Raw genomic sequence first — 57,671 nt, 5'->3', positions numbered from 1 at the left:
CGGAGACGTCGACCGGCCGGACGGACCGGAATCCGGCGGAGAGGTTCGGCGCGTGCGCCCCACGGTGGTATGGGCGACGGCCTCACTGCGGCCCTTCGTCGTCCGGCGGCGTTCGCTTGCGGTCGCCCATGAAAACGCCGACGGCCGCGGGCCGCGATGCCTCTTCCCTGCTTCAAGAGCGCCCGGCTGTACCGGAACCTCCTGCGTGGTCGGCGTTCTGAGCCATGTCCGATCTGATCGGGGCTCCGGCCCGGTGGGCCGCGGCGGGGGCACCCGCGGGCCAGGAGCAGGGCGGATGTTCCGGCGAGTGCGGCGGCGGACAGGACCGAGGTGCCGGCTCTGTCTTTCCCCGGCTGTCGGCCAAGCCGACCAGAGGCGACCGGACGCTGTGGAATCCAAGCGGCATCGCATGGTGAGCAAGTCGTCGGCAGGTACGTCGAGATCCGTACGGTGCGGTCGGCAGGTATGTCGAGATCCGTACGGTGCGGGAAGGGCGGTGGGACGGCTTCACCACCGTCCGCGGACACCCCTCGCCGTCAGGCTCGAGCCGCTGTGCTTCAGCGGGCTGTCGGCGCGGTCCGGCGGGTGAGAAGGACGCCCAGGGCGATCATGCCGACACCCAGGACGAAGTGCAGCCAGTTGTCCGCCGTGTTGACCGGCACGAAGTTCGCCGCGCTGTCGTGGTCGATGATCAGCCCGTAGATCCACAGGACCAGGTAGATCACACCGCCGCCGATGAGGAAGGTGCGGGCGGTGGAAGCCGCGCGGGCCATGGCGATTCCGGCGAGGCCGAACAGCAGGTGGACGATGTTGTGCAGGATCGACACCTGGAAAAGTCCCAGGAGCTTGGCCTCGGAGTGGTGCTCGGCGAACTCCATGGTGCCGTAGTCGGTCGTTACACCGGGAATGAAGCCGAGAAGGCCCACCAGGAGGAATACCGCTCCGACGGCGAGCGCGGCCTGCTGGACCCTGGTCCGGCCGGCCGCGGGGGTGGTGTGGTGGGTGGACATGATGGTGATGCTCCTTCCGACGGTGCGGACGGCCGGAGCCGCGCAGCGTGATCACTGGTTGCCTCTTTGCCGCCCGTTTACCCCACCTTCCATCTTTCAGCGCGCCGTTGCTTCTCGGCTTCCCGCGCCACACCTGTCTCCCGGAGCAGGGAAGCCGAGCTTCCGGCAGCGGAGAAGCGCCTGCCGCCATCGCTCCCCGCCCCTGGATCGGCAGAGAACAGTCGCGCTCGCCTGGGCCAGTCGGGTGGCGGGCGGCCAGGCTGTCGGGTGACCGCAGAGATGTCGATGCCGACGGGTGGCTCGCCCGGCACGCCAGGGGAGCCATGCATGGGCGGGCGGTTCGGGCCGGATGCCGCGTCGGACCCGACCGAGTACGACGGCGCCGGCTGTGCGCCCGCGATGTGGTGGGGAGCTTGGGGAAGCCATCTGGGAATGCTTCTGTGCCGAGGGCGTTCCGCTCGGGAGCAGACGGGAGGGCCAGTCATGGGCAGTGGTGTGCGAAGAGTTCGCGGCTGCGCCGATGCGACCCTGCCCTGTCGGATGGTCCATGCGCCGGAAGCCGCACGGGACGAAAGCGCCCTCGGGCTGCTCCGGACCGTCCGGTGACTGCTGGGGAGGTAGCGGTGGAGCAGTCCCCCGCTGGAGCCCAGAGGTCGTCGTGCCTGACGGCGGAACCGCCGACGGGCTGCGGCATGAGCGTCAGGTCGAGGTGACGGCGGCACGAGCGAGAGCCGCCGTCTCCTGCGGCGTACCGTCGATCGGGACGGCCGAGCCCGCTTCGTCGTCGCCCAGTGGTTCGAAGTCGGCGAACTGCGTACGGAGCAGCTCGGGCGGCATGAAATGGCCCTGTCGCGCGGTGATCCGTGCGGCGATCAGCTCGGGCGAGCCGTCGAGGTGGAGGAAGAAGACGCGCGGTGCGGCGGAGGCCAGCCGGTCACGGTAGTGGCGCTTGAGCGCCGAGCATGTCACCACTCCTCCGCTGTCCGCATGACCGGCCAGCCACCGTGCGATCTCGTCCAGCCAGGGACGGCGGTCCTCGTCGTCGAGCGGGTGGCCCGCTCGCATCTTCGCCACGTTGGCCGCGGGGTGGAAATCGTCCCCCTCGGCGTAAGGGACATCGAGGTGCCGTGCCAGCAGCCGGCCCACCGTGGTCTTCCCCGAACCCGACACGCCCATGACGACGACCAGGGGAACAGTGTGATGAGACATCCAGGACCTTCCTTCGTACCGTGCCGCCTACAGCTCGATGACCACCTTGACGTCGTCGGGTCGCGGTGCGAACGCCTCCTTCGCGCGCTCCAGCGGCACCCGCCGGGTGATCAGGCGCTCGAGCCATGGCGGATCGGCCTTGGCCAGGGCATCAGCGGCCTGGCGGTAGTGACGCAGGTTGGCGTTGACCGAGCCCACCACCGCGTCGTTCTGCAGCACGATCTCCCGGTTGACGGCGCCCGCGTCCACGGTCATCCTGCGGCCGGCGGGTGACACACCGGTCAGGCACACCACTCCGTAGTGTGCGGTGCCCGTCAGCGAGGCGAGGACGGGCTCGTTCGCGCCCGTGGCTTCGATGACGACGTCCGGGCGCACGGCGGAGACGACCCGCTCGGCGTCCTCCGCGTGGTAGGTGGCGCCCAATTCCCGTACCAGGGCAGGTTTGAGTCCTTCGGTCACCCGGTCGAGGACATGCACCTCCAGCCCGCGCTGTGCCCCCAGCAGGGCGGCGAGCAGTCCGATGGGCCCCGCTCCCGTCACCAGGACGCGACGCGGCTCGAACCACGAACGGCCACCGACGCGCTCGACCTGCTCCCACGCCTTCGCCACCACGGTGGTCGGTTCCATGAGCACACCGACACGCTCCAGACACGGCTCCAGCCTTACCGCGTAGTCGGCTTCCACGCACCACGCCTGTGCGCCGTAACCGTCGATCTCCTTGATACCGCGTTCGGTGTAGCGCCCGTTGCGGCACATGTCGAACTCCCCACGGGCGCAGGCCCCGCACGGCTCGGGGTCCGGCCGGCGTACCACCCCGGCGACGAGGTCACCGGCCGAGAACCCGCTGCCGGGCGGCGCCTGCCGCACCCGCCCGAGGGACTCATGCCCCAGCACCAGCCGCTCACGGCCCGGCGGGGCCCAGCCGTACTCGCCCCGGGCGATCTCCCTGTCCGTTCCGCACACCCCCACCGCCAGGCCCCGCACCAGCAGCTCGCCGGCAGCCGGGGCGGGGTCGGGCACCTCCCGCACCTCCAGGGAATCCTTCTCGCCGGGCCGCACGGTCAGTGCACGCATCGCCCACCTCGCCCCTCACACCACGCGGCGCCTCATGCCGTGCGCGCCGCTGCCTGCCGTCCGCCTCGGCTTCACGGGTGTCCCGTTCGGACCTTTTCAGCACCAGCCACGCGGCCGCATCCTTCCTGAACTCCTCCGGATACGGAGACTCGCCTCCCACCCGGGCGCCCTCCCCGCTACCGGGATCCACGTCAGGGTGCCCGCTCCGAACACAGCGCATCATGCTCAACGGTCCACCAGTGGCTGTGGATTCGGCCGACGCGGAGCTGAATCCGTTCGCCGGGAGGGGCAGCGGCTCGGCGACTCCGACGAGACCGTACGCGCCGGGCGAGCACGGAGGGGCCGCAGGCCAAGGGCATCCCACCCGCGCAAGCCGATGCGCAGGCGCCCTGTGCGCTGCTCCGGCCAGGAGCTGAGCACGTTCCCGGCATGCCGCATTCCCCTCGTGCGACAGGTACGGCGGACACGGTCCGGTGAGCCTTCAGTCCTGTCGGCCGCGGCCGGTGAGCGCGTCGCGCAGCCGGTCGACCATGCCGGTGCCCGGGGCGAGGAGTTTGTTGGCGGGCGGGGTGTCGGGCGCGGCGGGGTGCGGGCGGGTGGGCGCGGTCTCCTTGGCCATCCGCACCTTCTCGCCCAACTCCCGCAGGGCGTCGGCGGAACAGGCGTCGGCCAGCAGGGGGAACAGCCGGTTCTCCTCGTCGGCGACGTGTTCGGTGACGGACGTCCTCAGCTGCGTGATCAAGGTGTCGAACCGGCCGTCACCGGGCTCACAGCCTTCGAGTTCCTTGAGCATGCGCTCGACTTCGCTGTGGTCGGCGATCTCCTTGTCGGCCAGATCGTCGCCCCCGTCGACGTAACGGCGCACCGTCGGGTACAGATGTTCCTCTTCCGCCACCGAGTGTCGCACCAGCTCCCTCGTCAATTCGTCCGCCAGTTCGCGCCGCCGCTGCTCACCTGTGGGCAGCGCCTCGATCTGTTCGAAGAGTGAGTCCACCTCGCGGTGGTCCGTGGTCAGTTCCTGAATGACGTTTCCGCCATGTCCCATGGTCGGCCTCTCCATCTCGGTCCCCGGCGCGGCGTGGATTCCTGGCTTCGTCGCCTTATGGCGAAGCCGTCCGCGTCTCGTGCGACGTCCGGCCACTGCGGCGTCACCGCCCTCCGCACACCGCCACCGAGCGGAACAGGCGGGAAGGCGCTTCCTCGGCGCCCGGCAAGGGATGAGTGCCACGCGACACGCCGGTGACGCCGCACAACCCGCCATTTCACTCCGGCGGCCGATGTCAAAGCCACGGTCCATGGCCGGAGCCGGAGGTCTGCGTGGTCGCGACCACTCGGGTCCGTAACGGCGCGTGGTCCGTTGGAGGAAGGTGCCCAGCGCGTGGACCATGTCGGCAGAGGGGTCGAAGGCCGTGAGGCAGCTAGCGGTTTCACCGCGACGTGTCGCACCGGTCTCCCGGGCTGACGCCCGCGTCACCGGGTCGGCTTCGCGAGGTCGACGTTTCCCCCGTGTCCGCACGGTTACCCATCGAAGGACGTGCCTCACGCGCCCCTGTGCGCACCCCGGACCGGGGGCACCGGGACAGTCGTTCACTGACGGGATCGGAAACGGAGTGTCCATGGCCAGCACCAAGGTGTCCGACTACATCCTCCAGCGGCTGCGCGAGTGGGACGTAGATCATGTCTTCGCCTACGCGGGTGACGGCATCAACGGTCTGCTGGCGGCCTGGGGACGGGCGGACAACGAGCCGAAGTTCGTGCAGGCACGGCACGAGGAGATGGCGGCCTTCCAGGCCGTCGGGTACGCCAAGTTCTCCGGCAAGGTGGGTGTCTGTGCCGCCACCTCGGGTCCCGGCGCGATCCACCTGCTGAACGGGCTGTACGACGCCAAGCTGGACCACGTGCCCGTGGTGGCGCTGGTCGGGCAGACCAACCGCAGCGCCATGGGCGGCTCCTACCAGCAGGAAGTGGACCTCGCCAGCCTGTACAAGGACGTGGCCTCGGACTTCTGCGAGACGGCGACGGTGCCCGAACAGTTGCCGAACCTGATCGACCGGGCCTTCCGCACCGCGTACGCCAAGCGCACCGTCACCGCGATCATCCTCCCCGGCGACGTGCAGGAGCTGGACTACAGCCCGCCCGGCCACGCCTTCAAGATGGTGCCCTCCAGCCTCGGACTGGGCCGCTACGCACCGGTCCCGGCCGACGAGGACCTCCAGCGGGCCGCCGACGTGCTGAACGCCGGCGAGAAGGTCGCCGTGCTGATCGGACAGGGGGCCCGCGGCGCCCGTGAGGAGGTCGAGCGGCTGGCGGACGTGCTCGGCGCCGGCGTGGCCAAGGCCCTGCTCGGCAAGGACGCCCTGCCCGACGACCTGCCCTATGTCACCGGCTCCATCGGGCTGCTGGGCACCCGTCCCTCCTACGAGCTGATGCGGGACTGCGACACCCTGCTGATGATCGGCTCCAGCTTCCCGTACACGCAGTTCATGCCGGAGCTGGACCAGGCGCGGGCCGTGCAGATCGACATCGACCCGCACATGATCGGCCTGCGCTACCCGAACGAGGTCAACCTCGTCGGCGACGCCCGCGAGACGCTGCGGCGGCTGCTGCCGCGCCTGCATCGCAAGACGGACCGGACCTGGCGGGAGCAGGTGGAGAAGAACGTCGCCCGCTGGTGGGAGGTCATGCAGCGGCGGGCCGCCGTCAGCGCCGATCCCGTCAACCCCGAGTACGTCGTCCACGCCCTGGACGGCAAGCTGCCCGACGACGCGATCCTCGCCGCCGACTCCGGGTCGGCCGCCAACTGGTACGCCCGGCACCTGCGGCTGCGCGGTCGGATGCGCGGCTCCCTGTCCGGCACCCTGGCCACCATGGGGCCCGGCGTGCCGTACGCCATCGGGGCGAAGTTCGCGCATCCCGACCGGCCTGCCATCGCCCTGGTCGGCGACGGCGCCATGCAGATGAACGGCATGATGGAGATGGTCACCGCCGCGAAGTACTACCGCGAGTGGTCCGACCCCCGGCTGATCGTCGCGGTGCTCAACAACGGCGACCTGAACCAGGTCACCTGGGAGATGCGGGCGATGTCCGGTGCCCCGCAGTTCGAGGAGTCGCAACACATCCCCGACCTGCCGTACGCGGAGTTCGCGCAGCGCATGGGCCTGGACGGGGTACGGGTGGAGAAGCCCAAGCACGTCGAGTCCGCCTGGGACCGGGCCCTCGCCGCCGACCGGCCCTTCGTCATCGACTTCCGCACCGACCCGGCCGTCCCGCCCATCCCGCCGCACGCGGAGCTGGACCAGATCGAGGCCGCGGCCACCGCGATCCTCAAGGGCGACAGCGACCGCGGCTCCATGGTGAAGCAGGGCATCAAGGCCAAGGTGCAGGAGATGCTGCCGGGCAGCCGTCACCGCGGTGACCGGCCCGGCGCCGGACCGCACGACAGCACCGAAGGGAACAAGTGACCCACCCGGCGCCACCGGCTCGGACACTCCACGACGGACCTGCCGTGGAGCACCTGTCCGTCTCCGTGTACCGCGTCCCCACCGACCTTCCGGGCGGGGACGCCACCCTCGCCTGGGACGCCACCACCCTCGTCCTGGTGGAAGTCGCCGCGGCCGGCCACACCGGTCTCGGCTGGACCTACGGATCGGCCGCCACCGCAGCGGTGGTCCGTGACGAACTGTCCGGCCTCGTCACCGGGCACGACCCCTTCGACGTCCCCGCCGCGGGCGACCGCATGAGCCGTGCCGTGCGCAACACCGGACGGCCCGGCATCGCCGCCGGCGCGCTCTCCGCCGTCGACACCGCCCTGTGGGACCTCAAGGCCCGCCTGCTCGGACTGCCCCTGGTCGGGCTGCTCGGTGCGGCCCGTGCCGAGGTCGCGGTGTACGGCAGCGGCGGCCTCACCCCGTACGACGACACCCAGCTCGAACGGCAACTGCGCGGGTGGACCGAGCAGGGCATCGACCGAGTGAAGATCAAGGTCGGGGAGTCCTGGGGACGCGAGGAGTCCCGCGACCTGCACCGGACCCGCCTGACCCGCGAGGTCGTGGGCGACGCGGCGCACCTGTACGTCGACGCGAACGGCGGCTACACCCGTAAACAGGCGGTGCGCATGGCCGGGGCCATGGCCGACTCGGGCGTCACCTGGCTGGAGGAACCCGTCTCCTCGGACGACCTCGCGGGGCTGCGCGTGGTCCGCGACGCGGTCGCCGCCGACGTCGCCGCCGGTGAGTACGGCTACGACCTGCCGTACCTGACCCGGATGGCCGCCTCGGGAGCAGTCGACTGCCTCCAGGCCGACGTCACCCGGTGTGGAGGCATCACCGTGTGGCTGCGCGCCGCCGCCGTCGCCGAAGGGCTCGGCCTGCACCTCTCCGACCACTGCGCCCCGCACCTGCACGCCCACGTCGCCGCCGCCGTGCCCAACACCCGGCACCTGGAGTGGTTGGTTCCACGACCACGTCCGCATCGAGAACCTGCTGTTCCACGGCACCCTGGACCCGGGCGGCGGCACCGTCACCCCCGGCGCCTCCGGCGAGCCGGGCCACGGCCTCAGCCTGAACCGGCGGGCCGCCGAACGCTTCCGCACCGGATGAGCGGTGGCCCCCACCTCATCGACGCACGGCGCACGGACAACAGCCCGTGGGTGCTGCGCGACTACGCCCTCGTCGCCGACGGGGAACGCGGCGCGCTCGTCGATCCACGCGGAGGGATCGCCTGGCTCTGCGCACCCGCCTGGCACAGCGGCGCCGTCTTCTCCGGCCTCCTGGGCGGGCCCGGCCACTACCGGGTCCGCCCCGCGGACGACTGGAACGTGTGGGGCGGCTACTACGAGGACGGCACTCTCGTCCGGGTCAGCCGCTGGGTCACCGCCGACGGCATCGTCTCCTGCCGCGAGGCCCTCGCCGTACCCGCGGAGACAGAACGCGTCGTGCTGCTCCGTCAGGTCCGCGCCGTCCGCGGTGAGGCCCTCGTCGACATCGGTCTCGACGTACGCGCCGAGTACGGGCGGCGGGGCATGACCGGTCTCCGTCGTGAGGGAGGGCTGTGGCGGGCCCGCAGCGGCGCGCTCCACGTGAGACTCACCGGTGCGGACCGGGCCCGGACCGGTCCGGACGGCGAGCTGCGCGGGCGGCTGCGGCTGTCCGAAGGCGCCCACCACGACCTGGTACTGGAGATCGCCACCGAGTGGCAGGACGCACCACTGGACCCGCAGGACCTCTGGGAGGCCACCGAACGCTGGTGGAAGAAGGCGGTGCCGGACTGCGCCGACACCGCGGCACCCCGCGACACCCGCATGGCGTACGCCGTCCTGAACGGCCTGACCGGTTCCCGGGGAGGCATGGTCGCGGCCGCCACCACCTCGCTGCCCGAGCGCGCCGACACCGGCCGTGACTACGACTACCGCTACGCCTGGATCCGCGACCAGTGCTACGCCGGGATCGCCGTCGCCGCACACGGCCCCCACCCGTTGCTGGATCGGGCGGTGCGCTTCGTCACCGACCGCATCCTGGAGGACGGCGCCGACCTGCGTCCCGCCTACACCGTCGACGGCCGGCCGCCGCCGGACGAGCACCCGCTGCCGCTCACCGGCTATCCCGGCGGCAGCAACCGCGCCGGGAACCGCGCCGGACGCCAGTTCCAGCTCGACGCGTTCGGGGAGGTGCTTCAGCTGTTCGCCGCCGCCGGTCGTCACGGCATGCTGGACGGGCGGTCCGCCGAGGCCGCCCGCCTCACCGCCGAGGCCGTGGCCGAACGCTGGGCGGAGCCGAACGCGGGGTTGTGGGAGCTGGACGAGCGCTGGTGGACGCACTCCCGTCTGTGCTGTGTCGTGGGGCTGCGCGACCTGGCCCGGTACATCGGCACAGGAGCGTCCGCCGACTGGTCCCGCCTGGCCGGGCACGTTCTGGAAGCGACCCGGATCCGCTGCCTGCACCCCGACGGCCACTGGCAGCGGGCCGCCGACGACCCGGGCCCGGAGGCCGCCCTCCTGCTGCCGCTGGCCTGCGGAGCGGTGCCGCCCACCGACCCCAGCCTCCGGCTCACGCACGCGCAGGTGGTGCGGCGGCTGGCCAAGGACGGGTACGTGCACCGCTTCCGCCACGGGGACGAGCCCCTGGGTGACGCCGAGGGGGCGTTCCTGCTGTGCGGTTTCATGGCGGCGCTGTCCGCCCACGCACAAGGCCGGGAGACGGAGGCGTCGCGATGGTTCGAACGGACCCGGTCAGCCTGCGGTCCCGCGGGATTGTTCTCCGAGGAGTACGACGTGGCCCAGCGTCAACTACGGGGGAACCTGCCGCAGGGGTTCGTCCACGCGCTGCTGCTGGAGTGCTCCGCGCGGTTCGGCGGCACCTCGGGAAGTGTCCTGCCGGGCGGCTGGTGAAGAACGATGTGGGGCACGCCTCATTGTCATCGCCGGTGAGCAACAGTCCCCGCCGTCCGCCCGCGGTCGTGTGCGGCCGCTCGCGGGTACGACGTGTCCTTCCAGGACGACACGGTTGCGACGGCATGGCGGGCCACGGCCTCGGGACGGTCACGCAGCCGCACGCCCGGGTCCACGCTTCCGGTCCGTCGGCATGAGGGCGGTGCCCAGCGGCAAGGTGCGGCGCCGGTTCAGGCCGGACAGCGGTACGCGGGACGTGACCGGCGGCTAGGACGCACCGCGTGTGGACGTTCGGACGTATCGCGCTCCGGCCGCGACGGCGAGCAGCGCGGCGCCGGTGACCGCGAGCGGTAGCAGGGAGCGCGGTCCGGGCGCCTCGGGCCGCTCCGCCACGGCCTCGCTCCCATGGAGTCCGGCGGCGAGGATCTCCGCCAAGTGCAGCGGGGTACGTCCGGTGCCTGCCTGGTCGACCTGGGTGCGGCAGCTGAATCCGTCCGCGAGGACCAGTGTCGACTCGTCCGCCTCCCGGACGGCAGGCAGCAGCCCGGCCTCGGCGCAGGCCATTGACACGTCGTAATGACCCTTCTCGAAGCCGAAGTTGCCGGCCAGTCCGCAGCAGCCGGCGTCCAGCACGTCGGCGTCCACGCCCGCGCGCCGCAGGACCTCGCGGTCGGCGTCGAAGCCCATGACGGCGTACTGGTGGCAGTGGCGCTGCACCACCGCGCGGGTGTCGACGCGCGGTGGCCGCCAGTCGTCGGCGTGTTCGACCAGGATCTCGGCGAGCGTCCTGGTCTGGGCGCGCAACCGCTCGACGTCCGGGTCCTTCGGCAACAGTTCGGGGGCGTCGGCCCGGAAGACGGCGGTGCAGCTCGGTTCGAGGCCGACCACCGGGGTGCCCCGGCGCAGGTCCTCACGGAGCACGTCGAGGGTGTGGCGCAGGACCCGCTCGGCGACGCCCAGTTGTCCGGTGGAGATCCACGTCAGCCCGCAGCACACCGCCGCTGCGGGCACCTTGACGCGGAACCCGGCCGCCTCCAGGACTTCCACCGCGGCCCGGCCGATCGCGGGGTGGAAGTGGTCGGTGAAGGTGTCGGGCCACACCACGACCTCGCCCCGGTGCCCGTCACCGCGCGGCCCTCCCCGCTCGCGCCACCAGTCGGTGAACCGCTGCTCGGCGAAGACCGGTACGTCACGTTCGGCAGCCACACCTCCGAGCACCTTGGCGGCCCGTGCCACCCACGGCACCGAGACCAGCGCGTTCACGGTGCGCGGCGCGAGGGCTGCCAGCCGGGCCACGGCCGGCAGCCAGCCCATCGAGTAGTGCGCCAGGGGGCGCGGCCGGCCCTTGTAGTGGTGGTGCAGGAACTCGGCCTTGTAGGTGGCCATGTCGACGTTGACCGGGCAGTCCGTCTTGCAGCCCTTGCAGGCCAGACAGAGGTCGAGGGCGTCGTGCACCTCGTCGGAGCGCCAGCCGTCCGTGACCGGCGAGTCACCGTCGTTGTTGACCATCTCGAACAGCAGCCGGGCGCGGCCCCGGGTGGAGTGCTCCTCCTCGCGGGTGGCCCGGTAGCTCGGGCACATCACGCCGCCCTCCGAGGAGCGGCACTTGCCTACGCCGACGCAGCGGGCGGCGGCGCGGCTGAACCTGCCGTCGTCGTGCGGGAAGGAGAAGACGGTCTCCGGCTCCCAGGGCAGGTGGTCCGCGCCCAGGCGCAGGTTCTCGTCCAGCCGGTACGGCAGGACGACCTTGCCCGGGTTCATCCGGTTCCCGGGGTCGAACAGGCCCTTCAACCGCTCGAACCCCTCGATCAGTTCCGGCCCGAACATCTTCTCCAGCAGTTCGCCCCGCGACTGGCCGTCCCCGTGCTCGCCGGACAGCGATCCGCCGTAGGAGACGACCAGGTCGGCGGCGCGCTCCACGAACGCCCGCATCCGGGCGACTCCTTCCTCGGATTCCAGGTCGAAGGGGATACGGGTGTGGACGCAGCCGTGGCCGAAGTGGCCGTAGACCGAGGGGTGCCCGTAGTCGAACTGTTCGTAGAGGCGCTTCAGGTCGCGCAGGTAGTCGCCGAGGCGGTGCACGGGCACGGCCGAGTCCTCCCAGCCCTCCCAGGTGTCCGGCTTGCCGGGGACGTGCGCGGTGGCGCCCAGTCCGGACTCGCGCACCCGCCACAGCTGTCCGATGTGCTCCGGGTCGTCGTACCAGGTGTGGTCGACGTCCTCGGGCTTCGCGTCGATGAGCGCCCTGGCCCGCTCCTCCACCTCCTCGCGGGTGTCACCGCTGAGCTGCACCATCAGGTAGGCCCTGCCCTGGGGCAGTTCCTTCAGCGCGTCGGGGTTGAGGTGCTTCTTCTGCTGGAAGTGAACCAGTTGGTGGTCCACCCCTTCCAGTGCCGCGGGCTGGTGCTCCAGGACGGCCGGCACGTGGTCGGCGGCCTGGCAGATGTCCTCGTAACCCAACACGACCAGCGCGCTGTGCTTCGGCACGGGGACGAGTTCGAGTTCCGCGCGCAGGACCGTGACCAGTGTGGACTCGGAGCCGGTCAGCAGTCCGGCGACGTCGAAGCCCTGTTCGGGCAGGAGCGAGTCCAGGTTGTAGCCGGAGACCCGGCGCGGGATGTCCGGATAGCGCTCGCGGACGAGTCCGGCATACCGGTCGCGCAGCCCCGCCAGCCCCCGGTACAGCTCCCCCGTGCGCCCGTCGGACGCCATGAGCCGTTCCAGTTCGCCGTCGTCCGTCCGCCCCACCCACATCCGGACGCCGTCGTAGGTGAGGACCTCCAGGCGGCGCAGGTTGTCGACGACCTTGCCGTACGCCTGGGCCGTCGATCCGCACGAGTTGTTGCCGATCATCCCGCCGATGGTGCAGTTCGGGTGGGTGGCCGGTTTGGGCCCGTACATGAGGTCGTACTCGGCGAGCTGTCGGTTCAGGTCGTCCAGGACGATGCCCGGCTCGACGACGCAGCGGCGGTTCTCCCGGTCGACGGAGACCAGCCGGTTGCAGTACTTGCTCCAGTCCAGGACCACGGCGGTGTTGCAGCACTCGCCGGCCAGGCTGGTGCCGCCGCCCCGGGACAGCAGCGGTGCACCCTGTTCCTGGCACACCGCCACCGCCTCCCGGGCCGCCTCGACCGTGCGCGGGACGACCACCCCGATGGGTACTTGCCGGTAGTTGGAGGCGTCCGTCGAGTAGGCCGCACGGGTGCCCGCGTCGAAGCGGACCTCGCCGTCGACCCTGGCCCGCAGCTCGGCTTCCAGGGCGGGCCCGTCGACCTGGTTCCGGGGCCGCCTGGCGACGGGGAGGGGGAGATCGACGGGGTCCATCAGCGGCCTTCCGGTGGAGGGACGGGTACGGCGGCCTCGCGGCCGGACGGCGACGTGCCCGTGCCTCGGTGACCGCAGGGCCCGCGCCGGTGCCCCGACCGTGTATCCGAGGCGCGGTGGACGCAAACCGGACCGAGGCATCCGGCGTCACGACGCGGCGGATAACCGGACGGTCCCGTCGAAGCCACTCCGTTGGACGACGGTCCTCGGGGTACCTCTGTGCCGAACAGCCGGGATCACGACACACCGAAGGGATGGTGCGCATGCCGTTGTCGCGCGGTCAGGGACGGCTGGACACGAGGGCGGCCCGCTCGGCCGAGCGGACCACGGAGTACCTCGACCGCCGCCTGCCGCTGCTGGACGCCGCCCGGACGACGCTGCGCAAGGCGTTCCCCGACCACTGGTCGTTCCTGCTGGGGGAACTGGCCCTGTACAGCTTCGTGGTGCTGCTGGTGACCGGTGTCTGGCTGACGCTCTTCTTCGAACCGAGCATGTCGGAGGTGGTCTACCAGGGCTCGTACGTGCCGCTGCGCGGCGTGCGGATGAGTGAGGCGTTCGCGTCCACCCTGCACATCAGCTTCGACGTGCGCGGAGGGTTGTTGATCCGGCAGATCCATCACTGGGCCGCGCTGGTGATGGCCGCCGCCGTCGGCGTGCACCTGCTGCGGGTGTTCTTCACCGGCGCGTTCCGCCGCCCCCGTGAGGCCAACTGGCTGATCGGGCTCACCCTGTTCCTGCTGACGATGCTGGAGGGCTTCGCCGGCTACTCGCTCCCCGACGACCTGCTGTCGGGCACCGGCCTGCGGACCGCGCAGGGCTTCGTCCTGTCCGTGCCCGTCGTCGGCACCTACCTGAGCATGTTCCTCTTCGGCGGGGAGTTCCCGGGGCACGACATCGTCTTCCGGCTGTACCCGGTCCACATCCTGCTCCTGCCGGGCGCTCTGCTGGCGGGCGTCGTCCTCCACCTCATCCTCGGGCAGATGAGTGAGCGAATGGGAGCGCATGTGCGGCCGGAGGGGCGGATCGAGGTGGTGGGCTGGTTCAGCTCGCGAGCTGAACCCGGAACCGCGGCAACGTCATCAGCGTCGTGCGGGCCGGATGCACGAGGTGGCGCGAGACTCGTACGGCCGTGCGGCTGCCCGTGGTCCTCGCTTTCTTCACCGCTCGGCCGGTCAACGCCTGGCTGGTGCGCGCGGACTGGAAGCGGAGGATCTGGCCGCACTCGACGACACCTTCAGCAACCACCGGTCAGTCGCGGGGCCGTGTTCGGCGGCAGCCGGGGCCCGCAGCGGTGTCCCGGCCGTCCGGCCGACGTACTGGGCCACGCCCGGCGGAGCGGGTCGTGTCAGGAGTTGAGCCGCCAGATGGCGAGGCTGAGGGCAGCCGCGTACAGCACCCACAGTGCGTAGGGGACGAGGAGGAGCGAGGCAGCCGGACTCCTGCGCCGGAAGAGCAGCATCGTGGTGCCGAGCGCCGCCAGCAACAGGCAGATGTCGAGGAACGCGAGTCCGTACCGGTCGGCACCGAAGAGCAGCGGTGTCCAGGCCAGGTTGAAGGCGAGTTGTGCGCTCCAGAAAACGATCTCCTTCCTGGTCCGTGCCAGGGACCGGCGGCGCAGTACGAGCCAGGCGGAGAACGCGATGGTGGCGTACAGCACCGTCCAGACCGGGCTGAACAGCCAGGAGGGCGGGGCCCAGGCGGGACGGTCGAGGGAGCGGTACGTGCTTGCCGAGTCCGACGCCGCGAGACCGCCCAGGGCAGCCACCGTGTAGCAGACCGCGAGAAGCACGAGCAGGAGTAGGAACGACCGACGCGAGGCGGAACGGGGTCGCAGATCTTGCCTGGGCGGAGCTCCCGTCACCTGCCGTCTCCTTTCGGTGCGCCGACATGTAGCGAGCGGATGCCCCGGACCCGCTGTCCGATGCGGCACGTGGTGCGACGGCGTCCGTCCACGCCCGTGTCACAGCCGTCCACCGGCTCCGGTCGGCATCCGGCGGAGGTGTGCCGTGCCGGACCGCCTCCGGCCTTCCCGTGCCAGTGGCGACCGGTTTCCCGCCGCACGGTGTCGTGCCCTTCGCCGGGAGCTGTTCGACGGAGCCGATGCCGGGCGGAACGGTTCGCACGCGTCGGAAATGACCACGGCCTCCGTGGCGCCGGAGCCGACCGGGGCAGGCGAACGGGTGCTCGGTCGGCATCCGGTGCGGAACCTACGGATCCGCGGACGCCCCCGCGGCAGACGGCTCCTACCGTGTGCGCAGCTCGTGGGCGACGCCGAAGGCGGCGGCGGTGACCGGCACCGCGAGGAGTACTCCGACGATCCCGGCCACGGAGGCGCCCGCGGTGGGCGCCACGAGGACCGGCGCCGGGTGGATCCGCACAGTCCGGCTCTGGACCATCGGCTGGGAGACGTTCCCCTCCAGCAGTTGCACCACGAGCACGACCCCGAGCGTCCACAGGGCGACGGCGAACCCGCGGTCGGCGAGCGCCACCAGCACGGCCGCGGCTCCGGAGACGAAGGCGCCGACATAGGACACGTAGGCGCCGATGAAGATGATCGCCCTGAGCCCGAGGGCACCCGGGACCCGCAGGAGGAGCAGGCCGGTGGTGATGCAGACGGCGTCGATGAGCGCGACCACGGCGGTGTCCCGCATGGACCCCTCCACGCCCTCGAAGGCCCGCCGAACCATCGCCTCGACGGCGTCGGCCGCGTCGCGCGCAACAAGCGAGCGCAGCGTGGCGGCGGCCCGGTGGGAGCCGCGCAGGAAGAAGAAGACCAGCAGCCGCCCCGGTGTTCTGCTGGAGCACGGAGCGTGGTGAGGTGAGACAGTGGCTGAGCACGCACACGAGGAGGGCACTGTGCACGGACCGTCGACGAGACGAGGTCTCGTGGGCATGCTCCTTCAAGGAGGTGCCGGACTGGCGGCGGCGGCACTGCTTGCCAGGTTGCTGGAGGCAGCGATTCCGATCAGTACGGCGGCGGCCGCGACACAAGAGGGCGGAAATGCCTTCGCCGCCTCGGTCCTGCGCGCCGTCGGCAACGGCACGCTGGCGGCCGCGGCCTGTGTCGTCCAGTTCGCGGTGCTGCTTCTCTGCTTCAGAGGCATCCGGTTCTGCTGGAACCTCCTGCGCGGCCGGCGCTCGCAGCCGCGTCCAGTCTGAACAAGGGCCCGGTCGGCGCGCCGCGGCACGGATCCTTGCGGGCCGGGTCCGCGCTCGTGCGGTCACCACGTTCCGGGCACAGCGGATCCGGACGGCACTGTGCAATGAGCAGGCCCCCGACGGGTACGCGTACCAGGCTCAGGCCATGGCAGGAACACCTCCTGTCCCAGGGCGATGTCGCAAGGGCCGGTCGACAGCGGGGAGCGTTTCAGGTGGTACTCGTCATCGTCTTCGGGGTGGCGCTGCTGGTGGCCGTGCTGTTGTCCGGGCTGGCCGCCCGGTCGGTGCTCTCCACCTCGCTGCTGTTCCTGGTGGGCGGCGCGCTCGTCAGTGACGGCTTCCTCGGTCTGATCCACATCACCCCGGACAGCGACATCGTCAGGGTCACCGCCGACCTGGCGCTCTTCGCGGTGCTGTTCACCGACGGGATGCACGTCTCCTTCCCGGCCCTGCGCCGGTCCTGGCGCAACCCGGCCCGCGCGCTCGGCCTGGGCATGCCGCTGGCCCTCCTCGGGGTCGCACTGCTCACGCACTTCCTCGTGGGCCTGGACTGGACGACGTCCTTTCTGGTCGGCGCCGTGCTGGCACCCACCGACCCGGTGTTCGCCTCGGCCATCGTGGGCCGCGAGGAGGTCCCCGCCCGGCTGCGACAACTGCTCAACATCGAAAGCGGCGTCAACGACGGCCTCGCGCTGCCGTTCGTCCTCGTCCTCATCGCGGCCGCCGCACCCGTCGGCCACACCGAGGACGTCGGCTTCGCCTCGATCGCCGGTGAACTCCTCCTCGGGCTCCTCTTCGGCGTGGTCCTGCCACTGCTCGTGCACTGGCTGGTCCGATTCCGGCTGCTGGGCGCGGAGCCTTCGCTTCAGCCCCTGCTGCCGCTGGCGGTCGGAGTCATCCTGTACGCGGCCTGCCACCTCACCCACGCCAACCCTTATCTGGCCGCTTTCTCCGCGGGCGCGGTGATCGCCGCACTCGCGCCGCAATCCAAGGACGCCTTCGAACCGCTGGGGGGATCCCTGGCCGAGCTGGCCAAGTTCGCGGCGCTGCTGGTCTTCGGCGCCCTGCTCACCCCGCACCTCTTCGGCGAGCTGTCGATCGGCGGCTACGCGGTGGCGGTCCTGTGCATCTTCCTCATCCGTCCGGCCTCACTGCTGCTGTCCCTGGCGGGCACCGACTTCAACCGCAAGGAGAAGCTCACCGCGGCGTGGTTCGGCCCCAAGGGCTTCGCCTCGGTGGTCTACGGACTGCTGGTGCTCCAGGCCGGCATCCCGCAGGGTGAGGAGGCGTTCACCCTGATCGCCGTCACCATCGCCTTCTCGATCGTCGCCCACAGCAGCACGGACGTACCGATCGCACGGATCTTCGACGTCGAGGAACTGATCGGCCTCCCCGACGACGACAGAAAACCACGGCACGGGCCACCGGACCCCGGCATGCAGCAGGGGCACAGCGACACGGGAACCGGCAGCCACGACGACCTGCCCCGTGCGAGTTGAGCGGCCTGCCCGCGCCGCCCAGTACGGCTGTCATCAGCAGGAGGAGCGCGAGGAGAGCGGCTGCGGCCCCTCCGTTCCAGTGCCGGTTCGTCACCAGGGCGCCTCCGCGCTCCAGATCCGCAGCGAGGACGAGTACCACGGCTGCAAGGCCCATACGGCCGCCTCCGCGTCTTCTGCTGCTCACCGGCTACGCACAGATCGACCAGCTCGCCGCCACGCGCCGAAGAAACGGGGCTTCCACCGGCCGGTACGCAGGGGATTTGCGGGCGGACGACTCCGTCGTGCACCCGACCGGGTCAAGACGGCACCGCCGGTACACCGCGCGCCCCGTTCAACCCGGCACCACGTCGGCCTACGGTGCTCAGACGGCTCACTGGACTGTCGAGCGACTCGTCCAGGTCGTCGCTGAGGCAAAGCGCTTTCCGCGAGCTGGAGCGAACGCGAGTTCAGGCTGGGCCCGACTGCGCTCGGCAACTTGGCTCCGGACGCTCGAGACTGAAGAGTCCGAGGACAGTGGTTCCATGGCAGACGCCGCACTCCGTCGCAGTCCCCCCATACAGAAGCCCCGTCGGGATGGTTCCCGACGGGGCCTCGCCGTATCACCAGCTGTCACACCTGTCACGAACTGGGCGGACCCTCTCGAGCCAGAATGCCCTGAGCTGGCATTATGCGCTGCTCATCTTGGACTGGCCTGGACGCCCACGGACGGCCCCTACAACCTGTGCCATGTGGTGCTGTTGCAGCCTCAGTCAGAGGGCAGCCCCGGAAAGGCTTCGCTGCGGTCTCAGGCCGCGTCCCACAGGCCGGCGTCCAGAACGCGTGCTGCCTTGGTGATGCTCCCCGGCATCAGGTGCCGGTAGGTGCGGTACGTCCCCTCGATCGACTTGTGCCCCATCCACTCGGCCACGTCGGCGATCGGGATGCCACTGCCCCGCCCGAGGCCCCTCAGCAGCGTGGAACTCGCGAGCGAGGCGGAGCCAAGGCGCCCACGCCGGCCCGCCCAGGCCGAATTCCAGGTCACGCGCCTCTGCGCACTTGCGTGCGCCACTCCTCCCTTCCGTACGGTCCGGCCGATGGCGAACCGCCCTCGCCCACTGTGAAGGAGAGCTGTTGAAGCCGACCGAGGAAGTGCTCCAGGACCTGACCCAGCCCTCGAATGTCCCCGTCCACTCCGACGACGCGCTCGTCGGGAAGGTGAAGGCCGCCATCGCGGCGGACGACGAGAAGCGGAAGGAGAACGAGGACGGGCCGCTCCGCCGGAAGCCCACCCTCGTCCCGATCCCGCAGACGGAGCTGCCCCGGCAGTTCGAAGTGACCCTCTGGGACGTGCTCCACACCCTCGCCCGGGCCACTGCCCTGTCGTGGCGCGGGGCGGGCCGGGGGCTGGCGGAGCACTGGGGCGCACTCAAGTACACCCAGGCCTTGGCCGGCGGTCACGACTCCTTCCTCGGCCTCACCGACGAAGGCCACCGCATCGCGGACCACTACAAGTCGCTGCAGTCCGGCGAGCTCGGCATCGGCTTCGCCCTCACGCTCGCCGAGCACATGCTGCGCAGCCGTTTCCCCGACCATTCGGTCACGATCGTCCCCGCCGACACGGCGTTACGCGCGGGCTGGGCCCTCAACAGCAGGGACAAGGGCGAGAAGGTGAAGTACCGCTATCGCCCCCAGTACTTCGCCGAGGTCTGACGGCCGGGCGAGCCGTCCCTCTCCATCCCCCTCGCCTGCAAGGGCAACCACGGCGACTCCGCCACCTCCGCCGAGCAGCTGGCCTCCGCCTCGGCCCACGCCGAAGCGGTCCACATCGGCGCGTGGAACGAGACCCCCGGCCTGCTGTTCAGCACACAGCTCCCGACGGACGGCGGAACGATGACCGTCCACGCCCTCCAAGCACCCGGCAGCGGAGGTCGGTTGTCCCCGGCGGAAGGCCGTGAGCCGAACCTGAACGCCCCACCGTTCCAGGCGAACATGATGCCGGACATCCACCCGCCGGCCGAGGGCCTGGTGGCACCGGAGCCTGTACGGGGCTGCCACGTGCAGCCGAAGGACTACGCCTGGTTCCAGGAGTCCCTGGCCCACACCACCGCGGCGGGCCTCATGGCCTTCGCCGGCTCCGGCCACGCCACCGCCCGCCACCTGACCGACCGGCAGGGCCGCAAACGCTTCACCGGCCTCGAACACGCGGCCAGCATGAGCATCCAGGACGCCGCCCACATCCTCTTCGGCAACGAGTACGTCGGCACCGACCACGTCTTCCGCCTCAACGGCCCCCGCGTCGAGGCGTTCTCCGGCGTGGACAAGGAAGTCTTCCGACTCCTCACCAGAGGCGACATCGAGGAGTACCGCGCCCTCGTCCACGCTAGCCGCGGCGTCCGCCCCCGCCTCACCTTCGACAAGAACTGGGGCGGCCCCGTCTCCGTCCACACCGACGGCTCCGTCTTCGCCCTGCGACTGCTGCCGGGGCAGGACGAGGAGCCTCGCCCGGGCTCGGGCCGGTGGACCCGCCCCTGAGGACAAGGTCGTGGCCGGAGCTCGCCCTGCCAGGCGCCCTGCACGTATTGGGCCTCCGATACCGCGTGAACCTGCCCATTCCTGGATGTCGCAGCGCCGTGCCGACGTCAGCTTCACTCGAAGGCGGACCGCGGTGTTCGTGGCCAAGGCTGGTTCTGGCACGCGTACCAGAAACACCTACGCGCTCCGAAGCACAACGCCGAGTGGTGGAGCCAGATGCTCCGGGCAGCACCCTCCGAAACGAGGAAACCGATGCACATCTCCTGCCCCTGGGTTGGCTGCCGCTGCGCATCCGGGAGCACGAAAGCGTGGATGGTGCCGTTGGCAAAGTAGCGGCAGCCCTTGCCACCCGTGACCATCCTCTGGCCCTGCGGCTGCAGAACCCGAAGCGCTCCATGGAACCAGGCCCCTGAGCAATCCGATCGAACGGCCCGGATTCACTTGCGTGCTGTGAGCTCGGCGAGCAGGGCCACAACCGTGGCGGCTCCCACGACGGCGGCACCCGCTTCTGGTGCGTACAGAGCCAGGATGGTCACGAGCACACCGACCAGCAGGTCGTCCCGGCGCCGGGTTGGCGCCCGGTGTGCGGCCCCGGACGGAGGCCCGGCCTGGCTGCTGACCGTCACGGTCGCGTCGGGCGCCGGGGCCACTCCGTCCGTGTGCCGTCTGCTGTCCGCTCAGGGGCAGGGCATGCTCATGTAGAGCGCCTGCTCGCCTTCGGAGGGGGTGCCGTCATAGAGAGCGGTGTCCAGCCCGCAGAAGGCGAAGCCCATCCGCCGGTACGCGTGAATCGCGGGTGCGTTGATGTTGGTGACCTCCAGCCAGAGGTGTCCGGCGCCCCGCTCGCGGGCGAACTCCACCGCGACCCCCATCAGCGCCCGGCCGACGCCCCGTCCCCGGTGCTCCGGGGCGATCTCGATGTCCTCCACGGTCAGCCGGCGGTTCCACCCGGAGTACGAGACGGTGACGAACCCGGCCAGGTCGCCGACGGCTCCGTGGGCGACGAAGGTATGGGAGTCCGCGTCGTCGCCGTCGTACTCGTCCTCGGGAAACACCTTGGTCAGGGGCGGGTCCACCTTGACCTCCCGCAAGGCGAACCCGTCGTCGGCGACGGTCACCTGGAAGACCGTGCCGGTGGTGAAAGAGCCGTCCAGGGCCTCGATGGCCTCGGCGTCCTCGGGGACGGCGGTGCGGTACCGGTAAGCGGTGTTGTCAACGGTGGTCACGGCACGACGTTAAGGCCGCTCGGACCACGACAGGACGGCTTTGGACGTCGTTTCTTTTGGCGCTTCACAGGTCGAGCTATGCAGGGACACTGCTGTGGTGCTGTTGACGTGGATTGCCGAGGTGGCGGACGAGCCTCTGGTGCTGGAGTCGGCTGACCGGCAGGTGGAGTGGGAGACCAACTCCTGGTCACTGGGTGCGGCGGACGAGGACAGGAATTCGTTGTCCGTTGCCGAGGTGGTGGCTGCCTTCGAGCGGACTGCTGCTGCCATCCGGGAACGCATCCGCGATCTGGGGTTCTCCGGGGTGGCGACGTTCTACGTGTGGCACGACAAGCAGGCAGGACGGCTCCGGTGCTCGACCGGTTCTGTGCCCCCGGATGCGTTGCCGTTCAGCGGTACCTATGTGGCTTCCGACGACCTCGGTCCGGTCATCGAGGGATTTCTGGCCGACAGCGAGCCAGGCTTCATCGCCTGGTCGGACCTGGACGACGCGCGGAGTCTCTCAGAGCTGACCGAGACCGAGCCGGAGATCAGGCCATTCGGTGTCTGGGTCAGCAGTGTCGGAACCTCACACTGACTGGTGAGGCCCGTCCACACGGACGAGCCGGCGGTGACAAATGAGGGCTGCGGCTATGCCGACGAAGGCGAGGAAATGTTCTGCCTTGCGTTCGTAGCGGCGGTGAAGCCGACGGCAGCCGGCGAGCCAGGACACGGTCCTCTCAACAACCCATCGGTGGCGGCCGAGCCGCTGGGAGGACTCGATCCCTTTGCGGCGATGCAGTGGCGGATACCCCGCTTGCGGAGCCAATGGCGCAGATGGTCATAGGCGTAGCCTTTGTCGGCGTGCAGCTTCGCCGCCCGGCAGCGGTCGCGGTCGGAGGTCCAGGCTTTGGGCAGGGAGAGCTCCCGGTCCACCAGGGCCCGGCCCGAGCTGGTGGTATAGGCGGCGAACACCCCGATCTGGTAGTTGTCGATCTTTCCCGAGGTGCCGGTGCATTGTCGGCCGACCCCGGCCGAGGTGGTGCCCTTCTTGATGAACCCGGTGTCGTCGATGATCAGCACTCCGTTCGGTCCGAGCCGCTCGGCGACGTAGGCACGGACGTCGTCACGCGGGGCGTCCGCGTCCCAGACGCTGCTGTTCAGCAGCCGCTGAAAGCCGTCGGGGGTGCGGTGGCCTGCCCATTCCGCGAGCTGCCAGCCGTTCTTCCGTGTCGCCCGTCCCAGCAGACCGCGGACGTAGTCCCGTCATCCGCCACCGCAGATCCGCCCGAGTGAACCGGCCCGCCACCCGGGCGAACACCGACTCCAACTCGTCAGCCCGACAACCGACTTCAGTCATGCCCTCCATGCCAGGACAACGACAATCTCCAGCTCAGAACACGAGCCGCTGCCGGAGTATTAGGTGGGGGAACGGAAGAGGATCAGGCAACGCCAGGGTCGTCGACGTCCACACCCGACCAGCCCCAGGCCGGCGTCGGCTTCACGCGCGACCAGGCCGCGCCGGGCAACGAGGCGTTCCAGCGGCACACCGTGCGGGACGTCACACCGACGTGTAGGCGGCGGACATCCGTCACGTGCCCGCCCACCGCGGCACGCTGCGCGCATCCTTGCCACGAGGGGTGAGCGTGAGCGTGCCGGCTGCCCCGGGCCTGCCGTGCGAGTCCCCCGCCGCTGCCCCGGGTCGTCGTCCTGCGGGGCCACCGCACCCGATGCCGGCCCGGCATGCCAACATCGTCCGCATGACCGACAGCTACTCACACGACAGCCATGAAGACGCCGTCCACACGGTGGCCGAACTGCTGGAAGCCGACTTCGGAGACTGGGAGTTGGCCTCAGTGAAGGAATGGGCGGCTGCCCGCCCCGGCTGGGAGTGCGGCGGGGCAGGCGACGGCCGGGTGACGCTCGTCTCGGGCCGTGCGGGTATCTCGTTGGTCCTTGAGGCGGGCAAGCTCGGCTTCGAGTCCACCCGGTACACCACCGGCCAGGTCCACCTGCTGACCCACGCCTACCGGTCCCGGCCGGGAGGCGCCGCCGGCGACCGGATAGCCGGGCTGGCTCGTGCCCTCGCCGCGGTTGGGAACCCGGTGCGCTACGAGGACTGCGGCGGCGCCCCCGGTCTGCGCTGGCGCGGCGAGCACCACACCCTGATCTTCCAGAGCAGCCGACGTGCCAGCTGGCTGGCCCTGCATCCCGTCCCGCCCCGCCACGCCGACGCCGCGGACACGGCCGAGTCACTGCACGACACCGGCAAGCCCGGCGAGCGGGCACGGGTGCTGTCCTACGAGCCGGGAGCCACCCTCGCCCAGCGCAGGACCGCCTTCGGCGACCTCTTCGACGCCGTCGTCGGCCGCATCGGCAGCCCCACCCTGTTCGGCGGCTCCGCCGAAGGGCCGAACATCCGCTGGCGCAACGAGCGGCGACTGCTGATCCTCAGCGGCGACCGCCACGGAGCCCTGCTCGAGGTGCACGACACCGGGGAACTGGAAGAAGAGGAACACCGCGACTTCAAGTGGGGCGGGTCGTGGAGTGCCGACGAGCCGTCGGACTTCCATTCTCTGCCCTACCTGTGGCAGCTCGACCGCGGCGGTTCCGGCTGGGGGCCCGACGTATACCCCGGCGGTCGGCTGGCCCTGGGTCCGGACCACCTCCAGGACGCTCTCGGGCTGATGCTCCACTCGTTCGTGGAACACCTCCCCGCCCAGGTCGGCGAGAACTGGGCCGGCTTCGTGATCACCCACCGCGGCCGGGACACCGTGCAGATCGCCTTCGAGCCGGACAGCGGTCTGCGGCTCTTCCGTTACGACCGTGCCGAACACGACTCCGCCGAAAAGACCGCGGCGATGCACGAGATCGGCTGGCAGCAACGCGAACGCTGGCGGTGGGCGGCCGTGTTCCCGCAGGACGGCGAGGACTCCGCGGCACGGGCCGCCCGCCTCATCGTCACCCAACTGCGGTCGGACGGCGTGAACAACCCGGGCGAGGAGTGCGCCCTGCGCGACGTCACGTGCAACGACATGGGCACCTTCGACCTCTACGGGACGGGCATCGGCCGCTGAAGGCGGCAGGCGCCACTGCCGAGGCCGGGAGGGCAGGGCTGGGCGGTCCGAGGTCCAGGGGCGACGGAGCAGGGCCGTGGTGCCGGTACTCGGCCACCGCCTCTCCCCCTTCTCCGCTCCGTGTTCTACGGATGGGCCGCTTCGTCCAGGGGGCCGGGCGCTGCGGTGGCAGTTCCATGCCGACGTGAACACGAGCATCCGGACCGGGACTTGGCACCCCCTGAGCGGGGTGCCTGGCTCCCCCTCGGAAGGTTCGCTACGTGGCTCGTCAGCTCGCTCGCGGTATGGGGTCGTTCTTCAAGGGCTGCGGCTGTGCCAGGGCGACGCGGTGCACGAGTTGGAGGCCGACGGTGTTGGCCGGGGGAATCAGGTCAACATCCTGCGCACCCTCAAGGCGATTCTGCGGGACGCATACGACAAAGGGGCGATGGCGGATGACCCGGTCAAGGGGGTGTACGAGCCGGAGTACGTCCGGGAGAGGGGGGTCATTCCGGACCTGGCCCATCTGAAGCAGGCTCTGGCTGTCGCGGGTGACGATCTTGCTCTGGAGATCGTGATGATGGCGGGGTGCGGACTGCGCAACGGCGAAGCGCGGGCCGTGAACGTCAACAACGTGGTGGCGGACGGCGTGTACCGGGTGCACCAGCAGATCCACTCCAACACGCACCGGCCCGCGAAGCTGAAGCACCGCGAGCTTGGGGAGTTCCGGGAGGTGCCGCTGCCCCGCTCGGTACGGGAGGCGATCGAACGCTATGAGGAGAAGCACGGCACGACGAAGGAGGGGTATCTGCCGCGGGGGCCGAGCGGGTACTACACGGAGCCGATGGAACGCCGGCGCGTCCGCGCCCTCGCCTGAATGGATCACTCCGTTTTCGTGGTGTGTCCCGGTGCGCCGCAGCATCGCTTGCGGCGGCGTCCGTGACCGGGACGCCGGCGGCACACGGTGCCGTACACGGCATGAAGGGGAGCGCACCGCACCATGGGGACGTGGAGTGACTGGGAGGACGTCGGCGGGACGATCCTGTCGGTGCCGAGCGCGGCATCACGGACGGGCGACCGTATCACCGTGGTGGCGCGCGGGACGAAGAACCAGATCGTCTACCGCTCCTGGAACGAGTCCAGCGGCTGGGGCGACTGGGGGACCTGGGCGGGGGCCTGGTCCTCGACCCGGCGATCATCTCCGGCAAGCCCGACCGGCACACCGTCTACGGGGTCGGGGGCGGATCCACCGTCTACCGCAGGTCCTGCATCAACGGCAGCGGCCGGGGCGGCAGCTGGTCCAAGACCAACGAGACCACCGAGATCCGCAGCGGCGTGGCGGCGGCGTCAGCCCGCGAAGAGCGCATCGACCTGTTCGGCCTGAACAGCGTCAACCAGGTCCAGCACGCCACCGCCCCGCCCGGCTCGGGCTGGCGGCCGTTCAACAACATCGGCGGCACGATGCAGGGCACCGTCGCCGCCTCCTGCTGCGCCGGATGAAGACTCGTTTCGACGTCACCCGGCGCGCCTGACCCGGCTGAGGCGGGCCCAACTCCCCGGCGACGCACGGACCTTCGGCGAAGAGGGCGAGGGTCCGGCGTTGGCGGCGGCAGGAGCGTTTGGACTTGGCGACTGACGCGGGACGAATACCATGCTCCTCATGGCCGACCCCCTGTATCCCCTGGCCCACGACGAAGACCTCCCCGAACTAGGGACCTACAACGCGATCGGCACGATGCTGCTCCACAATTCCCGTGCCGATGAGAGCGGCGGGTTCTTCGCCACCTGCTGGTTCATGGTCATCCTGCCGGTTGTTCCGCTCAGTCGGTACTACGTGCGGCAAGCCGGGTACAGCGATGAGAGTGGGCTCTTCTCCGTCAGGACGACCACCAACTACGAGATCGTCGGCAGGTCCAGGGTCCGCTGGACCGAGGCAGTCCGGACCTATCTGGCCTGGTGGATCGTCATGCCGGCCGCCCTCGTCGGGCCCAACGTCGTTGCCGCGGTGGGCTGGGAGGACGAGAACGCCGGGTTCTACGGGATGATCGTCTCCGTGGGGCTCCTCTTCCTGCTGCTCACCTTGTTCTTCGTGTACGGGAGGTACTGGAGACCCGTCCGCGAAGTCCGCTGGGCCGAGGGCGAGACGGGTGGGACGGACGGCCGAAGGTGGCAGGGACTCGCCTCGATGCTGCAGATGGCCGTTCTCGTGGGGCTGCTGGGCTTCTTCCTGGGGGTCGTGATCTTCTTCACCGCGCTGGCCATGGGCGAGATCCCGACACGCCTCGACCCCGAGCCGAACCCGTACGCCGATACGGTGCTTCACCCCGTCACCCTGCTGGCCGGACTACCCGTGGTGACGGGCATGCTCACTCTCGCGGTACTCGCCAGTCGTCGCCGGCGCTGAGAAGGGCGGGCCCCCGGCCTGCCCCCGGCACCCACCGCGGCGGTCACCAGGTCAGCAAGCCAGGACGCCTTCGCACCCCATGCTGACCATTTGCTGACCTGAGCGACCCCACTGCGCCTCTGACCTGCACAAACGTCCAGATGCTAGATCTTGGGCTTGAACAGAGTACGCAGCACTTCGGACTCCTCCGAGACGGCTCCCTGCCTGCTTTCTGCAGGTCAAGGGCGTCCTCGACTTTACACCGACACCCCCGTTCGATGTTTGTGAGGAACATCGCTCCGGCCTGACAGGGAGGCTTCTCACTTGGGTTTTCGTCCTGTAAAGGCGCCTGTTGGGGCGACCGTCTCGGAATGCTCGAGGGCTCATGCTGACCAGATGCTGACTTATCTGACGATGCGGCAGGCAGGCACTTCCTCGAGCACGGAGCCATCTTCCGCATCGACCTGGAAAGTGTTCAATACACCCGGCACCTGTGTGATCCGAGCCGAACCGGGCCCGCAGCCGACATAGGCGTCTCCGCCAGGACCAGCGGCCCTGGCCCGCCCCTCACACGGAAATGGACGCAGTGGCGGCGGCCGGCCGGAAGGTCACCGTGTCACCGGTGAAGTGCGCATTGAGCCCGCTCGGCGCGACAGTCACCGATCGCAGGTGCAGACCCTCGGGAATGTTGCGCAGCGGAATGGGTTCGGCAAGAACCTTTGCGAGCAGAGCCTGTCCCGCAGCCGGCAGTTGTCCCTGCGTGACGCTGAAGTCGGTGAAGGCGATGCGATTGGCGGAGACGGCTGCGACAGCCGTGCTCACGGTGGCCTCTCCGCTGAACGGCAGGACGAGCTGGGCCCTGACCCTGCCTGTCTCGCTGTCTCCTTCGATCTCGAGGCCGAGTGCGTCCGACAAGTCCTCGTACGACGAGAACGCCGTCGCGTCCACGGCCTGTGCGTGGGTCTGATCGGCATCGCTGGAGGATGGTTGAACCCCGGATCCGGCGGCGGGGCAGGTGCGAGCCGGATCCGGGGCGGCATGGGACCCCGGTGGGAGGACTACTTGACGGCGCCGGCGGTGACGCCGCGAGTGAGGGAGCGCTGGAAGATGAGGAAGAAGACGACCATGGGGACGACGCCGAGGAGGGCTGCGGCGCTCATGGAGGTGGGGTCGCTGGTGTACTGGCCCTGCATGACGGACAGGCCGAGGGGGACGGTCTGGTTGTCGTTGGAGATGAGCAGGACGAGGGGGTAGAGGAACTCGTTCCAGCTCCAGACGAAGAAGAACACGCACATCACCGACAGGGTGGGCCAACTCATGGGCAGGATGATGCGCCACAGGATGGTCCAGCGGCCGGCGCCGTCGAGGGAGGCGGCCTCGATGAGTTCCTTGGGGAAGCTGCTGAAGACGGAGGACAGCAGGTAGGTGCCGAAGGCGCTGTAGGTGATGCCGACGAGGATCGTGTAGCCGAGTTTGCCGTCGTAGAGGCCCATCTCCTTGAACAGGTAGTAGACGGGGTAGACCAGTCCTTCTTGCGGCAGGACGTTGACGCCGAGGAAGAAGACGAGGAAGGCGGTGCGCCAGCGGACGCGGCCGATGCCGATGGCGTAGGCGTTGAAGAGGGCCAGGACGACGGCGATGAGGACGACGCCGAGGCTGATCTGGATGCTGTTGACGAGCTTCTGTGTGAAGTCGACGCGTTCCCAGACATCGCCGATGATGTCCCAGTTCCAGCGCTCGGGCCAGGACAGTGACCCGTTGGTCCGGTAGTCGGCGCTGGTCTTGAAGGAGTTGAGCAGGATGATCGCGAAGGGAGCGAGGAAAGCGAGGACGAAGACGGTGACCGCGGCCACGACGGCGTAGGAGCCGGCACCGCGCTTGCCGGGTGCCCTGTTCTTCAGCCGGCGTCCGGGGGTAGCAGGGCTGGGGGTGTTCGTGCTCTTGGTGCGGGACGTGACTGGGGTGGTGGTGTCGGTGGTCATGGTCATCCGTCCTCGCGGGCCTGGCGGGTGAGCATCGTTCCGGCGATGATCAGCACGAGCAGGGTGATGGTGCTGGAGATCGCGGATCCGTAGCCGACGTCGGCGCGTTCGAAGAAGTTCTGGTAGGCGAAGTAGGCGGGGACGAGGGTCGAGTTGCCGGGGCCGCCGCCGGTGAGGACGAAGATCTGGGCGAAGACCTTCAGGCCGGCGATGGTGGTGGTGACGAGGACGACGTAGACCTCGGGCCGCAGGATGGGCACGGTGATGCGGGTGAAGCGCTGCCACCAGGAGGCGCCGTCGAGTGAGGCGGCCTCGTAGAGTTCGGGGTCGATGCGCTGCAGGCCGGACATGAAGAGTACGAGCGGGTAGCCGAGCTGCATCCAGACCAGGACGCCGAGGACGACCCAGAGGGCGAGGTCGGGGTCGCCGAGCCAGTTCTCGGCGAGGGAGCCCAGTCCGATGGTGTCCAGGATGCTGTTGACGGCGCCTTCGGGGGCGAGGATCCATCCCCACATCAGTCCGGTGACGGCGACGGGGATGACCTGGGGCAGGTAGAGGCCGGATCGGAAGATGCCGACGATCCCGTCACCGTGCTTCTTGCCGATGTAGTCGAACAGCAGCGCGGCCAGGAACAGGCCGAGCAGGGTGGGTACGACGGCGATGCCGATGATGACGAAGGCGATGTTGCGGAAGGAGGCCCAGAAGTCGGCGTCCTGGAAGAGGCGTGTGTAGTTGTCCAGGCCGATGAAGGTGGGGTCGCCGATGCCCTGCCACGCCGTCAGGCTGTAGTAGAAGGTCATCACCAGCGGGACGACGAGGAAGAGCAGACTCAACAGCAGGCCCGGCGCGAGGAAGACGGCATAGCCCGTGGACCGCGGGTGACGTTTGGTTTTCACTGTTGCTCCTGGTTGGGCGGGACGGCTGCCGCGGTGGGCCCGGGCAGCCGTCCCCGGAACGCGTGGTTGCCGGCCGGCGGTGCGACGAGGTGACGGCCGGGGCGGGAACGTCAGGGCCTGGTCGCGCGGTACTTCTCGTAGGGGGCCGCCAGTTCGTCGAGGACGGATTCGGCCTTCCCGCCGTTCATGAGGTTCTGCGTGGCGGCGACCCACGTGTCGTAGTACCCGGCGACCGGCCAGTCGGGGTAGAAGGCCAGGCCGTCGTTCTCCTGGATCTGCGCGAAGGCTTCGGTCAGCTGGCGGGACTTGGGGTTGGTGATGTCGGCCGGCTTGGCGGCGAGCGGGACGTTGCCTTCCTCACCGATCAGCTTCTGGATCTTGTCGGACATGGTGATGTCGATGAAGTCCTCGGCGAGCTTCTTGTTCTTCGCCTTGGTGGGGATGACCCAGTTGTTGCCGCCGGAGCCGAGGGTCCTCTCGCTGCCCGGGTAGGGGGCGGTGGACCATTCGAAGTTCGTGATGTCGGTGGTCAGGCTGCCGAACCACCAGTTGCCGCCGACCATGATGGGGCGCTTGGCCGAGACGAACTGCTCGGTCATGTCGTTGCCCTTGAGGCCGACGTCCTTCTTGTCGAAGTAGCCCTTGTCGAGCCACTCCTGGTACTTGTCCACGGCGTAGGTCATCTCGGGGCCGTGGAAGTCGACCTTGCCCAGGTAGCGCTGGTAGTTGTCGACCCACGTGTTGTTCGCCTTGGACAGGGCGAACAGGTAGAGCCAGTGGCCGGCGGGGTGGTCGTTGCCGGCGTTGGCGAGCGGGGTGATGCCGGCGGCCTTGAACTTCGCCAGCGCGGCCTCGAAGCTCGCGAAGTCGGTGGGCTTGGCGACGTTGTGCTTCTTGAACAGGTCGTCGTTGTAGTAGGTGAGGACGAACTCACCGTAGTTCGGTACGCCGTACCACTTCTCGCCGCCCATCTCGCCCTTGGCGTTGTAGCGGGCGGTGACGGAGGCGCTGTCGCTGATCTTCCTGTCCCAGCCGTGTTCCTTGACGACCGAGGTGAGGTCGGTGAGCAGCCCCTGCTTGGCGAGCTGTCCGGTGGTGGCGTTGCCCTTGTTGTACTCCATGACGTCGGGCGCCTTGTCGGAGTTGAGGATCATGCCCGCGTTCTGCTGGATCTGCTCGAACGTCTTGCGCTCGAAGACGACCTTCACGTCGGGGTGGGTCTTCTTGAACTCGGCTATCGCCGCGTCCCACGCCTTGCTCAGGGCCCCGTCCTCCTGCTCGTAGTGCCACAGGCGCAGGGTCTTGCCGTCGCCCTCGGCGGTGTCGGAGCCGCCGCAGGCGGTCAGCGGGGCCAGCAGGGCCAGGGCGGAGACCGCGAGCAGGAGCGGCCTTCTGCGCAGAGCGGGGCGGATGCGCGGGTTGTTCATGGCTGTTTCCTCGGAGTGCGTCGTTGCGACAAGGGCGGGCGGTGTCAGCTGGTGGTGCGTCGGTGAACGCGGGCTTCCCACGGGCGCAGGGTGTGCGGGGTAGTGAGAGGGGCGGTGGCGGGGACGTTGGCGATGAGGGTCTCGCTGTGTTCCCAGCCGTCGGGCAGGTCGACGGTGAGGTCGGTTCCGCCGAAGTTGGCCAGTACGAGCAGTTCGGTGCCGGTGGCCGCGTCGTGGCGGGTGAAGGCGTAGAGCTGTTCGTGGTCGGGGTGGAGCATGTGGAAGTCGCCGTGGGTGATGGCGGGTTCGGTGTGCCGTAGGGCGATCAGGCGCCGGTAGTGGTGGAAGACCGAGTCCGGGTCGGCGAGCTGCGCCTTGGCGTTGACGTCCGTGTGGTCGGGGTTGACCGTGATCCACGGAGTGCCGGCGGTGAAGCCGGCATGTTCGGTGGCGTCCCACTGCATCGGGGTGCGGGCGTTGTCCCGGCTGCGGTGCCGCAGCCCTTCCAGGATCGTCGCGGGGTCGGTGCCCAGGGTGGTCTGCTCACGGTGGTGGTTGAGCGACTCGATGTCCCGGAAGTCGTCGATCGAGGTGAACGGGGCGTTGGCCATGCCCAGTTCCTCGCCCTGGTAGACGAAGGGCGTGCCACGGTGCAGGTGCAGGACGGTGGCCAGCAGCTTGGCGGAGCGGTCCCGGTGTGCGGGGCTGTCGTCACCGAAGCGGGAGACCACCCGGGGCTGGTCGTGGTTGCTGAAGTACAGGCTGTTCCAGCCGGTCTCGCCCAGGCCGGTCTGCCAGCGGCCGAGGCTGGCCTTGAGGTCGGTCAGCTTCAGGGGGCGGACGTCGAACTTGCCGCCGGGGCCCTGGTCGAGACCGACGTGCTCGAACTGGAAGACCATGTCGAGTTCACGCCGGGCGGGATCGGTGAAGAGCTTGGCCTCCTCGACGGTGACGCCGGGCATCTCTCCCACGGTCAGCAGGCGGCGCGGATGGCCGGCGAACACCTCGCGGTGCATCTCGGCGATGTAGTCGTGGACACGGGGGCCGCACACGTAGTACGGGTGGCCGAGACCGTAGCGGGCGCCCTCGGGGACGATCCCGTCGGGCAGGGCCGGGTCCTTGGAGATCAGGTTGATGACGTCCATGCGGAAGCCGTCCACACCTCGCTCCAGCCACCAGCGCATCATGGCGTACACGGCCTGCCGGACTTCGGGGTTGTCCCAGTTCAGGTCGGGCTGCTTGCGGGAGAAGGTGTGCAGGTAGTACTCGCCGGACGCTTCGTCGAACGTCCATGCCGGGCCTGAGAACCACGACTCCCAGTTGTTCGGCTCCGCTCCCGGGGTTCCGGGCTCCATGCCCTCCCGCGGCGGGCGCCAGACGTACCAGTCCCGTCGAGGGCCGTCCGGGCCCCCGTCGCGGGAGGCGGTGAACCAGGCGTGCTCGTCGCTGGTGTGGTTGACGACCAGGTCCATCACCAGCTTCATGCCGCGTTCGTGCACCGAGGCCAGGAGCCGGTCGAAGTCGGCCAGTGTGCCGAAGAGCGGGTCGATGTTCTGGTAGTCGCTGATGTCGTAGCCGTTGTCGTCATGCGGGGAGGGGTAGACCGGGGAGAGCCACAGCACGTCCACGCCGAGCTCGGAGAGGTAGTCCAGGCGCTCGGTGATTCCCTGCAGGTCGCCGATGCCGTCCGCGTCGGAGTCGGCGAAGGAGCGCGGATAGATCTGGTAGACCACCGCGTTGCTCCACCAGGAGTCGGCGGGGCTGGCCACGTTTTCGGGCACGTCAAACCTCATCGTGTGTACTCGGCTACTTGAAGTGATGGTCGAGGGGTGCTTCAGCCGGGGTACCGACCGGCGGCGGTAGTGGGTCAGGAGATGGCGGCACCCACCGCGTCACGGATGACGAGGCAGGCCGCGCCCCGAGCCCACAGGTCGTGGCGCACGGGGTCGACGTGGATGTCGCAGTCGCGGGCGGCGGTGGAGAAGGCGTGGGCTTCCAGGGCCTGGGACATCGCCGGGCCGAAGAGGTCGTGGGCGACCGCGCCCTCTCCGGCGATGATGATCTTCTGTAGGTTCAGCAGGTTGCACATGCCGGCCAGTCCCCGCCCCAGGGCGGCTCCCGCCTCGGCGAACGCGGAGCGGGCGACGGTCTGGGCGGAGCCGCCCGACGAGCGGGCGAGATCGACCGCTTCGGAGATGGTGGCGCAGGGGACACCGGCGTCCTGCAGGTGACGCAGGACGGCCCGGTCCCCGGCGAGGGCTTCCAGGCAGCCGCGGCGGCCACAGCTGCACATCGGGCCCGCGGGATCGAGGGGTAGGTGTCCGAGTTCGCCGGCCAGACCGGTGGCGCCGGAGAACAGAGCACCGTCGAGAAGGAGACCGCAGCCGATTCCGGGGCCGACCGTGACGACGGCGAAGGAGTCGATGTCACGGCCCTGGCCGAACCAGCGCTCGGCGACCACCAGGGTGTTGACGTCGTTGTTCACGACGACCGGCAGTCCGGTCGCCTCGCGCAGCGGGCCGGCCACGTCGACCTTGTTCCAGTCGAGCAGGGCCGAGTAGCGGCAGATCCCGGAAGCGGAGTCGACGTGACCGCTGACCCCGACTCCCAGGCCCAGCACCCTGTCCGCCGCTTCGGGCGCCTCGGAGAGGAGCCTGCTGGTCAGGGCTGCAGCGGCGGACAGGGCGGTCTCGGGTGTGCAGTCGGCGATCGCTTCCTCGGCGCGGGCCAGGACGTTGGCGGCCATGTCGGTGACCACTCCGGAAACCTGCGCGGGGCCGATCTTCATGCCGACGACGATGTGCTTGTCCGGATTGACGTGGAGCATCTTCTGCGGCCGGCCCCGCCCTTGCGGAGCGGTATCCGCTTCGCGCAGGTAGTCGTTTTCCAGGAGCGGGGGGAGCATCCGGGTCACGCTCGAGGGCACCAGGCCCAGCCGCTGGGCGAGCTGGGTGCGCGAGATGGGACCCGCGGTGAGAACGGTGGCGAAGATCTCCGCCCGGGTCTGCTCACCGACAAGCTCCGAAAAACGGATCTTGGACGGGCTCATCACGGACGCCTCCAGAATTGTGGTCGGTCAAAAGCTGGTCGAGCTGGTCCATCCGCATCGAACCCGATGCGGTACGCGCCATCGTCCATGACGCGAACCGCAGCCCGGCACGGGACATCGGCCTCCCGCGTCGTTTCGGCACCGGTCCGGTGGCGCCGGCCGACTGGACATGACGGGAGTCTGTCCCTCCCTGTTTTCGTGCGTCAAGAAAGAAAACAGCGCGTTACGCAACCGTGATCGGCGCTTCCTGTGCGCACCGGTCAGGCAATAAGTCCAGTTATGCCCCCAGTGGGGCCTCAGTGGAAGTCTGGGCGTCAACGAATCTTGCTGATTTCATTGACACGAAGAAGAAATGACGGGACGTTATCCGGCGACCGCAGGACGCCGGGCTCGACAGCCGGCGCTTGTGCGGCATCCCAGTGACCCGTCGTCCGCGCCGCTGTCCTCCAGCGGCGTGCGTGTTGCGCCCCCGGCCCGAGCGGGGCGGAGAACCGGAGCGTCCCGGCCCCACGGATGAACCCGGGCGCACGCGCCACCCCCTCTTGCCGGCCGAAGGGAGGAGTTCTGCACCGGCCCGGCCGCCGTTCCGCCCAGAGGTCACGGACTGCCGGTCCGGCGGGCCGCTGACTGCGGCCATCCACGTATACGCAGCCCGTGCGGGCCAGGGAACCCGCAGAGCCTGCCCGCACCCCACACACCCGCACGAAGCCCACCAGGACCGGCCGCGCTTCCCCTCGAAGCGCAGGTTCTCGCCGGTCTGCGCGCTGATCGAGCCGCCCGAGCGAACCTCTTGGGGCGGTGCAGAGCCGCCGGTGGGCCCCTCATCGTCAAGGAGAAGGACATCAGCATGCCCGCAGCAGCACTGAGACGGCTGGCGGCGATCGCCGCCGGTCTGGCGCTGGCACTGGCCCCGGTCATCGTGCCCGTCAGCACGGCCGCCGCCGGGACATTCCAGGCCCGCCCCGCTCCCGACGTCCCGGCCGCCTCGGCGGCTGAGCCGACACCCGCGGACAGCACCGCCCTGAAGACCTGGTGGCACGACAACCACGAGTTCAACACCACCAGCCCGGTGGCGAACGACAAGGTCAGACGCTCGTCGTTCTACGACGTCCAGGTCGCCACCGCCGCAGCCCCGGGAACGCGGTACGACTCGTTCGCCTACATGAGCATCCCGCGCAGCGGCAAGGGCAAGATCGGCTACACCAAGGAGGACGGGGCCGAGTTCTCCTCGTCGGCGAACCTCACCATGAGCTGGTCGTCCTTCCAGTACACCGCCGACGTCTGGGTCGACGTCTCCCTGCGTACCGGCCAGAGCATCTCCTCGGCCGACCAGGTCAGGATCAAGCCCAGCAGCCTGAACTTCGACAAGCAGCTCGTCGACGGCGACACCGTCCGCATCAAGGTCCCCTACAGCCAGGCGGGCCACCGGTTCTCCGTCGAGTTCGACCCGCAGCTGTACACGGCCTACAACGACATGTCCGGCCCCGCGAACGACGCCGGCAAGCTGACCACGCAGGGAGGCGGCGGCAACCGGGCCGTCCACACCGAGCCCCGCAACTCCATGATGATCTTCGCCGAGCCGGCCCCGACCGGCGCGGAGAAGGACCGGCTGGTCCCGACGGCGGCCTCGGGCAGCATCCACTACCCGCAGCAGGGCCAGGTCACCAACCTGAACACGATCAGCGAGGAGATCGTGTACTTCCGGCCCGGCACCTACTACATGACCTCCAAGTACCACGCGCTGCTGCCAAAGCAGGTCAAGTGGGTCTACCTGGCCCCCGGCGCGTATGTGAAGGGCGCCATCCGGTTCCCCGACGACAGCCAGGGCCTGTACAAGGTGACCGGCCAGGGTGTGCTCTCCGGTGAGCAGTACGTCTACGAGGCGGACACCAACAACAACTACGACCACCTCTCGGGTGCGTCCAACTGTCACTCCAGCTGCGTGAAGATGCTGCAGTTCCAGTCGGCGCAGGGCCGCCAGCAGCACCTGGACCTGCAGGGCGTGACCATCAACGAGCCGCCGTACCACTCCTTCGTCGTCTACGGCGACGAGCAGACCTTCAGCATGCGGGTCGAGAACTACAAGCAGGTCGGATCCTGGTACTGGCAGACCGACGGCATCGAGCTCTACCGCGGCAGCACCATGAAGAACACGTTCTTCAACGCCAACGACGACGTGCTGAAGATGTACCACAGCGACGTCAGCATCGATAACACCGTCGTCTGGAAGAACGAGAACGGCCCTGTCATCCAGTGGGGCTGGACCCCGCGCACCATCGACAACGTCCGCGTCTCCAACACCCACGTCATCCACAACCGGATGTACTGGAAGGACGTCAAGTACAACACCTGCATCCTGAACTCCTCCTCGCACTGGGAGGACATGGGCTCGACCACCAAGGCCGACCCGAACGCGTGGGTGAAGGACATGACCTTCGAGAACATCACCGTCGAGGGCATGACGAACTGCGCGATCCGTGTCTTCGCCCTGTCCAGCACCGAGAACATCCACGTCAAGAACCTGAAGATCGACGCCTGGAGCCAGCTCGACCCGTCCTCCCAGGTCAGCCTCCTCAAGCGCTACAGCAACAGCGCCGGGCAGAAGGTGACCCTCGGCAACGAGACCCGTGACAGCCGCGGGCTGAAGCTGGAGAACTACACCGTCGGCGGCACCGTCATCGACAAGTCCGGCACCAACTGGGCCGCCGACAAGCTCGGCCGGATCGGCTTCGACGCCGAGACCTGGGACAACTGGAACGCCTGGGGCCCCGGCGGCAACAACCCCGACCCCGACCCGGTCACCGGCGGCAAGATCGTCAACGGTGCGACCTCCAAGTGCGTCGACCGCGCCGGCGGCTCCACCGCCAACGGCACCGCCGTCCAGCAGTGGTCCTGCGCCGACGTTGCTTCGATGAGCTGGGCGCTCGACGGGCAGCAGCTGAAGTCCGGCGGCAAGTGCCTGGACGTCGAAGGCGGCGCCACCGCCAACGGCACCAAGGCGCACCTGTGGGACTGCGGCGGCTGGGACAGCCAAAAGTGGGCCTTCCAGTCCAACGGCACCCTGAAGAACCTCAAATCCGGACGCTGCCTGGACATCGAAGGACAGAGCACCGCCGACGGCGCCCGCCTGCACCTGTGGGACTGCGGAACCTGGGCCAGCCAGAAGTGGACCCTCACCTCCTGACCCACCCCGATGGCCGCCGGCGATCCACCGCTGCCGGCGGCCACCGGCCTCCGCGTCCCGCAGCAACCTGAACCCTCCGTCCCCTGCCCGCCGCTGAGAAGGGGCATCACCGTGGAGACACCCACCAGGTACCAGGGCCCGGTTCTGGGCCTGTTCCGGATCGTGTTCGGACTGCTGTTCGCCTGCCACGGAGCGGCAACGCTCTTCGACGTGCTCGGCGGGCCGCATGGGCAGCCCCCCAGTGCCGGCCAGTGGCCCGGATGGCGGGCGGCGGTGATCCAGCTGGTCGGCGGCGCCCTCGTCCTGTTCGGTCTGGGTACCCGGCCGGCCGCCATCCTGTGCTCCGGCTCCATGGCCTACGCCTACTTCGCCCACCACCAGCCCGACGGACTGTTCCCGCTGGAGAACGGCGGCGAGAAGGCCGCCCTCTTCTGCTGGGCCTTCCTGCTCATCGCAGCCCTCGGCCCCGGCCGGTGGTCCGTGACCGAGCTGCTCACCCTCTCCACCCACCGCAGGCGGCTCACGCGAAAGGAGGTGAGCAACACGCACAGCACCTGACCACACACAACAGCATGTCATGAGCACGTAAATCATAGGTCATGCGGACCTGTGATCTCCCGACGCACACGGAGGAAGAGCACCATGAACCGCGTAACCGCGACCACGGCCGGCCGCACCGCACTGGGCGCCGCCGCACTGGCAACCAGCCTGCTCGGCGTGCTCGCCCAAGCGCCGACGGCCTCCGCACACGGCACGGTCATCACCCCCGAGACCCGCAACTACGGCTGCCTGCAGCGCTGGGGCTACACCGAGCCCGACGAGGCCCAGGACCCCATGTGCTACCGCACCTACCACGAGAACCCGAACGCCATCGGCGCGTGGAAGGCCGTCTACGCCAACAACACCGGGGACAACTACAAGCAGGTCATCCCCGACGGCCAGATCTGCAGCGCCGGCGGCCAGGGCGAGACGAACTACCGGCCGCTCGACCGCCCCGGACCGTGGAGGACGACCGACATCGGCGCCGACTTCACCGTCGACCTCTACGACGAGGCCCGGCACGGCGCGGACTGGCTCGAGGTCTACGTCACCAAGCAGGGCTTCAACCCGGAGTACCAGCTCATCGGGTGGAACGACCTCGAACTGGTGAAGAAGACCGGCCGCTACCCCTACCAGGCGCACTACGTCACCGACGTCAGCACGTCCGGCTACAGCGGACGGCACGTCGTGGTGACCGTCTGGAAGGCGTCGCACATGGACCAGAAGTACTTCCTGTGCAGCGACGTCGACTTCGGCTAGCCCCCACCACGCACCACACGCCATAGAACACGCGGGTCCCGCAGAGGCGGCACCGACGTCCCCGCGGGGCCCGCACCCCACGAACCCTGCGGTGCACCCTTCCCACCGGCCACGCCCAGGAGGCACCGGATGGCCCGTATCCGTCCGCTCCCCACCCCCCGCACCGACGAGACCACCACCCCGTCACCCGCAGCGTCGCGCCACAGTCCCGCTGGCCTCTTCCACCGCGCCGCCGAGCGCTACCGCCCCCGCAGCCTCACCGTCCTGCGCATCAGCACGGGCCTGATCTTCCTGTGCTTCGGCTCCCTCAAGCTCATCCCCTCCGCCAGCCCTGCCGAGCACATCGCCGTCCAGGCGACGACCAAGCTGACGCTCGGTCTGCTCCCGCCCCACATCCTGCTCCCGGCCCTGGCCGCCGTGGAGATCTGCATCGGCATCGCCCTGCTGACCGGTGTCCTCCTGCGCTACGCCCTCGTCGCCTTCTACCTCCACATGGCCGGCGTCTTCGCCTCGCTCTTCCTGCTGCCTGACGCCATGTGGCACCACGGCGCTCCCACTCTCGAAGGCCAGTACGTCCTCAAGAACATCGTCCTGATCGCCGCCTGCCTCGCCGTCACAGCAGACGAACTCACCCTCCGCTGACCAATCCCGCATCACCAACGGACCATCGCGCCCCGAGTCAGGAGAGCACCACGTGGGCAGCACCATCACCCTGAAGAACGTCGCCAAGACCCACCCCGGCGGCCAACCGGCGCTGCGCCGGCTCTCCCTCACCGTCGCGGCCGGCGAGTTCCTCGTCCTGCTCGGCCCCTCGGGCTGCGGCAAGTCCACCCTCCTGCGCATGATCGCCGGACTGCACAACCATCACCAACTGGGCAGACGCTCCCGGACCAAGTGGCTCTGGCCTGCAATTCCATGCCCGTACTGGACTGGCGTGGACGCCCCTGGACGGTCACTACAACCTGTGCCGTGGGGTGCCGTTGCAGCCCAAACCGGAGGGCGGCCCCGACAGGCGTCGCCGCGGCCTCATGCCGCGTCCCACAGGCCGGCGTCCAACACGCGCGCCGCCTTGGTGATGCTCCCCGGCATCAGGTGCCGGTAGGTGCGGTACGTCTCCTCGATCGACTTGTGCCCCATCCACTCGGCCACGTCGGTGATCGGGATGCCACTGCCCAGCACGTTGGAGGCGAAGTAGTGCCGGAAGCCGTACATCCCCATCCCGTCCACCACGGACAGCTTCTCGAAGAGCGCGCGGACGCGCCGGCGTTCCATCGGCTCCGTGTAGTACCCGCTCGGCCCCCGCAGCAGATACCCCTCCCGCGTGGCGCCGTGCTTTGCCTCATGGCGTTCGATCGCCTCCCGTACCGAGCGGGGCAGCGGAACCTCCCGGAACTTCCCCACTTTGCGATGTTCTAGCTTTGCCGGCCGGTGTGTGTTGGAGTGGACCTGCTCATGCACCCGATACACGTCGTCCGCCACGACGTTGTTGACGTTCACGGCCCTGGCCTCGCCGTTGCGCAGTCCACACCCCGCCGTCATCGCGATCCCCAGAGCAAGGTCGTCCGCCGCGACAGCCAGCGCCGTACGCTTCTTCTCCGCATAGATCTGCGTGAGGCGCTCGATCGCGTCATCTTGCGTGTCGAACCCGCTCTCCTCGACCTGCTTCCCCAGACCGTTGCGGAAGCGGATCGTGTACGAATGCGGACACCGCGTCGGCCGAGAACAGCCGCAGTCCTTGAAGGACGACCCCGTACCACGAGCGAGCTGACGAGCCAGGAGACGCACCTTCCAGACAGGAGCCAGGCATGCACCCAGGCCACCGCCGCGGCAGTCACCAAGTCAGCAAGCCAGGACACCCCCGCGCCCCATGCTGACCATTTGCTGACCTGAGCGGCCCCACTACGCCTCCGACCTGCGCAAACGCCCAGATGCTAGATCTTGGACTTGAACAGAGTACGCAGCACTTTGGACTCCTGTTTGATGGCTCCCTGCCTGCTTTCTGCAGGTCAAGGGCGGTCTTCACCGTACACCGGAACTCGTCGGACTCGAAGATTCCGAGGAACATCGACCCCACTCGGGCGAGAAGGCTCCTCGCCTGCGCTTCCGCGGAAAATGAGGCTGTTGCACTATCGCCGACCAAGCACCCGTCTCGGAGTGTGCGAGGGCTCATGCTGACCAGATGCTGACTTACCTGACGATGTGCCAGGTAAGCACTTCGTCGAGCACGGAGCCACCCTCCGCATCGACCTGGAAGTCGTTCAACACACCCGACAGCCGGGGCTTCGCCCGGTTCCAGAACACCAGGCGGTCGAGTGGACCTGCGACTGGCCGGACGCCCCGCCGGCGCCCGTGGAGTACACGATCCGGGCAGCCGTGTGACGCAAAGCGAACCGGGCCCCCGACCGTGACCGATCGATCGCGACCGCTACCACTTGGTGGGCAGCCGTGTTCCGACTGCTTGCCCAGACTGCTACTCCAAGCCGCAAGGCAACGACAGGGAGAAGGCAGTGGAAGAATCCGAGCCGCAGACCGTCCCGCTGCACGTCTCGACTACGACCGGTGTACCCACAAGTGGCGAGAACAGGATGTTCGTCGAGGTGCAGCGTGCGGATACGAAAGCGACGGCACTGAGTGGAGTCACCGGTGCACTGCTTGCGATCACGGCGGGGACGGCACCGTCCACACCGGTCAACTCGTCGCGCATGCTCAGCGCGGCTGTGCCACTGGTGGGCGCACCTCTCGGGGCAGCCCTGGTATCGGTACTGATGGCCCTGCGCCCAGCTTCTCGAAGGCTCGCGGGCTCAGCCCGGAGAACGGGGCTGTCCAGGACGGCTCCGACGCTGTGGTCACACCAGCCACATCGAGATCATCTCGTCCATGTGACCACTTCTTCAGAGAGCCACCAGAGCTCTCGTCGACCGTTCTCCTGAGCTGCGACACTCTGCACGTGGTTCATCCCGCGACAGACCAGCTGTCCTCCGCCGAACGTGCCTTCATGATCAACGCCACCGAGATCGACATCCTTCCCGGTGTCTGGGGTGACCTCGACGAGCCGCTGGTCTCAGGGCCCGCCTCGGCTCTCGTCCCGATCCTCCTTCCCCTCATCGACAGAGGATGGATCGAAGTGTGCCGGCTCGTGCTCTGGACAGCGCCGGATGGCACTCTCGGAGAGCAGCCCGGTCCCCCCGTCCCGAAGCAGGACCTTCCCGTTGTCCTGGCGGACGCGGAGAATTGGGAGTACCCGCGATCCGGCACGTGGCTGGGGTGCCTCACACTGACCCTCACCGAAGCGGGACAAAGGATCCCCCGCTGACAAGCAGTCTCAACGGCACCCCTCCGTTCTCTGAAGATCCTCAGCGACTGCCGCCTCAAAGACGAAGGCGTTCACCGCAACGTGCTCGACATCGCCCTCCTGCACAACCTCGCCCTCGCCGGATGAGGCGCAACGTCGCTGGTCGATCCGCATGCCGCAGATCATTTACGGGACAGCTCTTACTAGGACTCCGTTAGGTCTTCGGGTTTGGCCTGTTCCTGGGCATATTGGGTGGATGGACGCACATGAAGTGAACCGTGTCCGGGCGAAGTTGGCGTTGTACGTGGCGGATGTGTTCTCCTCGGTGCCGCGCAAGGACCAGCGGGCCAAGGGTGACTGTTACCTGCGGGGACTGATGCTGGACGGCCGCCGCAAGTCGGTCCAGGCCATGGCCTCGAGGCTGCCGGACGGCAACGAACAGAACCTGCAGCAGTTCGTGAACCAGTCCACCTGGGATCCGGTGCCGGTGCAGCGGCGGATCGCAGAGCGCATGCTGCCGCTGATCAATCCGACGGCCTGGGTGATCGACGACGTGTCGCTGCCCAAGGACGGAAGGATGTCGGCCGGGGTGGCCCCGCAATACTGCGGGGCCCTGGGCAAACGCGCCAACTGCCAGGTTGCGGTCAGCGTCCACGCCGCCAGCGACACTGCCTCCTGCCCACTGCAGTGGCGACTGTTCCTGCCCAAGGAGTGGGCCGAGGACACCGAACGCCGCACCGCCACCCGTATCCCGCCCGAGGTCGGGCACCGCGAGAAGTGGCGGCTGGCCCTGGACATGCTCGACACCCTGGTCGGCTGGGGCATGAGCCCGCCGGTCGTGGTGGCCGATGCCGCCTACGGCGTCAATGCCCACCTGCGGGCCGGCCTCGCAGAGCGGGAGATCGACTATGTGCTGGCCATCCGCGGCGACGTGAGTGCCCATCCGTTCGACGTGAAGCCGGTGGCCCTGGAGCGCAAGGGCCCCGTCGGCTGCTGGCCCCAGCCCCGCTACCGCCGGCCCGCACCCTCGGTGGCAGCCCTGGCCGCCGAGCTCGGGCAGGAGGCGTTCACCTCCCTCACCTGGCGGCGGGGCTCGCGAGGAGAGTTACGGTCCCGCTTCGCCGCTGTGCGCGTCCGCCCGGCCGGCAAGGCTGTCGAGCGTCCGATCCGGGCCGCCGCCTCGGCCGAACAGGGCTGGTGGGACGGGGTGCTGCCCGACTGCTGGCTACTGATCGAATGGCCCGAGGACGCCGAGACGCCCACCGAATACTGGCTGTCCAGCCTGTCGGCCGACACCCCGATCACCGATCTGGTCCGCCTGGCCAAGGTCCGCTGGCGCATCGAGCACGACTACCGCGAGCTCAAGCACGGCCTGGGCCTGGACCACTTCGAAGGCCGGTCCTGGCCCGGCTGGCACCACCACGTCACCCTCGTGACCGCCGCCCATGCGTTTCTCACCGAACAGCGTCTGGCCCCAAAAGCACCCACACCGGGCTCACTCTCTACCAGACCCTCGACGCCCTCCAGGACATCCTGAGGTGCTGGACCGGCATCTGCACCACCTGCCACCAACCCCTGCCCACCAGGCCACACACGACATCAAAACCGAGACAGACCTAACGGAGTCCTATTACCAGCTGACCTGGCGATCGAGACAGTCGATCAGTTTCACCTCACTGCGACGCAATCGATCACGCTTGTCTGCAGGGAGGGAGGCCAGTGCGTCGACGAGGACACGCGTTCGGGGAATGTGGACCATCGCGCCTGAGTAGATCCGGCACCTGGAACACCAGGCCAAGCCGACGCACCGCTCGAACATCGAGGATTCAGGAGGATGGAGACGGAACTGGTGGGAGCGGACGGCTGTCCCACAAGCAGCACGGATTCGACGATCACCGTCTCTGACCGTGTCCCAGGTCGCGATCTTGACCCAGCGCTGCCGCCCGGCCGGTGCTCTTCAAGTCGTCATGCGCAGCATTCTCCCCACGGTCGTCTCGCGACATCGCCCCGTCCCGGAGCCCCACTCATGGCCGACCCTGCCAGGGCCAGAACTGGGGCCGTTTGAAGCTGGAACAAATGTCGCCCCAACCACAAGGCGAGGCCAGCCCAAACGGGTGTGTCAGTTTAACGGCCCTGTCTCGCATCCGGTGGTAACGGAGGGTGGCACTGTCCGAGAAGGGTGCGGTGGCAGAGGGGGCCGTCGGAGCCTTCCCGTCGCCCGGAAACTCGTTCCGGCAGCTGAGTCCGGAGGTTCACGTGTCGGCACCGGCACTCCGTGCCTGATGGCGTGCCCGGCGTTGATCCCGTACGCGATGTCTCGCAGAAGATTCCATACGTGCCGAAGCAGCATCCTCATCCGAGGGTCTCCAAGCAGTCTCGACTGCCGAACACGGCGCGGAAACGCCTTTCTCCTAGTAAACCTACCAGTATGGATACCGGGTACCCGCCGGCATGGCAGTCAGTCGTCGCGACGGTGACAGCCCGCCCCGAGCCGCTGCCGCGAGGACTCTTTTCAGGAGGCCGGAGTCCTGCGGGCGAAAAGTCACGCGGTACGCGGGCCGGAGGAGAGCGTCGCGCATGTGCGCAAAGCACCGACGACACCGCGGGGGAGGTCCGGGCCGTCCGACCGTGACCGCTGCCGGACGTCGGGAATTCCCGACGAACTGGGCTTCGCCACCAGGGGCGAGCCGGCCCGCGGCACCGTCCACCTCAGCGTCACGGCCCGCCTCTCCGCCACCTCTTCGAACGAATCGGCCTCGGCCACGCGGCCGCGGCACCCGGGTCCCGGCGGCTCACGTCCCTGGACCGGACCGCGGCCGAGCTCCTCCGCTCCCTCTTTACAGCCCCACAACAGGGCTGTGGCACCACGGCGGGAAGGCTACGGCCGTCGGATGCCAAAGACCCGTCGCGTTCCGGCACTACACCACCGCCAGTACGGCGGCCAACTCCTCCAAGCCACTGGACCGAAACGTGAACGAGTCGCTTCTGCGCGGCGGATCCCCTACCGGTCGCTGCACGTAAGCAGTTCGCATGCCCACGGCTTGGGCCCCGCGAAGGTCCCAAGCGTGCGCGGCAACCATGAGCACGCGCTCCGGCGGAGAACCTGCCGCGTCGAGCGCGAGCCGGTAGACCTCCGGCGCAGGCTTGTACGCCCGGACGTCCTCGGCGGACAGGGCCTGGTGCCAGCGCAGTCCCGTGTGAGCGTTGAGCCGAAGCAGAGAGGCACGGCTGGCATTGCTGAGGGCCAGTACCGGAAAGCGCTCGGACAACCGTGCGAGGCCGGCGAGGGAGTCACCCCAGGGCTTCATGCGCTGTCCCGCGGTGGCCAGCCGATCGAGGGCGGCGGCGTCGGTCAGGCCGACGCAGCCGGCCACACGCTCGGCCGCCTCCCGGTCGATGACCTGCGAGTTGACGTAGGGCCGCACATTCCCCGCGATGCGACGCTGCTCGCGCTCGACATGCTCTTGCCACACGTCGAGCAGCCGGTCGACAGACGCTTCCTCTGCCGCAGGAACCGCCTCCCGCATGGCCGCTCGCAGCCCACCGGGTTCATCGACCATCGTGCCGAGGACGTCGAAAACGACGGCCTCGATGCGGTGAACCTCGGTCATTCGGCCTCCTCATCACGCGCTCCGGCGTAACACGGTGGACCGAACCGACCGACCAGGCCCGCCATTGCCCCATCGGCGGCATGTCGTGACGAACGGGCGACACGGGCGACAACGACGTCGCAATGGTCGTTCACTTCGCCGGCGAGACGGAACTCCTCGGCGTTCACGAGGCGTCCTCGGGTGTTCACACCCGCGGAGCCACTGTTGTAACCATACCGCTGGGTGTAGCGTTGAGGTGTGGCTGTCAACAGCAAGACCGTCGATCGAAGCAGCCGACGACCCGGCGTGCAACACCTCACGCCGGCCGGCGTGAAAATCCTCCAGACAGCCTCGCGGCTCTTCTACGAGCAGGGCATCCACGCCGTCGGTGTCGAGGCGATCGCGGCAGAAGCAGGCGTCACCAAGAAGACCCTCTACGACCGCTTCGGTTCGAAGAACGACCTCATCGTCGCCTATCTGCGCGCTCGTGACGGCTTGTGGCGTTCCACGCTGGTGAAGTACGTCAACGGCCATGACGGTCCCCCGGCGGAGAAGATCCTGGCCACGTTCGACGCCCTGCGCGAGTGGATGCGCGAGCGGAGCCTGCGGGGCTGCGCCTTCATTAACGCGTCCGTGGAACTCCCCGAAGGCCACCCTGGCCGGGCGGTCGCCCGCGACCAGAAGGCCTGGCTGCTCTCCTACCTGGAAGGACTGGCCGCGGAAGCCGGCTCCGATGACCCCGCGGGACTGGCCGCCCAGATTCTGATCCTGCACGAGGGGGCCTGCGTCGCCGATTCCATGCGGTCGCTTGACCAGGCCGTCGATCGTGCTGAACACATGGCCGGAGTCCTCATCGAAAGGTCGCTTCCCCAGTGACCACTCCGATCCCCGGCCCCGTGAAACATCGGGGATGATCCCGGGCTCATGTCCGTTGTCGGGCCCCCGGCCACCGGTGAGGTTCTACGCGACGAGAGAAGGAGCCGCGAGGGAGTTCGGCATGGGCACCGGGTCGGCCGCCCGGCCGTTCGCCATCGCGCGCCCGGGGTTGCCGTTCGACTGCCTCGACAGATCGGCCGCATACGCCCGCAACAGGTCGTGCATGCGATAGTGACGCTCGCCATGACGCTGAACCAGGTGCGCGGCGGCCAGGTTGCACAGCGACAGTGAGGCTTCCTCCGGAGGGACACCCGCGATCGATGCCGTGCTGACCACATCGATCAGACGCCCCGGGAGCAGGCCGAGCCCCCGGAAGACACGAGCGCTCTGCTCGTCGAGCGCCTTGTACGAGGTCTCGAACACGTCGCGGAGCACCACGCCCCCTTCTGCGAGGTTCAGCCTGGCCTGCCGGGGTTTGAGTTCGGTGGCGAGGACCTCGGCACTGTGGTGCTGTCGGCTCACGATCCTCTCGGCGGCCAGGACCAGAGCCAGGGGAAGACACCCGCATCGCTCCGCCAGTACGGCCACCGCGCCTGGGTCGGCGTCGGTCCGCACCTGGCCTATGACCGCGCCGATCAGCTTGGCGGCTTCCGGTTGGCACAGCTCGGGCAGAGGCAGCGAGACGGCGTCCACCAAGGGCATCAGCCCCGGTAATCGCGACCGGCTGGTCACCACGACGGCGCATCCCGGAGATCCCGGTAACAGGGGGCGGATCTGCTGGGCGTCCGCGGCATTGTCCAGAACCAGGAGCATTTCCCGGCCGTGCAGGTATGACCGGAAGGTGGCAGCCCTTTGTTCCAGCTCGGCTGGAACGCACTCAGAAGACACGCCCACGGCGCGCAGCAGATCTTCCAGCACGTCGAAGGGAGCGGCCGCGGTGTCCGGCTCGGGCCCCTGAAGGCTGACGAACAGCTGCCCGTCGGGGAAGTGGCCGTCGTTGACGGCTCGGTGTGCCCATTGCACCGCGAGTGCGGTCTTTCCCACGCCGGGCGGGCCGTTGATCACCGCCACGGGTACCGCAAGTGTTTGCTCGTGGCTTCGAAGGAGCCCGTCCAGTCGACGCAGGTCATCGTGGCGCCCTACGAAATGCCTTTTCGCCGTGGGAAGTTGGGCAGGCCGGATCCAGCCTTGCTGCTGCCGGGTGGCCACCTCCAGAGCGGAGGCGATGGCGGTGAAGGTGTTTCCGATGTCGAGTGCCCGGTCGCAGGCCTTCGCGAAGCTCACCGAAGGTGACCGCTTGCCGGTCTCGACCTTGCTGATGTGCCCCGGGTTGAAATGCACCCGGGCGGCGAACTGCGTGAGCGAAAGCCCTCGCTTCGTCCGGTGAGCCCGCAGCAACTGTCCGTATGACGCCGGCACTCCGTCGAGAGAGCCGATTCTTTCCTGGGTACGCCGAGTTGACGATGATCCCTGTACTGGTTCTCGTACCACTGTCTAGCCCCCAGAATTGTGCAGTTGTCCTGAAATAGCCGGTTCGAGCCGGGGTTGCCGCGACTGCCGCGCCTGCTTCCTGGTCCGGTCGGTGGGCCTGGTGATCCGGATCGCACGCTTCGGACCGTCCTGGCGGTTGCGAGTGGGCTCCGTGGAAGCCGGTAGCGCTCACCGGTGAGAGAGACCGGGCAGGAAGGTCGCGCCCCGCACCGGCGAGATGGCCGCGGCGGAGGTCTTCGATGAGGCGCCGGTCAGTCGCCGGGCGTCGCCAGCAACTCGTCATGGGTCGGGAACCGGGAGGCGATGCCGTCCGGCAGGACACGGACGGCACTGCGGTCGGCCCGCTGGAAGAAACGGATCACCGTGCAGCTCGGGTGAGCGCCCGCGTCGAACCAGTGGGGCGTGCGTCCGGGTACGGACAGCAGGTCGCCTGCCGTGCACAGCAACGCGTACACCTGTCCCGCGACATGGAGGGAGAAGCAGCCCGTGCCCGCCACAAGAAAGCGCACCAGATCGTCGTCGTGGACGTGTTCTTGCATGAACGCCTCACGCGCTGGACATCTCTGCGGGCTTGGATCGGCCGGCGGGGGAACCCTGCGGACGATGTCGACGATCCGGTAGCCGCCCTCGGCGCCCAGATGGTCGATGTGGCTCTCGTACGCCTTCATGACCGTGGTGTCGTCGGCGTCGGCCGGAAGCCGGCGGGCGGCGTGCCACCGGACGAGGCGCACACCGATCCTGAGCAACTCCCCTTGGATGACGTCCAGGTCGTCGGTCCGCACCCGCACCGTCTCCGGGGCGTCCTCCGGCATGATCTGTAGCAGTGTCACCAGGTGTTCACCCTGACCTCAGCGGGTTCGTCGGCGACCGCGCCGACCTGGGGGAGGTGGCTGAGCCGTTCGATACGCTCCAGCTCGCCGAGCGCTTCGTCGGCGTCACGACCCCAGGCGACGAGGCCGTTCTGCCGGACGAGCAGAACCGAAGAGGTGCCGAGGGTCGAGGCGTCGAGAGCGGCCACCACGTCTTCGGCGACGCGTGACGCATCAAGCCGGTCCGCAACGACCGGCGGTACGGGCGGGCAGTCATCCGACAAGTCGACTGCCTGCGCCGCTTCCGGTTCCCTGAGGAGCGCCTGGCCGCTGCCGTCGGCCACGGTGGTGAGTGCCTCGGCGCACGGTGCTTGCGCACAGATCACCGCTCCGCAGTCGGGCAATCGCCGGTAGAGGGCGAGGTGTATCGCGGTTTCGTCCGGGGGCCACTCGGTCTCCCCGAGCAACGGCAGCCCGTCGAAGGGATCCACCATCACGGTGTCCTGGTGGGTCATCACCCTTTTGTCCAGGTCACCGACGGTGATCAGAATCGCTTCACCTGATCGGATCGAGATGCTGCCGGACATTCCCGGCAGCCAGCCATGTCGGCACACGGACCGGCCGATCGCCGAGAGGTGCTGACGTTGCGGCTCGACGTCGTCGCGGATGTATACGGGTCTCACGGATTCTCTTCTCCCGTACGGGCCGGTGGGCTGCGTCCTCATACACCGGTAGCCGTGCCGTTGACGTCCCAGCGGATCGACAGCACAGGTTCTGGTGGCAGCCGGGGCTTCACCAGCCGCTACGCCGGACAGACGGAGCAACACGTGCGCATCTCCTTCGTGGGGGGGGAGACGGTGACGTATACCAACCGGTATAGCTACATGCTAGGGAGTCGGTTTTCGCAGTGTCAACGGGGAACCTCCGAGGCGGCCGGAAAGCTCTTTCCCGATGCAGCCCGGTCGCACGTCTGGTATGCAGCGGACCCGTCGGCAGACGGAGAACGCCCGCTTCATGGCGATATGTCGATCCTTGCGGCCGGGTCACGCGGGTCCGGTTTCCGCGTACTGCTGCCAGGCTGCCGTAGTCACCGGTGGCGCCACGGCGGGCGAGGGCGAGCACGGCCTGGAGGTGCTTCTTCCCACCGGCACGTCTGCGGCCGTGGAAATCCCGCGAGTTCGGCTCGTAGCGGACGCCGACCAACGCAGAGGCCCAGAAGACGCGCTGAAGTTCTCGGTGATGGACGAGCGGCCGGGGAGCCGGAAGAGCCACGAGACGGCAGCACTCCGACAGTCACACCCGGCGCCCCCCGGGCGACCCGACCCCACGATCGACCCGATCGAGAAGGCAGAGCCGTCCGAGCCGACGGCGGGAAAGAGCGCCCGGCGACCGGCCGGTGCGCCGGCGAACGCCGGACCGACACATACGGCGAGGTGCTCCGGGATTCGCTGTTGCCAGCGTTGCCTGACGACAGGCAACAGGGCACCCCTTGTACGGCGTTGCCGGCCATGGCGATAGTGGAATCGCTGCTACCGCAAAACGCCGTCCCCCGTGAAAGGCGTGATGCGATCGCAGTTGATCCCTTCGGCACAGAACGGTTCCGTGCGCCCGCCTACCCTTCGTCGAATCGGGCGGGCCGGAGACCTTCACAGAAGCAGTGCTGTCGCCACCTCTAAGGAGACCGAGATGGGTACACGTGTCGACCATTCCGAATTGGTTGTGTCGCCCGGCGAGTTCTTCCAGATAAGCGAACTGGAACGGATCAGGTCATCCATCGGGCTCCGGCTTTCGGACCATTCCTACCTCCCGAAGGCAAAGGACCCGCGGGCCGACTGGGTGGCGAGCGTTGCCGTTCCCGCGTTCAAGACGCTGGCACACATGGGCGTACTCGCCCCGCGGTTCTGCACGATCGGGACGGGAGCGGGACTCGACGCCCTGGCAGCCGTGGAAATTCTGCAAGCACGTACCGTCGGTTTCACCGACCTCCATCAGGACGTTCTCACGTATGCGCGGGAAAACATTCGCAGCAACCTCCTGATCGAGGACGTAGAACTGATCGGAGGCGCGGGTGACCTCCTCGCCCCACTGGCCGACAAGCTGTCGCAGATCGACGTGATCTACGAGAACCTCCCCAACATTCCGATGGCGGGCGACGAGGACCTGGCCGACGGGCAGACGAGTTCGACCTTCATCACCGAGCGCAGCGAGGAGATTCCCGGAGCCGCGGAAAAGAACCTCTTGACGCTCCACTACCTGGCTCTCCAGCAGGCGCATCCCCTCCTTCGGGTCGGCGGGCGCGTACTGTCGTCGATCGGTGCGCGCATTCCGTTGTCTGAGATCCTGGCCCTCTCCGGAGCCGCCGGCTACAACGGCAACATCCTGACCTACACCTGGAAGGTCCAGTCCGAGCCGGCCGAAGTGGTCGGCGGATACGCCCAATGGGAGAGGGAAGGACTGGGACCGTTCCACTTCTACCCGGTGAACGTTCTGTGCGACGCCTTCGAGGGCCTGTCCCCCGCGGCCGCCGGGGCGCAGGCCCTGAAACTGGAGGAGGAGCTGGCGCCGTTCGAGATATCGGCACTGGACGCCCTGGCTCTGGTGGGGAAGGGCGAAAGGGTCGGTCACACGGTCGTCATCCTCGACTCGGTGAAGATTCCTGACTCTGCCCTCTGACCGGACCCCACTGCCTCTTCGGTGCGTTGACAGTCGGCAGCGGACGGCAAGGCACCGGGCGAGTACTGGCCCGGTGTCCGCGGCACACCCGCCGATCCGGCTCTCCATCACCGTTTCCACTCTCGTAAGGAGTCGGCATGAATGTCCAGTCGTTCATCGGCAGGACGCCCCTCGTCGAACTGAAGACCTTCGACGTTCCGGCCGGTGTTCGGATATTCGCCAAGGCCGAGTTCATGAATCCGGGGGGCAGCATCAAGGACCGGATCGTCCGCTACATCCTCGATGACGCCGAGCACCGCGATCTGCTCCGGCCCGGCACGACCGTCGTGGAGAACACCTCCGGGAACACTGGTGCGGCAATCGCGATGATGGCGGCGACACGCGGCTACCGCGCGATCCTGACCATGCCGGACAAGGTGAGCAAGGAGAAGCAGGACGCCTTGCGCGCCATGGGCGCCGAGGTGATCGTCTGCCCGACCTCGGCCCCGCCGGACTCGCCCAAGCACTATGTGACGCGCGCAAGGCGCATCCACGCGGAGACGCCTGGTTCGTTCATGCTCAACCAGTACGACAACCCGCTCAACGCGGAGGCTCATTTCCGATCGACGGGCCCTGAGATCTGGGAGGCGCTCGGTCACTCGGTGACGGCGTTCGTCGCATCGGGGAGCACCGGCGGCACGATCTCCGGAACTTCCCGGTTCCTGAAGTCGAAGAATCCGTCCGTAACGTCCGTCCTGCTCGATCCGGTGGGTTCCATATACCACCGCTACTTCCACGAAGGCGTCGTGGACCCTTCACAGATCGCACCGTACTTCGTCGAGGGCGCAGGTGAGGATCACCTGGCGAAGTGCATGGACTTCTCGGTCGTCGACGATGTGGTTCAGTTCACCGACGCCGACGCTTTCGCCACCTGTCAGCACCTGGCCAGACGCGAGGGTCTCGTCTGCGGTGGCACCTCGGGCGCCAATGTGTGGGGCGCCGTGCAGGTGGCCCAGTCGCTGACGGGACCGGCCACGGTCGTCACCGTCCTGCCGGACAGCGGAAGCAAATACATCTCCAAGATCTACAACCGGGACTGGCTGATGCAGAACGGTTTTGCCGCTGGGCGGAATCCCGCGCTGGAAGCGACTGCGTGATGGGGAGTACGCAAAAGAACGTGGCAGCGGCACTGACGGCCGCTCTCCTATGGGCCTTCGCCTTCCCCGCCCCGGCCGCCGTCAAGCCGGCGAGTGAACTGCTCCTGGTCACAGGCCGGTACTCCTTGTTCGGCCTGTGCGGCCTGTACGTCCTGCTCCGAGGCCGGAGCCTGCTCAGGCTGATGCCGATGCGCAGGATCCTCTTCGGCCTGTACATAGGCTTTGTGGGGTACTTCGTCTTCTACATCTGCGTCTCGTACTCCGCCACCATGGGCAGTGGTTTCATCACCGCGGTCATCGTGGGGTCCTCACCGATCACCATCGCGGTGGCCGGCAACGTCGCGGAAAAACGCATGTCGTGGAGCGAGTTGGTCGCGCCGGTCCTCCTGATTCTCTCCGGCCTCACCCTTCTGAGCGCCGCGGACTTCATCCACGAAAAGCCCTCGGACCACGCTCACGACTCACTTTTCGGGATCCTGCTGGCCCTCATGGCCATGCTCACCTGGTCCTACTTCGTCGTCCGCAACGCCCAGTCACAGCGCACCTGGGAGACGAAGCCGGACCCCAAGATCTGGGCAGCGCTGGTGGCCATGGGGGCAGGCGGCGCCTCCATGGTCCTGCTGCCCTTCGCCGTCGCCACCACGCCCGAGGAGACCTTCGCCCCGTACCCCCTGTTCAAGATCATCGCCTGGTGCGTCTTCCTCGGGGTCATCGGTTCCTGGTGGGGCACATACATCTGGGTGAAGGCGGCGCAGGGCATTCCGGTGCCCTTGGTCGGGCCGTTGCTCGCCACCGAGACGATCTTCGGCGCGATCATGAGCCTCCCGGCGGAACAACGGATGCCCACCTGGACGGAGGTCGGCGGCGCCGTGTTCGTTCTTGCCGGAATCGCTGTCTACATGGTGTTCGACGTGAAGAACTCCCGATCGCGAGGAGACGGCACCGGCACCGAGCGGAAATCGGGCACGCCAGACGTGCCCGCAGTGACATAGCAGAGCGAGAGAAGAACCCTCGCGATCGTCGATCCGGACCGACAGGGAGGAAATCCCATGAGCAGCTCCTTCACGAACGTCAAGCAGTCCCACGTCTTCTTCGACGATTCTCCGGGGCTGAAGAACTACTACGAGGACTGGGCGTCGCGGTACGACGTGGACCTGGCGGACCAGAAATGGGTGGCACCCCGGATCGCGGCCAACCTCGTGCACCTGCTCGCCTCCGCCTACGCGACGCCGGACACGACCGTGTTCGACGCCGGCTGCGGCACCGGCCTCGTCGGCAGTGTCCTGCGCACCCTGGGCGACTACGTGATCGACGGCGTCGATCTCTCGGAGAACATGGCCGCCGAAGCCCTCAAGACCCAGGCGTACCGGAAGGTCCACGGCGGCGTGGACCTCTCGGTGCCCCGGCGCGACGACCGTCTGGACCAGTACGGCATCGTGGTCAGCAGCGGTGTGTTCACGCTCGGCCATGTGCGCCCCACGGCGCTGCTCACACTGATCGAGTACGCCTTGCCCGGCGGTCTGATCGCGGTTTCCACCCGCGGCAGCTACGCGACCGAGACGAGCTTCGAGGACTTCGCCCGGTCCGAGGAGGTCGCTTCCCTGGCCCTCCTGGAGTTCAAGCTGGGCGACGCCCACTACATCGCCGAAGAGAGCGCCGACTACTGGGTCTTCCGCAAGACCGGCCCGGCGCGGTGACAAGGGCCTCGCGCCGCTGATCCGGCTCGGCCCCCTCTCCCCCGACTTCACGACAGAAGTGCGCGCAGTCACCAGCGGCGCCGGGGCCACGTGCCTCCGGCCCCGGCGGCCCGGGCCGCGCGCATGTCGACCGGTACACCCACCACGTCTGCCCTGGAGTGTCATGTCGCGCAGCCTGTTCACCTCGGAGTCCGTGACCGAGGGCCATCCCGACAAGATCGCCGACCAGATCAGCGACACCGTCCTCGACGCACTGCTGCGTGCCGACCCCGCATCGCGCGTGGCGGTCGAAACCCTGATCACCACCGGTCAGGTGCACATCGCGGGCGAGGTGACGACCTCCGCCTACGTCGACATCGCCACCCTGGTCCGCAAGAAGATCCTCGACATAGGCTACGACTCCTCGGCCAAGGGTTTCGACGGTGCCTCCTGCGGGGTGTCGGTGTCGATCGGCGCACAGTCCCCCGACATCGCCCAGGGCGTCGACACGGCGTACGAGAGCAGGCTGGACGGCTCGGCCACGGGTGGCGCGACCGACGGGCTCGACCAGCAGGGCGCTGGCGACCAGGGTCTGATGTTCGGCTACGCGACCGCCGAGACTCCCTCCCTGATGCCGTTGCCGATCGAACTGGCCCACCGGCTCTCGCGCCGACTGACCGAAGTCCGCAAAGACGGCACCATCCCCTACCTGCGCCCCGACGGCAAGACCCAGGTCACCATCGAGTACCTGGGCAGTCGGCCCGTGCGCCTGGACACGGTCGTCGTCTCCTCCCAGCACGCGAGCGACATCGACCTGGACAGCTTGCTCACCCCCGACATCCGCGCCGAGGTCGTCGAGCACACTCTCGCCCGGCTCGCCGACGACGGCATCAAGCTGGACACCGAGGACTACCGCCTGCTGGTCAACCCCACCGGCCGCTTCGAAGTCGGCGGTCCGATGGGCGACGCGGGGCTGACCGGACGGAAGATCATCATCGACACCTACGGTGGTTACGCCCGACACGGCGGCGGCGCGTTCTCGGGCAAGGACCCCTCCAAGGTGGACCGTTCTGCGGCGTACGCGATGCGCTGGGTGGCCAAGAACGTCGTCGCGGCCGGCCTGGCCACACGGTGCGAGCTCCAGGTGGCGTACGCCATCGGCAAGGCCGAGCCCGTGGGCCTGTTCGTCGAGACCTTCGGCACCAACACGGTCGCCGTCGAGAGGATCGAGAACGCCGTCTCCGAGGTCTTCGACCTCCGCCCGGCCGCCATCATCCGCGACCTCGACCTGCTGCGCCCGGTCTACGCCCAGACCGCCGCCTACGGCCACTTCGGCCGCGAACTGCCGGACTTCACCTGGGAGCGCACCGACCGCGCGGACGCCCTGCGCAAGGCAGCGGCGTCGGGCTGACAGTGCGGCGCCGGGGCACGGACCGGCACGACAGACGGCGGTGCGCGGGCTGCCCCCGGACCGCGCACCGCTTTCCCGTCGGCCTCGCCGCCCCGGCCCTTCCTCCATCCACCCCGCCTCAGGACCAAGGAGCGCTGTCCATGCGTATCGCCGTGAGCGGATCGATCGCGACCGACCACCTGATGGTGTTTCCCGGACGCTTCGCCGAACAGCTGATCAAGGAGCAACTGGAGCGGGTCTCCCTCTCCTTCCTCGCCGACCGGCTCCAGGTGCGCAGAGGAGGCGTCGGCGCCAACATCGCCTTCGGTCTCGGCCTGCTCGGTCTCGATCCGATCCTGGTCGGCGCGGCGGGAGTCGACTTCGCCGAGTACGGCTCCTGGCTGCGGGCGAACGGCGTCGACACGTCCGAGGTCCGGGTCAGCGAGCGTCTGCACACCGCCCGCTTCGTGTGCACCACCGACGAGGACCTGAACCAGATCGCCACCTTCTACGCCGGCGCCATGGCCGAGGCCCCCAGGATCGACCTGGCCGCGATCACCGAACGTACCGGCACGCCCGCGCTCGTCCTGGTCGGCGCCGACGATCCCGCTGCCATGCTGCGGCACACCGCCACGGCCCACCGGCTCGGCATCCCCGTCGCTGCCGACCCCTCCCAACAGCTCGCCCGCCTGGAACGCGACCAGGCACGCCAACTCGTCGACGGGGCGAGGTGGTTGTTCACCAACGAGTACGAGGCGGCCCTGCTTCTGGAACGCACCGGATGGACGGAGGGCCACCTGCTGGGGCGGATCGGCACCTGGATCACCACACTGGGCGAGGCCGGAGTGGCGCTGACCAGGTCGGGTGCCCCCGCACTGCGGATCCCCGCCGTACCCACGGAGAAGATCTCCGATCCCACGGGCGCGGGAGACGCCTTCCGGTCCGGGTTCCTCGCGGGTACGGCGTGGAACTGGACGCAGGAGCAGGCGGCCCGACTCGGCTGCGCCCTGGCCACCACCGTGCTGGAGTCCGTCGGTACCCAGGAGTACGAGCTCAGCCCGCCGGACCTGATCACCCGCGTCGAGCAGACGTACGGCAACGACCCGGCCCGTGCTCTGAAGCCGCGGCTCGCTCAGGTGTCATGACCTTCAGGGGGTGGTGCGGGCAGGCCGGGAGGCACGCGTCGACGGACGGTTCCCCGACGTTCTCGTTCGAGTTCTTCCCGCCCAGGACCGCTCAAGGCGAACAAACGCTGTGGTGGGCCATCCGCCGGATCGAGGCGCTCGCTCCCGACTTCGTGTCCGTCACCTACGGTGCGGGCGGATCCTCGCGTGAGCGGACCATCGAGGTGACGCGGCGGGTCAGGGCCGAGACGACCTTGCGACCGGTGGCCCATCTGACCGCCGTGGGGCACTCGGTCCTCGAACTGCGTCACATCATCGGCGAGTACGCCGACGCGGGAATCCACGACGTACTGGTCCTGCGCGGCGATCCACCCGGCGATCCGAACGGCCCTTGGATCCCGCACCCGGACGGTTTCACCCACGCCTATGAGCTGGTCGAACTGGTCCGCTCCCTGGGAGACTTCACCATCGGTGTCGCCGCGTTCCCCGAGCGGCACCCACGCTCGCCGGACTGGGAGAGCGACATCCGGCACTTCGTCGCCAAATGCCGCGCGGGCGCGGACTACGCGATCACCCAGATGTTCTTCGACGCCGAGGACTATCTGCGGCTGCGGGACCGCGTCGCCGCCGCCGGTTGTGACATCCCGATCGTCCCGGAGATCATGCCGGCCATCGACGTCCGCCAGATCCGCCGCTTCGCGAAGCTGTCCCACGCCGCGTTCCCCGAGGACCTCGCGCACCGTTTGGAGGCGGTCCGCGACGACCCCGTGGCCGGTCACCGGATCGGCGTCGAGCACGCCACCGCCATGGCCGGGCGCCTGCTGGCCGAGGGAGCCCCGGGTCTGCACTACATCACACTGAACAAGTCCACGGCGGCCCTGGACATCCATCGCAACGTACTGAGCGCAAGGAGCCTCCGTGTCAGTTGAGTTCACCGATCTCAAGGTCGCCGACCTCTCCCT

General features: G+C 68.7%; 44 protein-coding genes and 7 pseudogenes. 27 read left to right on the top strand and 24 right to left on the bottom strand.

The features are described from left to right. Nucleotides 1-557 precede the first annotated feature (557 nt). From AMK33_RS24760 to AMK33_RS24745, 4 genes are all read right to left on the bottom strand, one after another. A complete protein-coding gene (locus AMK33_RS24760; RefSeq protein WP_073935153.1) occupies nt 558-1,010 on the bottom strand; it encodes a DUF4383 domain-containing protein in 453 nt (150 codons plus the stop codon). A 699-nt stretch (nt 1,011-1,709) separates the two neighbouring features. Then, nucleotides 1,710-2,219 carry a gluconokinase gene (locus AMK33_RS24755; protein WP_073935152.1) on the bottom strand — a complete coding sequence of 170 codons (510 nt, stop codon included), beginning with the start codon at nt 2,217-2,219 and terminating at the stop codon, nt 1,710-1,712. A gap of 27 nt (nt 2,220-2,246) precedes the next feature. After that, on the bottom strand, nt 2,247-3,293 hold the full coding sequence (locus AMK33_RS24750) for a glucose 1-dehydrogenase (RefSeq protein ID WP_073935151.1): 1,047 nt from the start codon (nt 3,291-3,293) through the stop codon (nt 2,247-2,249). Nucleotides 3,294-3,774: 481 nt separating this feature from the next. Further along, complete coding sequence (locus AMK33_RS24745; RefSeq protein WP_073935356.1) at nt 3,775-4,338, bottom strand: hemerythrin domain-containing protein; 564 nt, start codon at nt 4,336-4,338, stop codon at nt 3,775-3,777. Nucleotides 4,339-4,909: 571 nt separating this feature from the next. Here AMK33_RS24745 and AMK33_RS24740 point away from each other — a divergent pair. Then, on the top strand, nt 4,910-6,754 hold the full coding sequence (locus AMK33_RS24740; RefSeq protein WP_073935150.1) for a thiamine pyrophosphate-requiring protein: 1,845 nt from the start codon (nt 4,910-4,912) through the stop codon (nt 6,752-6,754). Between the two features lie 44 nt (nt 6,755-6,798). After that, nucleotides 6,799-9,678, top strand: a complete 2,880-nt coding sequence (locus AMK33_RS44940) for an enolase C-terminal domain-like protein (RefSeq protein WP_327379710.1) — start codon at nt 6,799-6,801, stop codon at nt 9,676-9,678. A gap of 267 nt (nt 9,679-9,945) precedes the next feature. Here the strand turns inward: AMK33_RS44940 and AMK33_RS24725 are convergent, their stop codons facing one another. Continuing rightward, nucleotides 9,946-13,002 carry an FAD-binding and (Fe-S)-binding domain-containing protein gene (locus AMK33_RS24725; protein ID WP_073935148.1) on the bottom strand — a complete coding sequence of 1,019 codons (3,057 nt, stop codon included), beginning with the start codon at nt 13,000-13,002 and terminating at the stop codon, nt 9,946-9,948. A 263-nt stretch (nt 13,003-13,265) separates the two neighbouring features. On the opposite strand from AMK33_RS24725, the gene AMK33_RS44745 reads away from it, so the two are divergent. After that, the gene (locus AMK33_RS44745) at nt 13,266-14,411 is read left to right on the top strand and encodes a cytochrome b (protein WP_079194960.1); all 1,146 of its coding nucleotides are present in this window, start codon (nt 13,266-13,268) and stop codon (nt 14,409-14,411) included. Here the strand turns inward: AMK33_RS44745 and AMK33_RS24715 are convergent. Both AMK33_RS24715 and AMK33_RS24710 read right to left on the bottom strand, forming a co-directional pair. Then, nucleotides 14,348-14,791: a TspO/MBR family protein gene (locus tag AMK33_RS24715; protein ID WP_235618187.1), complete on the bottom strand. Its 444-nt coding sequence runs from the start codon at nt 14,789-14,791 to the stop codon at nt 14,348-14,350. The two genes, AMK33_RS44745 and AMK33_RS24715, sit on opposite strands and share 64 nt — an antisense overlap. 454 nt (nt 14,792-15,245) lie before the next feature. After that, nucleotides 15,246-15,782 (bottom strand): annotated as a pseudogene (locus AMK33_RS24710) (AI-2E family transporter); the annotation flags it as partial. A gap of 112 nt (nt 15,783-15,894) precedes the next feature. Here AMK33_RS24710 and AMK33_RS24705 point away from each other — a divergent pair. After that, nucleotides 15,895-16,161, top strand: coding sequence for a hypothetical protein (locus tag AMK33_RS24705; RefSeq protein WP_143203863.1), 267 nt, complete (start codon nt 15,895-15,897; stop codon nt 16,159-16,161). Nucleotides 16,162-16,373: 212 nt separating this feature from the next. Beyond that, nucleotides 16,374-17,660: a cation:proton antiporter gene (locus tag AMK33_RS24700; RefSeq protein WP_079194953.1), complete on the top strand. Its 1,287-nt coding sequence runs from the start codon at nt 16,374-16,376 to the stop codon at nt 17,658-17,660. Nucleotides 17,661-18,444: 784 nt separating this feature from the next. On the opposite strand, the pseudogene AMK33_RS43970 reads toward AMK33_RS24700, so the two are convergent. Next, nucleotides 18,445-18,591 (bottom strand): annotated as a pseudogene (locus tag AMK33_RS43970) (tyrosine-type recombinase/integrase); the annotation flags it as partial. A 179-nt stretch (nt 18,592-18,770) separates the two neighbouring features. On the opposite strand from AMK33_RS43970, the gene AMK33_RS43295 reads away from it, so the two are divergent. Together AMK33_RS43295 and AMK33_RS43290 are read left to right on the top strand one after the other, a co-directional pair. Next, a complete protein-coding gene (locus AMK33_RS43295) occupies nt 18,771-19,349 on the top strand; it encodes a hypothetical protein (RefSeq protein ID WP_201263076.1) in 579 nt (192 codons plus the stop codon). A 222-nt stretch (nt 19,350-19,571) separates the two neighbouring features. Next, the gene (locus AMK33_RS43290; protein WP_235618186.1) at nt 19,572-20,171 is read left to right on the top strand and encodes a hypothetical protein; all 600 of its coding nucleotides are present in this window, start codon (nt 19,572-19,574) and stop codon (nt 20,169-20,171) included. Nucleotides 20,172-20,848: 677 nt separating this feature from the next. On the opposite strand, the gene AMK33_RS24680 is transcribed toward AMK33_RS43290, so the two are convergent. Then, on the bottom strand, nt 20,849-21,397 hold the full coding sequence (locus AMK33_RS24680; protein ID WP_073935143.1) for a GNAT family N-acetyltransferase: 549 nt from the start codon (nt 21,395-21,397) through the stop codon (nt 20,849-20,851). Between the two features lie 94 nt (nt 21,398-21,491). Between AMK33_RS24680 and AMK33_RS24675 the strand changes: the two genes are divergently transcribed. Next, entirely contained in the window at nt 21,492-21,974 is a 483-nt protein-coding gene (locus AMK33_RS24675; protein ID WP_235618185.1) for a hypothetical protein, read from the top strand. On the opposite strand, the pseudogene AMK33_RS45240 reads toward AMK33_RS24675, so the two are convergent. Then, nucleotides 21,966-22,270: pseudogene (locus AMK33_RS45240) on the bottom strand (transposase); the annotation flags it as partial. The gene AMK33_RS24675 and the pseudogene AMK33_RS45240 overlap by 9 nt on opposite strands. A 21-nt stretch (nt 22,271-22,291) precedes the next feature. Further along, nucleotides 22,292-22,621, bottom strand: a pseudogene (locus tag AMK33_RS45235) (transposase); the annotation flags it as partial. A gap of 515 nt (nt 22,622-23,136) precedes the next feature. Between AMK33_RS45235 and AMK33_RS24665 the strand changes: the two are divergent. The 4 genes from AMK33_RS24665 (at nt 23,137) to AMK33_RS24655 (ending at nt 26,836) form a co-directional block, all read left to right on the top strand. Then, nucleotides 23,137-24,453: a hypothetical protein gene (locus tag AMK33_RS24665; RefSeq protein WP_143203861.1), complete on the top strand. Its 1,317-nt coding sequence runs from the start codon at nt 23,137-23,139 to the stop codon at nt 24,451-24,453. Nucleotides 24,454-24,781: 328 nt separating this feature from the next. Then, on the top strand, nt 24,782-25,309 hold the full coding sequence (locus tag AMK33_RS24660) for a hypothetical protein (protein WP_235618184.1): 528 nt from the start codon (nt 24,782-24,784) through the stop codon (nt 25,307-25,309). A gap of 458 nt (nt 25,310-25,767) precedes the next feature. Beyond that, nucleotides 25,768-25,932, top strand: a complete 165-nt coding sequence (locus AMK33_RS42490; RefSeq protein WP_158075137.1) for a hypothetical protein — start codon at nt 25,768-25,770, stop codon at nt 25,930-25,932. 160 nt (nt 25,933-26,092) lie between these two features. Next, nucleotides 26,093-26,836 (top strand): hypothetical protein, encoded by a 744-nt coding sequence (locus AMK33_RS24655; protein ID WP_143203860.1) that lies wholly within the window; start codon nt 26,093-26,095, stop codon nt 26,834-26,836. 546 nt (nt 26,837-27,382) lie between these two features. Here the strand turns inward: AMK33_RS24655 and AMK33_RS42945 are convergent. From AMK33_RS42945 to AMK33_RS24625, 6 genes and pseudogenes are all read right to left on the bottom strand, one after another. Next, nucleotides 27,383-27,787: pseudogene (locus AMK33_RS42945) on the bottom strand (LmeA family phospholipid-binding protein); the annotation flags it as partial. Nucleotides 27,788-27,873: 86 nt separating this feature from the next. Continuing rightward, entirely contained in the window at nt 27,874-28,797 is a 924-nt protein-coding gene (locus tag AMK33_RS24645) for a carbohydrate ABC transporter permease (protein WP_079194949.1), read from the bottom strand. A gap of 2 nt (nt 28,798-28,799) precedes the next feature. After that, on the bottom strand, nt 28,800-29,693 hold the full coding sequence (locus tag AMK33_RS24640) for a carbohydrate ABC transporter permease (RefSeq protein ID WP_073935141.1): 894 nt from the start codon (nt 29,691-29,693) through the stop codon (nt 28,800-28,802). Between the two features lie 110 nt (nt 29,694-29,803). Continuing rightward, a complete protein-coding gene (locus AMK33_RS24635) occupies nt 29,804-31,120 on the bottom strand; it encodes an ABC transporter substrate-binding protein (protein WP_073935140.1) in 1,317 nt (438 codons plus the stop codon). A 44-nt stretch (nt 31,121-31,164) separates the two neighbouring features. Continuing rightward, nucleotides 31,165-32,901, bottom strand: coding sequence for an alpha-glucosidase (locus tag AMK33_RS24630; protein ID WP_073935139.1), 1,737 nt, complete (start codon nt 32,899-32,901; stop codon nt 31,165-31,167). Between the two features lie 86 nt (nt 32,902-32,987). After that, complete coding sequence (locus AMK33_RS24625) at nt 32,988-34,169, bottom strand: ROK family transcriptional regulator (protein WP_073935138.1); 1,182 nt, start codon at nt 34,167-34,169, stop codon at nt 32,988-32,990. An 847-nt stretch (nt 34,170-35,016) separates the two neighbouring features. Between AMK33_RS24625 and AMK33_RS24620 the strand changes: the two genes are divergently transcribed. The 5 genes and pseudogenes from AMK33_RS24620 to AMK33_RS43960 form a co-directional block, all read left to right on the top strand. Continuing rightward, entirely contained in the window at nt 35,017-37,353 is a 2,337-nt protein-coding gene (locus AMK33_RS24620; RefSeq protein WP_079194948.1) for a family 49 glycosyl hydrolase, read from the top strand. A gap of 111 nt (nt 37,354-37,464) precedes the next feature. Continuing rightward, nucleotides 37,465-37,911: a DoxX family protein gene (locus AMK33_RS24610; protein WP_073935351.1), complete on the top strand. Its 447-nt coding sequence runs from the start codon at nt 37,465-37,467 to the stop codon at nt 37,909-37,911. Nucleotides 37,912-37,995: 84 nt separating this feature from the next. Further along, nucleotides 37,996-38,652 carry a lytic polysaccharide monooxygenase auxiliary activity family 9 protein gene (locus AMK33_RS24605; RefSeq protein WP_073935137.1) on the top strand — a complete coding sequence of 219 codons (657 nt, stop codon included), beginning with the start codon at nt 37,996-37,998 and terminating at the stop codon, nt 38,650-38,652. 129 nt (nt 38,653-38,781) lie between these two features. Then, nucleotides 38,782-39,294 (top strand): DoxX family protein, encoded by a 513-nt coding sequence (locus AMK33_RS24600; protein WP_079194946.1) that lies wholly within the window; start codon nt 38,782-38,784, stop codon nt 39,292-39,294. Nucleotides 39,295-39,346: 52 nt separating this feature from the next. After that, nucleotides 39,347-39,508: pseudogene (locus tag AMK33_RS43960) on the top strand (ATP-binding cassette domain-containing protein); the annotation flags it as partial. Between the two features lie 170 nt (nt 39,509-39,678). Here the strand turns inward: AMK33_RS43960 and AMK33_RS24590 are convergent. Together AMK33_RS24590 and AMK33_RS41615 are read right to left on the bottom strand one after the other, a co-directional pair. After that, a complete protein-coding gene (locus AMK33_RS24590; RefSeq protein WP_443030928.1) occupies nt 39,679-40,437 on the bottom strand; it encodes a tyrosine-type recombinase/integrase in 759 nt (252 codons plus the stop codon). 993 nt (nt 40,438-41,430) lie between these two features. Continuing rightward, nucleotides 41,431-41,511: pseudogene (locus AMK33_RS41615) on the bottom strand (IS5/IS1182 family transposase); the annotation flags it as partial. A 136-nt stretch (nt 41,512-41,647) separates the two neighbouring features. Between AMK33_RS41615 and AMK33_RS24585 the strand changes: the two are divergent. Further along, nucleotides 41,648-41,965 carry a hypothetical protein gene (locus tag AMK33_RS24585; protein WP_073935135.1) on the top strand — a complete coding sequence of 106 codons (318 nt, stop codon included), beginning with the start codon at nt 41,648-41,650 and terminating at the stop codon, nt 41,963-41,965. Between the two features lie 9 nt (nt 41,966-41,974). Here AMK33_RS24585 and AMK33_RS45230 read toward each other — a convergent pair whose 3' ends face one another. Further along, nucleotides 41,975-42,118, bottom strand: a complete 144-nt coding sequence (locus AMK33_RS45230; RefSeq protein ID WP_443030927.1) for a hypothetical protein — start codon at nt 42,116-42,118, stop codon at nt 41,975-41,977. Between the two features lie 82 nt (nt 42,119-42,200). On the opposite strand from AMK33_RS45230, the gene AMK33_RS24580 reads away from it, so the two are divergent. Then, nucleotides 42,201-43,481: an IS701 family transposase gene (locus AMK33_RS24580; protein WP_073935134.1), complete on the top strand. Its 1,281-nt coding sequence runs from the start codon at nt 42,201-42,203 to the stop codon at nt 43,479-43,481. Between the two features lie 1,381 nt (nt 43,482-44,862). Here the strand turns inward: AMK33_RS24580 and AMK33_RS24570 are convergent. Continuing rightward, the gene (locus tag AMK33_RS24570; RefSeq protein ID WP_073935132.1) at nt 44,863-45,555 is read right to left on the bottom strand and encodes a haloacid dehalogenase type II; all 693 of its coding nucleotides are present in this window, start codon (nt 45,553-45,555) and stop codon (nt 44,863-44,865) included. 237 nt (nt 45,556-45,792) lie between these two features. Here AMK33_RS24570 and AMK33_RS24565 point away from each other — a divergent pair, with 237 nt between their 5' ends. Then, a complete protein-coding gene (locus AMK33_RS24565) occupies nt 45,793-46,410 on the top strand; it encodes a TetR/AcrR family transcriptional regulator (protein WP_235618183.1) in 618 nt (205 codons plus the stop codon). An 84-nt stretch (nt 46,411-46,494) separates the two neighbouring features. Here AMK33_RS24565 and AMK33_RS24560 read toward each other — a convergent pair whose 3' ends face one another. The 3 genes from AMK33_RS24560 to AMK33_RS24550 form a co-directional block, all read right to left on the bottom strand. Continuing rightward, nucleotides 46,495-47,829, bottom strand: a complete 1,335-nt coding sequence (locus AMK33_RS24560) for a helix-turn-helix domain-containing protein (RefSeq protein WP_073935131.1) — start codon at nt 47,827-47,829, stop codon at nt 46,495-46,497. A 323-nt stretch (nt 47,830-48,152) separates the two neighbouring features. Then, the gene (locus AMK33_RS24555; protein ID WP_073935130.1) at nt 48,153-48,731 is read right to left on the bottom strand and encodes a hypothetical protein; all 579 of its coding nucleotides are present in this window, start codon (nt 48,729-48,731) and stop codon (nt 48,153-48,155) included. Further along, entirely contained in the window at nt 48,728-49,393 is a 666-nt protein-coding gene (locus AMK33_RS24550) for a class II aldolase/adducin family protein (protein ID WP_073935129.1), read from the bottom strand. The genes AMK33_RS24555 and AMK33_RS24550 overlap by 4 nt, the downstream gene beginning before the upstream one ends. 1,003 nt (nt 49,394-50,396) lie before the next feature. Between AMK33_RS24550 and AMK33_RS24540 the strand changes: the two genes are divergently transcribed. The 7 genes from AMK33_RS24540 to metF all read left to right on the top strand — a co-directional run bounded on the left by AMK33_RS24540 (nt 50,397) and on the right by metF (nt 57,638). After that, on the top strand, nt 50,397-51,383 hold the full coding sequence (locus AMK33_RS24540; RefSeq protein WP_073935127.1) for a hypothetical protein: 987 nt from the start codon (nt 50,397-50,399) through the stop codon (nt 51,381-51,383). A gap of 137 nt (nt 51,384-51,520) precedes the next feature. Beyond that, nucleotides 51,521-52,519, top strand: coding sequence for a PLP-dependent cysteine synthase family protein (locus tag AMK33_RS24535; protein WP_073935126.1), 999 nt, complete (start codon nt 51,521-51,523; stop codon nt 52,517-52,519). A gap of 20 nt (nt 52,520-52,539) precedes the next feature. Next, a complete protein-coding gene (locus AMK33_RS24530) occupies nt 52,540-53,511 on the top strand; it encodes a DMT family transporter (protein WP_158075135.1) in 972 nt (323 codons plus the stop codon). Between the two features lie 57 nt (nt 53,512-53,568). Then, nucleotides 53,569-54,216 (top strand): class I SAM-dependent DNA methyltransferase, encoded by a 648-nt coding sequence (locus AMK33_RS24525; protein WP_073935124.1) that lies wholly within the window; start codon nt 53,569-53,571, stop codon nt 54,214-54,216. 163 nt (nt 54,217-54,379) lie between these two features. Then, the gene (metK, locus tag AMK33_RS24520; RefSeq protein WP_073935123.1) at nt 54,380-55,606 is read left to right on the top strand and encodes a methionine adenosyltransferase; all 1,227 of its coding nucleotides are present in this window, start codon (nt 54,380-54,382) and stop codon (nt 55,604-55,606) included. Between the two features lie 140 nt (nt 55,607-55,746). After that, the gene (locus AMK33_RS24515) at nt 55,747-56,730 is read left to right on the top strand and encodes a carbohydrate kinase family protein (RefSeq protein WP_073935122.1); all 984 of its coding nucleotides are present in this window, start codon (nt 55,747-55,749) and stop codon (nt 56,728-56,730) included. After that, on the top strand, nt 56,727-57,638 hold the full coding sequence (gene metF / locus AMK33_RS24510) for a methylenetetrahydrofolate reductase [NAD(P)H] (RefSeq protein WP_073935121.1): 912 nt from the start codon (nt 56,727-56,729) through the stop codon (nt 57,636-57,638). The genes AMK33_RS24515 and metF overlap by 4 nt, the downstream gene beginning before the upstream one ends. The last annotated feature ends 33 nt before the right edge of the window (nt 57,639-57,671 follow it).

Origin of the sequence: Streptomyces sp. CB02400, assembly GCF_001905725.1 — a bacterium.
Taxonomy (GTDB): Bacteria; Actinomycetota; Actinomycetes; order Streptomycetales; family Streptomycetaceae; genus Streptomyces; species Streptomyces atrovirens.
The sequence above is the reverse complement of the archived record's forward strand: the minus strand, read 5'-3'. Positions and strand labels throughout refer to the sequence as shown.

Coding starts and splice junctions, on each gene's coding strand:
- AMK33_RS24540 (WP_073935127.1), top strand. CDS start 50,397: ATGGGTACACGTGTCGACCATTCCGAATTGGTTGTGTCGCCCGGCGAG.
- AMK33_RS24705 (WP_143203863.1), top strand. CDS start 15,895: ATGCTCCTTCAAGGAGGTGCCGGACTGGCGGCGGCGGCACTGCTTGCC.
- AMK33_RS24655 (WP_143203860.1), top strand. CDS start 26,093: ATGGCCGACCCCCTGTATCCCCTGGCCCACGACGAAGACCTCCCCGAA.
- AMK33_RS24525 (WP_073935124.1), top strand. CDS start 53,569: ATGAGCAGCTCCTTCACGAACGTCAAGCAGTCCCACGTCTTCTTCGAC.
- AMK33_RS24600 (WP_079194946.1), top strand. CDS start 38,782: ATGGCCCGTATCCGTCCGCTCCCCACCCCCCGCACCGACGAGACCACC.
- AMK33_RS24605 (WP_073935137.1), top strand. CDS start 37,996: ATGAACCGCGTAACCGCGACCACGGCCGGCCGCACCGCACTGGGCGCC.
- metF (WP_073935121.1), top strand. CDS start 56,727: ATGACCTTCAGGGGGTGGTGCGGGCAGGCCGGGAGGCACGCGTCGACG.
- AMK33_RS24580 (WP_073935134.1), top strand. CDS start 42,201: ATGGACGCACATGAAGTGAACCGTGTCCGGGCGAAGTTGGCGTTGTAC.
- AMK33_RS24755 (WP_073935152.1), bottom strand. CDS start 2,219: ATGTCTCATCACACTGTTCCCCTGGTCGTCGTCATGGGCGTGTCGGGT.
- AMK33_RS24760 (WP_073935153.1), bottom strand. CDS start 1,010: ATGTCCACCCACCACACCACCCCCGCGGCCGGCCGGACCAGGGTCCAG.
- metK (WP_073935123.1), top strand. CDS start 54,380: ATGTCGCGCAGCCTGTTCACCTCGGAGTCCGTGACCGAGGGCCATCCC.
- AMK33_RS44745 (WP_079194960.1), top strand. CDS start 13,266: ATGCCGTTGTCGCGCGGTCAGGGACGGCTGGACACGAGGGCGGCCCGC.
- AMK33_RS24515 (WP_073935122.1), top strand. CDS start 55,747: ATGCGTATCGCCGTGAGCGGATCGATCGCGACCGACCACCTGATGGTG.
- AMK33_RS24740 (WP_073935150.1), top strand. CDS start 4,910: ATGGCCAGCACCAAGGTGTCCGACTACATCCTCCAGCGGCTGCGCGAG.
- AMK33_RS24725 (WP_073935148.1), bottom strand. CDS start 13,002: ATGGACCCCGTCGATCTCCCCCTCCCCGTCGCCAGGCGGCCCCGGAAC.
- AMK33_RS24745 (WP_073935356.1), bottom strand. CDS start 4,338: ATGGGACATGGCGGAAACGTCATTCAGGAACTGACCACGGACCACCGC.
- AMK33_RS24625 (WP_073935138.1), bottom strand. CDS start 34,169: ATGAGCCCGTCCAAGATCCGTTTTTCGGAGCTTGTCGGTGAGCAGACC.
- AMK33_RS24635 (WP_073935140.1), bottom strand. CDS start 31,120: ATGAACAACCCGCGCATCCGCCCCGCTCTGCGCAGAAGGCCGCTCCTG.
- AMK33_RS24585 (WP_073935135.1), top strand. CDS start 41,648: ATGATCAACGCCACCGAGATCGACATCCTTCCCGGTGTCTGGGGTGAC.
- AMK33_RS24750 (WP_073935151.1), bottom strand. CDS start 3,293: ATGCGTGCACTGACCGTGCGGCCCGGCGAGAAGGATTCCCTGGAGGTG.
- AMK33_RS24665 (WP_143203861.1), top strand. CDS start 23,137: ATGACCGACAGCTACTCACACGACAGCCATGAAGACGCCGTCCACACG.
- AMK33_RS24570 (WP_073935132.1), bottom strand. CDS start 45,555: ATGACCGAGGTTCACCGCATCGAGGCCGTCGTTTTCGACGTCCTCGGC.
- AMK33_RS45230 (WP_443030927.1), bottom strand. CDS start 42,118: ATGCGGATCGACCAGCGACGTTGCGCCTCATCCGGCGAGGGCGAGGTT.
- AMK33_RS24535 (WP_073935126.1), top strand. CDS start 51,521: ATGAATGTCCAGTCGTTCATCGGCAGGACGCCCCTCGTCGAACTGAAG.
- AMK33_RS24620 (WP_079194948.1), top strand. CDS start 35,017: ATGCCCGCAGCAGCACTGAGACGGCTGGCGGCGATCGCCGCCGGTCTG.
- AMK33_RS24645 (WP_079194949.1), bottom strand. CDS start 28,797: ATGACCACCGACACCACCACCCCAGTCACGTCCCGCACCAAGAGCACG.